This window comes from Sphaerisporangium fuscum (assembly GCF_018531465.1).
Taxonomy (GTDB): Bacteria; Actinomycetota; Actinomycetes; order Streptosporangiales; family Streptosporangiaceae; genus Sphaerisporangium; species Sphaerisporangium fuscum.
In genome coordinates, this window is the sequence record NZ_JAHDTF010000003.1 from 460,687 (window position 1) to 509,794 (window position 49,108).

Genomic DNA, 49,108 nt, shown 5'->3' on the forward strand with positions numbered 1-49,108 from the left:
ACGACGGCGAGCACCGGACCGTGAGCGCGGAGGTGGCCATGACGGGCGCGGCCACCGTGCTGGCGGCCGCCTCGGCACCTTCCAGCGACAAGGGCGACTACAAGGCGACCTCGCTGTCGGCGTCGGCCACCTGGGGCGTCGGCCCCCAGTCCGGCGACTTCACCTGGTCGTACCCGATGCGGGTGCCGCCCGTGCCGGGCGGGCTCACCCCGAACCTCGACCTGTCGTACTCCTCCTCGTCCATCGACGGCCGCACGTCCAACACCAACACCCAGCCGTCCTGGGTGGGCGACGGGTTCGACCTGTGGCCCGGCTACATCGAGCGCCGCTACAAGTCCTGCAAGGACGACGGGGTGCCCAAGAACACCGAGTGGGACACCTATCCCGGCGACCTGTGCTGGGGCTACGACAACGCCACGATGACGCTGAACGGCAAGGGCGGCGAGCTCATCCCCGTCGGTGACGGCAAGTGGCGGATGAAGAACGACGACGGCACCCGCATCGAGAAGCTGACCGGCGAGTCGACCGGCAACGGCGACAACGACGGGGAGTACTGGAAGGTCACCACCACCGACGGCACCCAGTACTTCTTCGGGCTGAACACCCTGAAGCTGGAGAACCCGGAGACGCAGTCGACCTGGACGGTGCCGGTGTTCGGCGACGACGACGGCGAGCCGTGCCACAAGTCCGAGTTCAAGGACTCCTGGTGCCAGCAGGCGTGGCGATGGAACCTGGACAAGGTCGTCGACCGGGACGGCAACGCCATCACCTACTTCTACAAGCGGGAGTGGAACCACTACGGCCGCGACCTCAAGTCCGAGGACGAGACGTCGTACGTGCGCGGCGGCTACCTCGACCACGTCGACTACGGCCTGCGCGCCGACAACCTGTTCCCCGGCAAGGCCCCGGCCCGGGTCGAGTTCGAGGTCTCCGAGCGGTGCATCCGCGACACCGACGCCGACTGCGCCGAGGACAAGATCAAGGACCATCCGGAGTACTGGGAGGACGTGCCCTGGGACCTGCACTGCGACAGCGGCCAGGAGTGTAAGGAGGAGCACGGGACGCTCTCGCCCACCTTCTGGTCCCGCAAGCGACTCACCCTGGTCAAGACCGAGATCCTCAAGGCGGACGGCACGGACTACCGCCCGGTGGACTACTGGGAGCTCGGCCACGCGTGGGGGATGGCGGACGTCGACCGGCAGTTGCTGCTGACGTCCATCGTGCACACCGGGCTCGCCGGCCCGGACCCGGTCGTGCTGCCGCCGGTGTCGTTCGTCTACACCCAGATGCCGAACCGGGTGGACAAGCTCGGCGACGACCTCGGCCCGTTCGTGAAGGACCGGCTCGGCACGGTGTACAACGAGTTCGGCGGGGTGCTGGACATCAAGTACTCCGGCGCCGACTGCACCACCGGTGACCTGCCGACCCCGCAGACCGACCGCCGCCGGTGCTTCCCCACCTACTGGAGCAAGACCAGCGGCGAGAGCGACGACCCCACGCTCGACTGGTTCCACAAGTACGTGGTGACCGAGACCGTCCAGACCGACCTGACCGGCGGCTCACCCGACATGGTCACCCGGTACGACTACACCATCGGACACCCCGCCTGGCACTTCGACGACGACGACGGCCTCACGCCCGAGAAGTACAAGACGTGGTCGCAGTGGCGCGGCTACGACAAGGTCCGGGTGATCAGCGCGGCCACCAGCAGCGCACCGGGCCAGGTGGACCACTGGTACTTCCAGGGCATGGACGGCGACCGCCTGAACACCTCCGGCGGCAAGAAGGACGTCGAGGTCTCCGACGGCGAGGGAGGCAGTTACCCCGACCACGATTCCCTCCAGGGCTTCGAGGTGCGCACCGTCACCTACGACAAGGCCGGCGGGAAAGTGGTCTCCAAGAGCGTCGCGTCCCCGTGGCACCAGCAGACCGCCTCCCGCACCCGGTCCTGGGGGACGGTCACCGCCAACCTGGTCGGCACCAAGACCACCCGCAAGCTGACCGCGCTCGACGACGGGAGCTGGCGGGAGACCAAGACCACTACCGACGCCTTCGACACCACGACGGGCGCGCCGACCCAGGTCGACGACTTCGGCGACACGTCGACGGACGCCGACGACCGGTGCACCACCACGACGATGGCGGCGCAGAACACCACCGACTGGCTCGTCGGCCTGCCCGCGCAGGTCCGGACGGTGGCGGCGTCCTGCGACAAGACCGTGGACCTTACCAAGCAGCTCATCTCGGACGGGCGCACCTACTACGACGGCGGCGCCTTCGGGGCGGCGCCCACCAGAGGACTGGCCACGGCGACGGACAAGGTCGCGGCCACCGGCACCACCAGCACCGCCGTGCGGTACGTGCCCGCGACCAGGACGGCCTACGACGCCTACGGCAGGCCCAAGACCGTGACCGTGGTCGACAACACCGGGACCACCCCCGTCGAGCGCACCACGACCACCGCCTACACCGAGACCAGCGGCCTGACCACCAGGACGACCGTCACGGGGCCGCCGGTCAGGAGCGGGGACCCCGACTCGGCGATGACGACGACCACCGAACTGGATCCCGCGTGGGGGAGCACCCTCAAGTCCACCGACGAGGGCGACAGGACGACCGTCTTCGGCTACGACGCCCTCGGCCGGATGACCCGGGTGTGGGCGCCGGGCCGCGGCACCGACCAGCTCCCCGACAAGCAGTTCGGCTACCAGATCGTCTCGGGCAGGATCACTGCCGTCTCGACCAAGGAACTCAACGACGACGGCGGCCAGGACACCGCGTACGAGCTGATCGACGGCTGGCTGCGGACCCGGCAGACCCAGCAGCCCGGCCCGGACGGCGGGCGTCTGATCGCCGACACGTTCTACAACGCCCAGGGCGGCGTGGACCGCACCTACGCCGCGTACTACGCCGACGGCGCCCCCAGTACGTCCTTGTTCGGCGTGGACACCCCCGGCCAGGTGGAGACCCAGACCGCCTACACCTACGACGGGCTCGGCCGCGTCGTCGCCGAGCGGCTGCTGGCCGGCAACAGCGACGCCGGGGAGAAGTGGCGCACCACCTACGCCTACGGCGGCGACCGGACGACGGTGACCCCGCCGGACGGCGGCATCACCACGACCACGTTGGTCGACGCGCTCGGCAGGCAGGTCGAGGTCCGCCGGCACAAGCCGGGCGGGTACGACTCGACCTTCTACAGCTACACCCCCAGAGGGCAGCTCGCGTCGATCAAGGGCTTCGGCGGCCACACCTGGACGTACGACTACGACCTGCGCGGTCGCCAGATCCAGACGTCCGACCCTGACAAGGGCGTCGCCAAGTTCGGCTACGACGACCTCGACCGGCTCGTCCAGACCGAGGACGCCCGCGGCAAGAAGATCGGCACCACCTACGACCCGATCGGCCGCAAGACCGCCCGATACGACATCACCAGCGGCAGCCCGGGCGTCAAGCTCGAGGAGTGGACCTACGACACGGTCCGCAAGGGACAGCCGGCGAGCTCCATCCGGTACGAGAACGGCGCCACTTACACCGAAGCGGTCAACTTCTACGACCCCCAGAACCGGCCGACCCGCACCACCATCACCCTGTCCGGCCTCCCGGCGGCCGAGTCCGCGCTCGCGCCCTCCGGCGGCTACCAGTTCAACACCGTCTACAACCTCGACGGGAGCGTCCAGTCGGTCAGCAGCCCGGCCGCCGGCGGGCTCCCCGCCGAGGTGATCGCCACGACGTACGACGGCCTCGGCCGGGCGGTCAAGCTGACCAGCAACCTGGGGTCGTACGTCATCGGGACCGACTACAGCAAGACCAGCAAGCTGCTGGGCAGGCGGCTGTCCACCGGCGGGAAGCAGGTCGACCAGACCTTCGGCTACGAGTTCGGCACGCAGCGGCTGAAGACGAGCATGACGGTCCACGTTGGCATGCCCGGTGTCGACCGCGCCGCCACCTACGGCTACGACGACGCGGGCGACGTCACGCAGATCACCGACGTGTCCCGCGACGGCACCGACAACCAGTGCTTCCGCTACGACCACCTGCAGAGGCTCACCGACGCCTGGACGCAGGCGGCCGACGGCTGCGCGGCCGACCCCGCCACGGCGACCCTCGGCGGCCCGGCACCGTACCGGACCGCGTACACCTTCGACGCCTCCGGCAACCGGGCGACCGAGACGCAGTACGACACGGCCAACAAGGTCGCCTCGACCCGCACCTACGCCTACGCGGGCGGCAGCGGCGTCGGCGCGTCCTACAAGGGGCACCAGCTCGCCACCGTCACCACCCAGACCGGGGCGGGCGGGCGCACCGACAGCTACGCCTACGACGCCACCGGCAACACCACCCGGCGCACCACCGGCGCCGGCGACCAGACCCTCGCCTGGGACGTCGAAGGCCACCTCGCCAAGGTGACCGACTCGGGCACCGGTGAGACCAGCTACGGCTACGACTCCGACGGCGACCGGCTGATCCGCCGCGACCCGGCCGGGACGACGCTGTACCTGCCCGGCCTGGAGCTCCGCCTCAACAAGGGAGCCACCGCCACCCAGGCGACCCGCTACTACAGCCACGACGGCGAGACGATCGCCATGCGCACGGCCGCCGGGGTCACGTTCATCTCGCCCGACCACCAGGGCACCGGCGAGGTGGCGATCGACGCGACCACCGGCGGCCTGAGCAAGCGGCGCTACACCCCCTTCGGCCAGCCACGCGGCACCGCGAGCGGGGTCTGGCCGGGGGAGAGGGGCTTCGTCGGCGGCACCATCGACTCCAGCACCTCGCTCACCCACCTCGGGGCCCGCGAGTACGACGCGAACATCGGCCGCTTCATCTCCGTCGACCCGCTGTTCAACATGGACTTCCCGCAGAGCTGGGACGGCTACTCCTACGCCAACCAGACCCCCGTCACCCAGAGCGACCCCGACGGCCTCGACGGCCCGCTCCGCGGCAATCCCAACTGTTACTACGCGAACGTGGGCTGCCCGAAGTCGGGCGGCGGCGGTAAAAGCGAGGGACGAGGCAGCGGCAACGGCGGCTCACCTCCCGCCAGGAGGTGTCACTTCTGGTGCCATGTGGGCAATTTCACCGGCGGGGCGGCGAGTGGTTTCGTCAACGGCACGCTCGGTACCGCCAAGAACTTCCTGGCCGACGTCTTCTACAGCACGGTGAAGATGTCCTGTCCGCCCGGAATCCCGACGGGGTGCGTCGCCGCGGCCGACGACGCCCAGGCGAACAGCCCCCTCTACAGGGACATCCCGACCTGGGGCGACAAGAACAGCAAGATGTACAAGGCCGGCAAGTTCGCCGGCGAATGGGGCCCGGTCATCATCGGCGGTGTGGAAGCGGCAGAGGTGATCGCGCTGAAGCTGGCCGAGAAGGCCGCGGCGAAGGGCGCCCCGAGGCTCCTCGACAAAGCGGCGACGTCCGCCGCGCGCCGCGCGGGCAGAGCACGCTCGGCCCCAGAGGCCGAGGCCGGATCGGCCGGCAAGCCCTGCAACAGCTTCGTCCCAGGCACACAGGTGCTGATGGCCGACGGCGGGTACAAGCCCATCGAACGCGTCAAGATCGGCGACCTGGTGGCCGCCACGGACCCGCGAACCGGCGGAACCGAGGCCGAGCCGGTCACCGCGCTGATCACCGGTGCGGGCACCAAGCACCTCGTGCAGGTCACCGTGGACGCCGATGGTGACCGAGGTAACGCGTCAGGAAGCGTCACCGCGACGGACGGTCACCCGTTCTGGGTCGACGACCTGCGCGAATGGCGCACCGCGGACCAGCTGCAGCCGGACATGTGGCTGCGCACCAGCGCCGGTACCCACGTCCAGATCACCGCCGTCAAGAAATGGACCGCCATCGACCGTGTTCACAACCTCACGGTCGACGACGTCCATACGTATTACGTACGGGCCGGCGCCACAACCCTTCTCACCCACAATTGTCCTTCCGAGGGAGGCGCGGCTCCCAAGGGTGCTCCAGCTCCGACGCAGAGGGTCTACGGGCCGTTTCACAGAATTGAAACCGACTCGCAGCCTGTAGAGGCGGCGAGAATGCAGGTGGAGAGTCAGGAAATGTGGGGACGCACCCCAGCAGGTGGCCTTGCCCCAACCGTGCAGGCCTATCACGGGCCTCTGCCTGAAGGTGCGCGAGGCATAGAGTTCTATACGACGGTACGACCTTATGCTTTCAATGGCCCGGATGTCAGATGGTACGAGGGAATGCCGGGTGTACGGTCGGACGACGAATTCGCCAAGATCAGCTGCATCATCACCGCCAATACCCAGTGCTAGCACCGCTCCCCGGGAGACGTCACCGCGGCATCGGGACGCACTGTCGTCTCGCCACCTGAGGTCTCCCAGGGCTGACCACTGATCGCGCCGGCAGGGAGCCGAGGGAATCGGTTCCCTGCCGGCGGCGCGTTCGTGAGCGGGTCACGCGACCGTCGAGACGGTCAGGCGATCTGATAACCCGACTCGATGCCGTGCAGAGAGGGTTCCGCTACGCCACTCGTGGCGCACCGGCCGTCATGGACCTCCGTACCGATGGTCACGACCAGTCGCATGAGATCGGACATCCGATAGCGGCCCGGTTCCGGCGAATCTAGGAGGCGTGTGTCGAGGAGTTTCTCGAGGAGTCTCTCGGCCTGGTCGATGTCGATGCCGGCGAGTGCCGCGGTGAGGTGCGCGGTGATGTCGTGGTGCCCTGAGATGGCGAGGAGGCGTAACAACGGGGGCAGGTCCTGCCCGCTGGGTTCGCTTTCCAGATCGCGGAAGCTCACCGTGAAGGCGGAACGGAGGGACATATCGCCTACCGCCAGTTCACCGAGGCGGTGGTGTTCGCTCTCCAGCTTGTCGGCCAGCCACCAGAGGGGCCAGTGGGGGCGGGAGGTCAGGCGGGCGGCGGCGATGCGGAGGGCCAGGGGGAGGGATTCGCAGTAGTGGGTGATTCGCAGGGCCGCTTCGGGCTCCGCGGTCACGCGGTCCTGGCCGGCCAGGGCGGCGAGCATGGCGACGGATTCCTGCTCGGACAGGGGGCCCAGGTGGTGGACGGCGCAGCCGAGGGTGGTCAGGGGGCGGCGGCCGGTGACCAGGACGCCGGAGCGTTCTCCTGGGAGCAGCGGTTCGACCTGGGAGGTGTCCACCGCGTTGTCGAGGACGACCAGGATGCCTCGGCCGGTCGTGAGGGAGCGGAAGCGGGCCGCGGCCTCGGCGGTGTCGGGCGGTACGTCCATCGGTGCGACGCCGAGGGACCGCAGCATGCGGCCCAGGGCTTCGGCGGGGTGGAGGGGTTTGAGGTCTTCGCGGGAGCCCTGCAGGTCGACGTACAGCTGGCCGCCGGGGAAGTGGTCGCGTAAGCGATGGGCCAGGTGGACGGCCAGCGCGGACTTGCCCATGCCGCCACCCCCGGTGATCACGACGGCGCCGGATCCGCCAGGGTCGGTCATGAGCCGCTGGAGAGAGGAAAGGTCCTGCTGCCGGCCGGTGAAGGCCGGGATGTCCCGGGGCAGTTCCAAGGGCGGTTCCAGGGGGCGCGGCATGGAGGCGGCAGGGCTCTCCTCGGCCGGGCGGCCGCTGTGAACGCCACCGCGTCCCGCGTCCTCAGGCCCGCTGGGGGCGGGCCCGGCGCGATCTGCCAGAGATCTGCCCTCGAGGATGGCCTGATGGAGTTCGCGCAGGTCAGGCCCGGGTTCCAGGCCGAGTTCCTCCACCAGGGACTGCCGGGCCCGCCGGTAGGCGTCCAGGGCGTCGGCACGGCGGTCCGCAGCGTGCAGGGCCCGTATGAGCTGCGCCCACAGGCCCTCCCGCAGGGGATGCTCGCCCGTCAGGCCCTGGAGCTCGTGGATCAGCTCGGGGCCCCGGCCCTGCAGCAGTCCGGCCTCGATGCGGGCTTCGGCGGCGGTCAGCCGGCGCTCGTCCAGCCTGCTCACCTCGGCGGTCACCGTCGTGGTCAGCAGGGCGTCGGAGTAGGGCTCCCCACGCCACAGGGCGAGCGCCTGGGTGAGGAGGAGGTACGCCTCCTCGGCGGCGCCCTTGGCGAGTGCCGCGCGCCCCTGCGCGGTGAGGGTGTCGAAGCGGGCGACATCGGTCATGTCGGTGGGGCAGCGCAGCTCGTAACCGGACGCCCGCGTGAGGATGGTCTCCCCGGTCAGGTCGCCGAGCGCGCGCCGCAGTTGCAGGATGTAGCCCCGGATCAGCGTCGCCGCCGTCGTGGGCGGGTCGGCCGGCCACAGCTCCGCCACCATGTGCTCGATGGAGACGTACCGGCCAGTGCCGATCAGCAGCAGCGCGAGCAGGGTGCGGGGCCGCGGTCCCGGGACGGGCGCCCAGTCGGAGCCGGTCCAGAGACGCATCGGGCCAAGGACCTGTAACCGCATCCGGGCCTCTCACCGCCCTTCGGTCGACACCCTTCGCCGGAAACAGACCTGATTTCCGGCCGCCCATCAGGAACCGAAGGCGCGCCTGCGAAGGGCGGAACTTCCCCGTACCGGGTCAGGCTGCCGCAAATCACCGCAACCGTGTAGGTGTTTGCGTCTGGCTGCAAAGGCGCAGGTAGTGAGCATGCGGCTCTGCGCTCGCGCCGGTGGCCGAGATGGCGGCGGCCCCTTCGCCGGCAGGGCTTCCCAGCGGATCGGACGCCGAGATCGGCGGCCACGGACGAGGACGAAAAGCGGTTGCCCGCAAGGACGAGATCGCGGAGCATCCAGTCTCGTGACGATCACCGAGCAGGAACCGGACGGCCGCTCTCGTCCGCTGGCCTTGGTCACCGGAGTCGGGCGCACGGTGGGCATCGGCGCCGGCATCGCGCGGCGCCTGGCGGCGTCCGGATGGGACATCGCCTTCAGCTACTGGACGCCGTACGACGACCGCATGCCCTGGGGTGCCGAGCCCGGAGCCGCCGAGGCCGTCCGGGCCGAGCTGGCCGGGTACGGCGCGGCGAGCGTGGCGGTCGAGGCGGACCTCGCCGACCCCGGCGCGCCGGCCGAGGTGTTCGAGGAGGCCGAGCGTCGGCTGGGTCCGGTGGTGGCCCTCGTCATGTGTCACTGCGAGTCGGTCGACTCGGGCCTGCTCGACACCACCGTCGAGAGCTTCGACCGGCACTTCGCGGTGAACGCCCGTGCCACCTGGTTGCTGATCAGGGAGTACGGCCGGCGCTTCCGGGGAGCGCCCGGCACCGGGCGGATCATCGCTCTCACCAGCGACCACACCGTCGGCAACCTGCCCTACGGTGCGAGCAAGGGCGCCCTGGACCGCATCACGCTGGCCGCCGCCCACGAGCTCGCCCACCTCGGCGTGACCGCGAACGTCGTCAACCCGGGGCCGGTCGACACGGGCTGGATGTCGGAGGAGGTGAAGGCCGGCTGCCTCGCCCGGACTCCGCTCGGCCGCCTCGGCACGCCCCAGGACACCGCGCACCTGGTCGATTTCCTCTGCTCACCGGAAGGACAGTGGATCAACGGCCAGCTGCTGAAGAGCAACGGCGGCTCGGCCTGACCGCCGGTACGCCGGCCGACCGATGAGGGAGGACGATGTCACGGCTCAGAGACCTGTTCCGGCGACCCGCGGGGCGGCGCGAGGCGGACGGGGAACGGGTGCTGGACTCCATGCGCCGGCTGGTCGAGAGGTCCGCGCGAGGGGGGCGCCACACCTTCGACGAGCTGGCGCGGGTGGCCTTCACGGCGGTCGTGGACGACGAACTCGCCGACCGTGCGCTGGACACCCTCGCCGGGGCGGGTCCCGGCCTGTGGATCGCCCTCGATCCGGGGATCCGCCCGTGGGCATACGGATTCGCCGGGGATCCCCACGTCGAGCGGGCGGCCACCGTGCTCGGGATGCGCACCCCTCTCGCCGTCGCGCTGGCGGCCTGCGTGCGGAACGGGCGCGACCGGGAGCGGGCCGTCCGGCATCCCCTCATGCGCGCGGATGCCCGCCTGCTGCCGGTGCTGGTGATCCGGGGCACCGACTGGGCCGACCAGGTGCGGGAGGCGGCGCTGCGGGTGCTCGCCGAGGTCCTCGCCGACCCGGGCCCGGCCGCCCTGACGGCCGCCGTGCCGGTGGCGGTGCGGCTCGGCGACCGGGCCCGGGCGGAACCGGTGACGGGGATGATCCGGGACGCGCTCCTCAGGGCGAGCGACGACACCCTTGACGAGGTACGCCGCTGCGGGGATCGCCGCGCGCGGCGGCAGGTGTACGAGGTCCTGCTGCCGGCGGGGCGGCTGGACACCTCCCGGCTTCTGACGGCGGCGCTGCACGACCCCGACGTGGTCGTGCAGACCCGATGCGCCGGGGCCCTCGCCGCGAAAGCTCTTGCCGGAGGCGGCTCCGAGACCCCTGGGGACCATCGGTCCGGGGTGGGCGAGGTTTCCGAGGACCAGGCCCCGGTGCCCGGGGAGTCCGGTGGCCGGGCGCGTCCGCCCGGCCGGGTACGAGACTGGACGGCGCCGCTGGAGGAGCTCCTGCAGCGAGGATCGGCGGGTGTCCGGACCGAGGCGCTCACCGCCCTGGTGCGGCTCGGCCACGCCGAGCCCGCGCTCGGTTTCCTGGCCGACCCGGCGTCGAGGGTGCGCCTGACCGCGCAGTGGGGCGTCCGCAGGGGAGGCGGTGATCCGGCCGAGCCGTACCGCCGGCGGCTGTCCGCGTCCACGACCGGATCTCCTGTGCGGGGCGCGCGTGAGCTGCTGGCCGGGCTCGGGGACTGCGGCGGCCGGGAGGACGCCGCCCTCGTCCGTCCCTACCTCCGCGACCCCCGCCCCCGGGTCCGCGCCGAGGCGGTGCGCACCCTGCTTCGCCTGGGGGACACGGCGGGCCTGGCCGTCCTGCTGGAGGACCCCGCCCCCGTCGTCGTCCGGAACGTGGTGGAGGCCCTGCGCGGATCCGACGAGCGTTTCCCCACCCGGCGGCTGCGGGCACTGCTCGCCCCCGGCCGTCCCCGGCACGTACGGCTCGCCGCCTACCGGCTCCTGCGCGAAAGGGACGCCTGGACCCGCGTCGAGGCCGACCTCCTGCTCGTGACCGACCAGGACGAGACGCTGAAGGACCGCGCCCGCACCGACCTGGCGACCTGGTTCGCCAAGGACGCCGCCAGGCAGTTCATGCGCGGCCCCGACCGGGTGCGCGGCGACCTGGAGGCCCTGCTGCCCGGGGCCGAACCGATCGTGGGCGCGGAGACGGTCCGCCTGCTCCGCCTGCTCGTCCGCGGAGCCGGTCGGCGGGCGGCGACTTGACAGGCACGGCCCCCCATTTTTATACAAGTCGTATAGGAGACTTCGTGCATACGCGCACGTCACGGCCCATCTGAGGGCCGTGGAAGGCCTGTCCCTTCGGGGGAAGGAGGCCCGAGATGGCGCGACCGGTCGGAATCGATCTCGGGACGACGAACTCGGTGGTCTGCGTGCTGGAAGGCGGCGAGCCGACCGTCATCACCAACACCGAGGGTTCACGGACCACCCCCTCTGTGGTCGCCTTCGCCAAGGGCGGTGAGGTGCTGGTCGGCGAGGTGGCCAAACGCCAGGCCGTCACCAACGTCGATCGGACGGCGCGGTCGGTCAAACGCCACATGGGCGACACGTCCTGGCGGTTCCCCCAGTCGGGGAGCGTCGACGGCAAGAGGTACACCGCTCAGGAGATCTCGGCGCGGGTGCTGCAGAAACTGAAGCGTGACGCCGAGGCCTACCTCGGGGAGGACGTCACCGACGCGGTGATCACGGTGCCCGCGTACTTCGACGACGTGCAGCGCACCGCCACCAAGGAGGCGGGCGAGATCGCCGGCCTGAAGGTCCTGCGGATCATCAACGAGCCGACCGCGGCGGCCCTGGCGTACGGCCTGGACAAGGAGAACGACCAGACGATCCTGGTGTTCGACCTCGGCGGCGGGACGTTCGACGTGTCGCTCCTGGAGATCGGCGAGGGCGTGGTCGAGGTCAAGGCCACGGCCGGCGACACCCACCTGGGCGGTGACGACTGGGACCAGCGGATCGTCGACCACCTGGTCAAACGGTTCAAGAACGGCTACGGGGTCGACCTGTCGAAGGACAAGATGGCGGTGCAGCGGCTGCGTGAGGCGGCCGAGCGGGCCAAGATCGAGCTGTCGGCCACCACGGAGACCAACGTCAACCTCCCCTACATCACCGCCTCCGCCGAAGGCCCGCTGCACATGGACGAGAAGCTGACCCGCGTCCAGTTCCAGCAGCTCACGCAGGACCTCCTGGACCGCTGCAAGGGCCCGTTCCACCAGGCCGTGAAGGACGCCGGCATCGAGGTCTCCGCCATCGACCACGTCATCCTGGTCGGCGGCTCGACCCGGATGCCCGCCGTGGTGGATCTGGTGCGGGAGCTGACCGGCGGCAAGGAGCCGCACAAGGGCGTCAACCCCGACGAGGTGGTGGCGGTCGGGGCGGCCCTGCAGGCCGGGGTGCTCAAGGGCGAGGTCAAGGACGTGCTGCTCCTGGACGTCACCCCGCTGTCGCTGGGCATCGAGACCAAGGGCGGCATCATGACGCGCCTCATCGAGCGCAACACCACGATCCCGACCAAGCGCTCGGAGGTCTTCACCACGGCCGAGGACAACCAGCCGTCCGTGGCAATCCAGGTCTACCAGGGCGAACGCGAGATCGCGGCCTACAACAAGAGGCTCGGCATGTTCGAGCTGACCGGCCTGCCACCCGCCCCGCGCGGCATCCCGCAGATCGAGGTCGCCTTCGACATCGACGCCAACGGCATCATGCACGTCTCGGCGAAGGACCTCGGCACCGGCCGGGAGCAGTCGATCACCATCACGGGCGGCTCGGCCCTTCCGAAGGACGACATCGACCGGATGATGCGGGAGGCCGAGCAGCACGCCGACGAGGACCGCCGCAGGCGCGAGGCCGCGGAGACCCGCAACACCGCCGAGACGCTCGTCTACACCACCGAGAAACTGCTGCGCGACAACCCGGACAAGGTGCCGGGCGATGTCAGGTCCGAGGTCGAGGCGGCGATCGGCGAGCTGAAGGAGAAGCTGAAGGGCGAGGACGTCGGCGCGATCCGCGAGGCCACCGAGAGGGCCGCCGCCGTCGCACAGAAGATCGGACAGGCGATGTACGCGCAGACGGGGGCGGGCGCGAGCGGAACCCAGCAGGGGGCCGGCGACCAGGAGGAGGTCGTGGACGCCGAGATCGTCGACGAGGACAGGCACCGCGAAGCCGGGTGACCCGCCCGGCTCCCCGCGGCGCGGAAGGGAGCACCGGCGCCCTTCCCGCGGGGCTCCGGCAGGGGAGCCCGCCGAACCCGGCGGGTTCGGCCGGGCCGCGGCCCCCGGCCGATGCCGGGCATCAGCTTCCGCCGCCCGACCGCAGGCCGTGCTTGTCCATCCACCCGGCGAGGGACGCGGCGATGGCGGCGGGCTGGTCCTCGGGGGTGTGGTGGCCGGCCACCCCGTCGTGATGCACGATCTCCAGGGCGGCGATGTTGGCCGCGCACCAGTCGATCATGTCCGGCCCCATCATCACGTCGAACCCCGGCCGGAAGGTGAGCAGGAGCTTCGGCACCTCGACGCTGGTGAGCAGCCACTGGTCGTACGCCTCGACCCTGGCCACCACGTCGGCGGGTTCGCCGCCCAGCGGCATGGACCGCGCCCACCGCAGCAGCGGCAGGCGGCTCTCCCGGGTGGGGTACGGCGCCCGGTAGACGTCGTGGTCCTCCTTGCCGAGGGTGCCGGTGGCGGTGTGCGCCAGGCCTTCGATGAAGGCGTTCTGGTCCAGGAGCATGGCCTCGCCGACCCCGTCGGTCTTGATCGCCCGGAACAGCTCCCGGCCGGCCTCCGGGAACTCCTCCCAGGCCATGGGCTTGACGATCGTCTCGGTGAACGCCAGGCCGCGTACGCGGTCAGGGTGGCGGGCCGCCCAGTCGAAGGCGAGCGCGCCGCCCCAGTCGTGCCCGACCAGCACCACGCCGTCCAGGCCGAGGGCGTCGAACCAGGCGTCGAGGTAGCGGGCGTGGTCGGCGAAGGTGTAGTCGATGGCGGGTTTGCCGGACTCGCCCATCCCGATCAGGTCCGGCGCCAGCCGCCGGCCGGGGTCGCCGACGGCCGGCAGGACGTGGCGCCACAGGTGGGAGGAGGTGGGGTTGCCGTGCAGGAACACCATGGGCGCCCCTGTGCCGGTCTCCCGGTAGAAGATGGTCGAATCGAGGACGTCTTGTGTGGGCATCGTGGTTCTTTCCGTTCAGTTGTTGAGACCCATGACCCGGTCCACCGTGATCTCGATCTCGACCCGGTCCGGCGGGGCGGGTGGTGGTCCCGCCGCGCCGTCCCAGGTGAACCGGACGGCGACCACGTGAGGGGTGCCGTCCGGCCGCAGGGTCGTCAGGGTGGCCAGGTGAGGCTCGGCGAGGAATGCCTCGGAGGGGCCGCGCAACGCCACGGCCGCCGTCCTCCGGCTCACTTGAAGACCGCCGCGTTGCGCCGCGCCCAGTCGGCGAAGTCGCGGGGCGAGCAGCCGAGCACCCGCTCGACGTCGGGGCTCACCTGCCGCTCGGCGTCCGTCGGCTCGCCGAGGATCGTCAGGGTGCCGTCCGCCACGATCTCGGGCATGAAGGCCACCATCTGCGCGCGGGCCTCCTCGCGGGTCTGCTCGACGAACTCCACCGGCTCCCCGAGCGCGTCGCCGATGGCCTGAGCCCGCTCACGCGGGGTGACCGGCGCCGGCCCGGTGAGCACGTACGTCCGGCCGGTGTGCCCGGCCTCGCGCAGCACCGCGGCCGCGACCTCGCCGATGTCGGCGGGGTCGATGAAGGGCAGGGCGACGTCGCCGAACGGCGCGGCGGCCGTGCGGTGCGCGCGGATCGGCTCGGCCCACATGTAGGAGTTGGTGAAGAAGCCGCCGGGCTGCAGGATGGTCCAGTCCAGGCCCGAGTTCCGGACGGCCTCCTCGAACGCCCGCGGGTGCGGGTACATCTCGGGGCGGGTCCCCGCGCCCTGGGAGGACAGGTGGACCACGCGCCGGACACCGCCGGCCTCGGCGAGGTCCAGGATGGCGTGCGGGTCGTCGCCGGCGGTGAGGAGGAACAGCGCGTCGGCGCCGTTCAGCGCCTCGCGCAGGGTCTGCGGCGACTCCAGGTCGGCCCGCACGTGACGGACGCCGTCCGGCACCTGCGTGGTGTTCCGCGAGACGGCCGTCACCTGCTCGCCCGCCTCGGCCAGTGCCTGCACGAGGGCCCGCCCGACGTTCCCGCTCGCACCCGTTACCACGATCATGAGAAGCTCCGTTCCTTTGTTCCGGTGTTGCGAGGAACAAGTTAGTCAGTCGACTGACTTTGAGGAAGGGCTTACTTTGAAGTAAGCTCCCCACGTGCGGGAATGGAACCAGGTCAGCGAGTGGACGTCCGGCCAGTCAGGTGAGGTGCCTCACACCGACTGCCCGGTGCGCAAGGTGCTCGACCACGTCACCAGCAGATGGGGTGTGTGGGTGCTGATGGCCCTCGCCGGCGGGGACCTGCGGTTCCACGAGTTGCGCGGTCGCATCCCGGGCGTCAGCGAGAAGATGCTCTCCCAGACGCTTCGGACCCTGGTCCGCGACGGCCTGGTGTGGCGGGCGGTCGAGCCGGCGACCCCGCCCCGCGTCACCTACGGGCTGACCCCCCTCGGCCGGGGCGCCGGCGAGCCGATGGCGACGCTGCTGGGCTGGATCCGCGACCACGCGGGCGACATCCTGGCCACCCAGTCCGAGTACGACCGGGCCTGCGCGAAGTGATCGCACGGCCGCGGTGACCGCCTCCTGACCCGGGTCTTGACGGGCCGGAAGATCGGGCTGACACTCGGGGAGATCACCCGGGCCCTCGACCGGCCCGGCGCGACAGGAGATGTCGACCGGCTGCGGGGCGCCCTGACCACGGGAGCAGGCCATGCTCACCCACGTACGCGCACGACGACCCCGGTCCCGCGCCGTCCTCGCGGCGGCCGCGCTGCTGGCGACGCTCGCGGTGTGGCCGGCGGCACCCGCCACGGCGTCCGCGCGGGCCCTGCCGGACGGCCAGGCGCTCACCCCGCCGATGGGCTGGAACGACTGGAACGCCTACGGGTGCGGCGTGTCGGAGGCGCTGGTCAAGCAGACGGCCGACAAGCTCGTGTCCTCGGGCCTGGCGGCGGCCGGGTACCGGTACGTCAACATCGACGACTGCTGGATGCAGCACAGCAGGGACGCCGCGGGAAACCTCCAGCCCGACTACGCCAAGTTCCCCGACGGGATCGCCGGCACCGCCGCGTACGTGCACTCCAAGGGCCTCAAGCTCGGCATCTACGAGGACGCCGGCACGGCGACCTGCGCCGGCTACCCCGGCAGTCTCGGGCACGAGACGCAGGACGCCCGCACGTTCGCCGCCTGGGGCGTGGACTACCTCAAGTACGACAACTGCAACAACAACGGCAGCTCCACCCAGCAGCAGTACATCGCCCGCTACTCGGCCATGCGGGACGCCCTCGCGGCCACCGGCCGCCCGATCGTCTTCAGTATCTGCGAGTGGGGGACCACCAAGCCCTGGACATGGGGCGCCGGCGTCGGCCACCTCTGGCGTACCACGGGCGACATCTCCGCGAACTTCTCCAGCATGCTGTCGATCTTCCGCGCCAACGTCCACACGGCCGCCTACGCCGGGCCCGGGCACTGGAACGACCCCGACATGCTGGAGGTCGGCAACGGCATGTCGGCCACCGAGGACCGGGCGCACTTCAGCCTGTGGGCGGAGATGGCCGCGCCGCTGCTGGCCGGGAACAACCTGGCCGGGGCGAGCGCCGCCACCCTGTCGATCCTCGGCAACCGGGCCGTGATCGCGGTCGACCAGGACCCGCTCGGCCGCCAGGGCGTCCTGCTGTCCTCCTCGGGAGGGCGTGACGTGCTGGCCAAGCCGCTGGCGGGCGGCGACGTCGCCGTGGTGCTGTTCAACGAGAGCTCCTCGGCGCAGACGATCAGCACCACCGCCGCGGCGATCGGCAAGTCGGGGGCGTCGAGCTACACCCTGACCGACCTGTGGGCCGGCACCACCGGCAGCACCGCCGGGGCGATCAGCGCGAACGTCCCCGCCCACGGAGTCGTCATGTACCGGGTGGCGGGCGGCGCCACGACCGACATCACCACCGGCCCCCTGCGGGGTACCGGCTCCGGCCGGTGCCTCGACGTGCCGGACAACAGCCAGACGAGCGGCGTCCAGGTGGCGATCTGGGACTGCAACGGCGGGGCCAACCAGCAGTGGACGCTCACCCCCGATGGCCGGCTGCAGGTGTACGGCGCCAAGTGCCTGGACGCCTACGACAACGGCACCGCCGCCGGCACCAAGGTCATCATCTGGGACTGCCACGGAGACCCGAACCAGCAGTGGCGAATGAACGCGGACGGTGCCGTCGTGGGCGTCCAGTCCGGCCTCTGCCTCGACGTCACCGGGGCGGGCACCGCCAACGGCACCCTGGTCCAGCTGTGGACCTGCAACGGCGGCGCCAACCAGAAGTGGAGCCGCTGAACGTCCCTTAAGGGGCCGCGATCGGCGGGCGGCCCGCCATAAGCGATACTGATCCGGTGGACCCCCACCTCCTGCGGACGTTCGTGGCGGTCGTCCGCCACGGTTCCTTCTCGGCGGCGGCCCGGCAGCTGGGCTACACCCAGTCCGCCGTCTCCCAGCACATCGCCGCCCTGGAGACCGACCTCGGCACGACCCTGCTCCACCGGCGTCCGGTCGGCCCCACCAAGGCGGGGGACCGGCTGCTCGAACACGCCGCACCGCTCCTGCTGCGCCTGGACGCCGCCCGCGCCGACGTACTGAGGGTCGCCGGAACGCCACCCGGACGGCTGGAACTCGCCATGACGCCGCTCGCCGCGACGCCCCGGGTGGCCGAGGCCCTCGCCGGGGCGCGCCGCTCGGCGCCCGGCCTCCAGGTCGGCGTGCGGGTCGAGGGACGCCAGGCGGTGGTGACCGGCGTGGTGGCGGGGGAGTACACCCTCGGCCTCGTCGAGGGGGTGGCCGCGCCCAGCGACCCGCTGCGCCTGTCCGAGGCCGGGAACCTCACCCACGTCGCCGTGGCCGAGGAGCCGCTCGCCGTGCTCCTCCCCGATGACCATCCGCTGGCCCGGCGGGCCGGCCTCCGCCTGGGCGACCTGGTCGACGCGCGCTGGATCGACGCCCCCGACGTCGCGGCGCCGCTGCCCGACCTGCGCGCCGCCGCGCAGTCGGACGCGCCGCGCCCCTCGCTCCGCTACGACGGCACCGACGTCACGGCTCTGGTCACGCTCGTCGCCGCGGGGCACGGCCTGGCGATCGCGCCGCGGCGGGTGACGGCGGGCGTGCCCGGCGTCCGCGCCGTCCCCCTCACCCTCCCGCGTCTGGTCCACCGGACCGAGGCCCTCCACGGCCACGACCCCGGTCCCGCCGCCGCGGCGCTCGCCGCCGCCCTCGCCTTCCAGGCGCGGCCCTGACCGGTCACGCGGCGTGGTCGCGGGCCTGACCGGGTTCGATGCCGCCGGGTTGCGGTAGGGCAGGCAGTGCGGGGGAGGACCGCGGGGTCCGGCCCCCGCCGACAGGGAGGTCACCGTGACACGCGACGAGGTACAAGACGGGGAAGGCTACGACGCCACGCCGTACGTCCCCGCGGACGCCGGCCTCGAGGCGCTGAGAAGCGCCGCCGCGGGCTGCCGCGGCTGCCCGCTCCACCGGAACGCCACGCAGACCGTCTTCGGCGAAGGGGACCCGTCGGCGCGCGTGGTGCTCGTGGGGGAGCAGCCGGGCGACCAGGAGGATCGGCGCGGGCACCCGTTCGTCGGGCCCGCCGGCGGGGTGCTCAAGCGTGCGCTGGAGGAGGCCGGCATCGATCCCGGCCAGACGTACACCACCAACGCGGTCAAGCACTTCAAGTTCACCTTCACCGGGGGAGGAAAAAGACGCATCCACAAACCGCCGAGCCTCCGGGAGGTGTCGGCGTGCAAGCCCTGGCTGGCCGCCGAGCTGCGGATCGTCCGGCCCGAGGTGATCGTCGCCCTCGGCGGCACCGCCGGCAAGGCCCTGCTGGGCTCGTCGTTCCGGGTGACCAAGGAACGCGGCGCGCTGCTGCCGTTCCCTCCTCCGGACGACGCGGGCGGCCCGTGGAAGGAGCTGCTCGGGGACGGTGAGATCCACCTGCTCGCGACCATCCACCCCTCGGCGGTGCTGCGGGCCGAGGACCGCGACGCGATGTACTCGGGGCTGGTCGCCGACCTGCGCGTCGCCGCCGACGCCCTGAGCTGAGGGCCGCGGGCGGCCGGCGCGGAGCCCTCAGAGGCGGATCACGATGAGGGCGATGTCGTCGCTGGTGCTGTGCAGAGGATCGAGGTCGGCCAGGAGGGCGTCGGCCAGGGCCTCCGGCTCCTGGCCGCCGTGGCGGGCGAGGCTGCCGGCCAGGCGTTCCATGCCGATGTCGATGTCCTCGCCGCGCCGCTCGACCAGGCCGTCGGTGTACAGCACGAGGACGTCCCCGGCCTGGTAGGAGGTGCGGGCCTGCGGCGGGCGCATCAGCTCGGGGGTCGCCCCGAGCGGGGCATGGGTCGCCCGGTCGAGGAACTCGACGCTCCCGTCCGCGTGCAGCAGGAGCGGCGGGAGGTGGCCCGCCGAGCTGTAGGCGATGCTGGACGTCTCTTTGTCGATCACCACCTGGACGGCGGTGGTGGCGAGGGCGCCCTCGATGGAGCGCGCGTAGAGGCACAGGACCTCCAGCGCCCGGGCCGGCCCGTCGACGGCGCGGGTCGCCGCGCTGAGCGCGCTGCGCAGCTGGCCCATCACGCAGGCGGCCGGCAGCCCGTTGCCCACGACGTCCCCGACGGCGACGGCCAGGCGGCGCTCGTCGAGTTCGACCAGGTCGTACCAGTCGCCGCAGACGTTGAGGGCCCCCACGGCGGGCAGGTAGCGGACGGCCGCGCCGGGGTACTGCTTGGCGGAGATCTCCGGGAGCATCGCCCGCTGCAGCGCCAGCCCGACCTCGTGCTCACGGGCGTGCGCCTGCCTGAGCTCCTCGTTGGCCCGCTGCAGCTCCAGCGTGCGCGCGTAGAGCTCCGCGTCCAGGTTGTTGGACTGCTCGGAAGGGTCGAGGACCACCTGTTCGCCCTGCAGTTGCCGGACGAACGAGGTGATGTCCTCGGCTCGGTGGATGATCAGCTCCACCTCACCGTCGGGGCCGAGGACGGGGGCGTTGATGGGGCACCAGTACCGCTCCTCGAACACCCCCGGTTGCTCGGCGACGGGGATGTCGTACTTCTGGATGGCCAGGGTGTCCCTCATGCCGGTGTTGAGCACCCGCTGGAGCGAGGCCTTCATGCTGCGGATGCCGTCGCCCTCGGTGTCGGCCGGGTTGCCGGGGAAGACCTCGAAGATGTACCGGCCGATCAGCTCCTCGCGCCGGCGCCCGGTGGCCTCGAGATACGCGGGGTTGGCCTCGACGATGATCAGATCGGGGTTCAGCACCAGGATCGGGCTGGGCGTGGCGGCGAAGACAGCCGCGTGGTCCATCGCGCGCCGCATCGCGTCCACCCCCGTCCGCGACATCTCAGGACCGTGCTACCTCACCCAACTGTACGACTGTCGCCGACCGCTAGGAACCCGTTCAAAACGCCTTTGACGTGCGAAAATGTAGATTTCCGCGAGGGTCAGCCGATGGCGCGGCGAAAGCGGTCCCGCAGGTCGGCGAGGCGCTGGACCGGCTCGTTGGCGAAGACGATGCGGAGGTACGACGCGCCGGCCGGTCCCCAGCCGTCCATGGGGGTCGCCGCGACCCTCCCCCGCTCGAACAGCAGGCGGGACAGCTCGGCGGGCGACAGCCCGAGCGGCCTGGTGTCGACCAGCAGCGACCAGCCACCGTGCGGCCGTACGACCGGGTAGTCCGCGAGCTGAGCCAGCACCGTCCGGCAGCGGCGCCCCCACTCGGCGGTCGCGGCGGCCACGTCGGCGTCGGCGTCCGGGGCGCTCAGGGCGGCGGCCACGGCCTCCTGCGCCAGCCCGACCTGGCAGACGACGTTGGTCAGGCCGACCAGCCGGATGTCGGCGAGGATCTCGGCCGGCCCGGCCACCCAGCCGACCCGCCAGCCGATCATCCGCAGCTCCTTCGACGCCGAGCCGACCGTGATCGTACGGCCGGCGAGGCCCTCGTGCGCGGCCGGGTGGCTCGGCGGACGGCCGTCGAAGCGGATGCGCTCCATCGCGGCGTCGTAGATCAACCAGGCGTCGTGCCGCTCGCAGGCGGCGGCGAGGGCGGACCAGTGGGCGTCGTCCAGGACCAGGCCGGTCGGCATGGCGGGTCCCATCATGAGGACGGCGGCGGTGGCGGGTCCCACGGCGGCGGCCAGCCGCTCGGGGTCGACGGTCCAGCCCTCCGGGGTGGGCTGCGCGGGGACGAAACGGGGGATCCCGCCCGCGAGCCGCACCCGGTTGACCAGGCCCGCGTAGATCGGGTCGCACAGCACCACCTCCCGGCCCGGCTCGACGGTGGCCAGGAGCGTGTTGAGGACGCCGTTCAGCCCTCCGGCCACGCTCACGCACTCGGTGGCGGGGTCGTACGGGCGTCCGCTGATCCGGCCCACGTGCGCGGCCGCCGCCTCCCGAAGCGAGCGATGGCCCTGGAACGGCAAGTAGCTGTTGGCCTCGTCGCGGTCGACCGCCGCCCGCGTGATCTCCAGGGCGACGGCGGGCGGGCGGATGTCGGTGTCGAGGTTCTCCAGGCGCAGCAGAGCGGGGTCGGCCGCCGCGTCCGCGGCGTCGCCCACCGCGTCCACGCCGATGCCGGGGATCTCGCGCAGCCGGGACACGGTCATGTCGAATACCTCCATCACTTTACCGTTACGTCCGTACCACTATGCTGGTACGCATGGATCTGGGGCAAGTGGTGGGTGGGAACGTACGGCGGCTGCGGACAGCGGCGGGCATCTCTCTGGCCGATCTGGCCGAGGCGGGCGGTGTCAGCAAGACCACGCTGCACGGCATCGAGCAGGGGCAGGGCAACCCGACGCTGAGCACGCTGTGGGCCCTCGCCGCCGCGCTGCAGGTGCCGCTCGGCGAGCTGCTGGAGACCCCCGCCCCCGCGGTGGAGGTCGTACGGGCCGCCGAGGGGCGGCCCAGGGTGGAGGGGGACGCGGTCGGCGCCCGCCTCCTCCACCGCATCCGGCTGCGGGGCGTCGTCGAGGTCTACGACGTCGAGGTGGCGCGGGCCGTCCAGCGCTCCGACGCGCACCTGGCGGGAGTCGAGGAGTGTGTCGTGATCACCGAGGGGCGGGTCACCACGGGGCCGGCCGATGCCCCCGCCGAGCTGTCCGAAGGAGACTCCGTCCGCTTCGACGCCGCCCGCCCCCACCTGTACCAGGGGCACGACGCGCGCAACCGCGCCGTCCTGCTGATGCTGCACCGCGACTGATTCATGAGGAACGCCGCCACCGGTGAACGAGCCACACGAACGCGGCGCCGACGGCGTACCAGAACAGGTCGGGCGGGTTGAAGGTCGAGCCGAGGACCAGCCGGGCGACGACGCTGCGCTGCGACAACTCCGCCGGAACCGAACTCAGCTGGGCGAACTCCACCGCCCAGCTCAGGCCCAGCGCGACGCAGGCGGCCGTCACGGGCCGCACGCGGGGCGCGACCGCGACGATCAGTGTGTGGACGAGCACGGTGTAGAGGGCGTCCCCCGCGTACTTGGCGAGATCGCCGCCCGCGAGGGCCCTGATCCCGAGCCCGGCGGCCACGGTGAGCGCCGCCGCCCCGACCGCGGCGAGGCGGGCACGCAGAAGATCGACCATCCGGGCACTCTACGCGTTCCTCCTGATCGCGGGCGCCGGCCCGGCGCCGCCGTCCGCGGTGCCGGGCCGGTCGCGAGGTCAGCCGTCGATGCGGTGGGTGGTCCAGAAGGAGCTCAGGTCCACCGAGGTCGCGGCCTGGGCGGCGGCCTTGAACTCGGCCGTCGTCGAAATGCCGTACCAATGGGAGGCGGCGTAGTTCCTCAGGAGGGTCTCCATGGCCGTCGCGCCGATCGTGCGCCGAAGGTCGTGCAGCGCGCACTTGCCGTAGGTGTAGACGACCGTGCCGTACCGGCTGGAGTGCGCGTCCCAGTACGCCATCGAGTTGCTGATCTTCTCGGCGGACGACTGCCAGGAGACGCTGTTCCAGCAGCCGGTGCCGGAGATGCCGTTGTAGAGGTCGGTGGCGTAGTCGGCGAACGACTCGTCGAGCCACGGGCTGTTGTACTCGTCGTCGCCGACGATGCCGTACCACCACTGGTGGGCCAGCTCATGGGCGAGGGCCGTGGAGCTCACCAGGTCGAGGATGAAACCGGGGTACTCCATCCCGCCGAACCAGAAGTTGTTGTCGAGCACCACGTCGACCTCGCCGTAGGGGAAGGCGCCGAACCGCCCGGCGTGGGCGACCAGCGCGTTCTTGGCGACCGTCAGCATGGAGTTCGCGCTGCTGGAGCTGATCGCGCTGGTGCGGTAGACGTTCACCGTGACGCCGGTGCCGCTCGTGCCGGTGATCTTGGTGAACGGCCCCGCGCCCCAGGCGAACTCGCGGACCTTGGTCGCGGTCGCCGTCGTGATCGTGCGGCCGCTGCCGCCCGGTGTGTCGACGGAGGTGCCGGTGGCGGGCACCAGCAGCGAGCTCGGGTGGTCGAGGGTGACCTTGAAGTCGCTGATCAGGGCGTAGAAGGACTCGCCGTTGTCGGTGTACGGGTCGAGGTGCCAGCCGCTCGCGTCACGGACGGCGAGCACCGGCAGCGCGTTGCCGATGAAGTTGTAGGCCCCGTCGTGCCCGAACCGGTCGGCGCCACTCGGCACGCTGATGCTCAGGTCGAACCCCACCGATCCGCTCTGGTTCTGCGCGAGCGGCGCGGGCAGCGTGATCTTGAGCGCGGTGCAGGAGACGGACAGCGCCGACGGCGTGCCCCCGGTCACGTTGGTCACGGTGATCGGGGTGGAGGGGCAGGAGCCGTGGTAGTTGTCCCACAGCCGCAGGTAGACCTCGGTGAGCGGGTCGGCGGAGGCGTTGGTGAAGCTCACGCTCTCGTGCCCGGTCCACACGCTGCCCGAGGAATTGCTGGTCAGGTTGACCGTGTACGAGGGCGTGACCGGGGTCCGCGTGCCGTCGGCCGCGGACGCGGGCGGCTGGACTCCCCCCAGCAGGAGGACCAGGGCGCTGGCCGCGTAGATCAGGACTCGTCGCACCATCAAGGCGGGCTCTCCCTTCGAGCGCCAGGACCCCCCTGCCGACGTAACGTAACTTCCTGTCAAGTCGCGGTCAATGCGCCGCGCGCCGCGACTGGCGGAGCCTTTTCCTGCGGGCGCGCGCATGGAAAAAGGCGACAAACAACGCCAATCGCCCTGGCTTCGCGCCAGGGCACGTGCTCGGCGGTCCGGAAGGTCAGAGCTCGGGGCGGCCCTCGTCGGTGCGGTGCACGCGCGTCCAGGTCGCGCCGCACCCGCAGCGGTACTCCTCGATCAGTTCGCCGTCCTCGGTGACGGCGAGGCCGTCGTTGACACGGACGTGGACGTGCTGGCTCATGGAGACGTTCCTCCGGGGTCGGGCGGGGGCGGCGGGGGCCGTGAGCAGGGCCGATGTCCTCACGATACCGGCCCTGCCCGTGGCGCCGGGGACTACGCCCAGGGCTGCTCGACGACCCAGGTCACGTCGTCGGCCCATGAGGCCGCGTTGTCGAAGGCGTTCGAGCCGCCGTCGCTGGCGATGTAGACGACGTTGGCGTAGTGACGGATGAACCGGTCGGGGAAGTTGTAGGAGGCGAGCGAGGTGCCCTGGCCGCTCTTGCCCGCCTGCGGGCAGAAGGTGGCGTCCGAGGCGAACAGCGAGCTGCCGTCGTTGTGCTGCCGGTACAACTGGTAGTTCTGGTGGCGCAGGTAGTCGCCGGGGTAGTTCTTCGACTCCAGCGACACGCACGAGCCGTTGGCCAGGCCGCTGCGCACGATCCACGTGGCGTCGTTCTTGTCCAGGGACGAGCTGGACGAGGTGATCACCGAGGTGACGGCCTGGTCGTTCTGGTGGCGGATGTAGCGGGTGGTGCAGCAGGACGTCGTCGCGCGCAGCGAGATCGACGAGCCGGGGGTGAGCGTCCCGCCGGGGCCGCCGCCCGACGTCGCGTACCCGGCGGCGGTGATGTTGGCCTGCACCGCGTTCTCGGTGGCCGCCGACGGATAGCCGGAGGTCATCACGCCTTCGTAGAAGGTGCCGCGGGCGCCGTGGCTGTTGTCGCCGCCGATCCCGAGGATGATCGCCCCCTCCTTCTTCATCGGGTTGTAGCCCGCGACGTTGGGGCGCTTTCCGTCGTAGAAGGTCGACAGGCCGCCCGACTGCGCGTTGCCGGCCCTGATCGCCCAGTGGTTCGGCTCACCCTTGACGATGGCGGTGAGGAACCGGTGGCCGATGCTCGGGTCGTTGGCGTTGTAGCCGGCGTTCACCCCGGAGAACAGGCCGTTCTCCAGGTCGGCCATCACCCAGGGGCCGTTGCCGGTGCCGTACCCCCAGACCTTGATGTTGCCGAAGTAGATGGCCTCCATGGTGCCGTTGCCGTTGTCACGGCTGTTGGTCTCGGCGTTGCCGTAGTCGAAGCAGCAGCCGCCGTTGTAGTGCGTGCCGTCGAAGACGGCGTACATCCCCTCCGGCTGGTCACCCTTGGCGACGCCGTTGGTGGTGTTGTTGCGGTACCCGGTGCCGGGGGCCACGTAGACGCCGTAGGCCTTGTGCCCGCCGACCGCGATCGGTGCCGCGGTCGCGTCCGCGAGGTTGTCGTACCCGCCGGGCGCCGGGCCGGAGAACCCGCCGGGGGGCGCCTGGGTGAGGCGGTTGTTACGCCCGGACTGGTCGTAGATCACGGTGATGAGGCAGGTCGTGCCGGCGCAGAACGAATCCTGCGCCGCGGCGTTGGCGTATCCGCCCGCGCTCAGGACGCCGATGTCGCGGGTGGTGTTGTCCGAGGAGCGGCGCACCTGGTACAGCGGGCCGTTGTAGGAGGCGTACAGGGCACGGGTCGTGCTGTGCGCCGCCACGCACGGCGTGCCGCCCGCGGCGTAGATGTCGCACGGCTGCGACGCCGCGGCCTGTGACGGTGTGGAGGTGCCGGCCAGCAGGCCGGCGGCCAGCGCGACGGCCGCGCCCGTGGACAACAGTGCCTTTTTGAGATGCCGTAATCCGGACCGGGGTGTCATGGTGGACCTCTGCCTTTCGCTGGGGGGATACCGCGAATGCCGAAAATCCCGGGCATGCGTCATCGGCCGGAAAGCGTGAATGGCCGCCGTGCGGCGATGGTGTGCCCGATGACCTGCGACATCGCGACAGCTATGGAAGGGAAGGTGTTTTTGTTAGCGCTAACATTTCTAGGTGATATACGGCCTCCGGAGACGTTGTTCATGTGGGGGGTGACCGGCTCACTATGGAACGGAAGCGTATGTTGCGTCAAGGTTTCCGATGAATGATGAAAATGCGGCGGGTCAGGGATCGTTCCCGAAACCCGATCATCCATCTCGGGTCCACCGCGTTCCACCAGGCCGGGCCGGGCGGGGCAGGCGGCCGGGCGCGGCGATCGTCCGGTCGCGCGGACGACAGCGTGATGAAACGGACGCCGGAGCCTTGACGGTGGACGGGGCAGGCTCCAGGCTGTTCGGCGTGCCTCACGCCTCTGATGATCGACGACCGGTGACGATCCAGCCGGGGCTGGTCTCGGTGACCTTCCGGCGCCTGACGGCCGAGCAGGTGGTGGCGTCGGCCGCGGAGGCGGGGCTGGCGGCCATCGAGTGGGGCGGGGACGTTCACGTGCCCCACGGCGATCTGGCCACCGCGCGCCGGGTCGCGGCCATGACCGCGGAGGCGGGCCTCGCCGTGGCGTGCTACGGCTCCTACTACCGCCTCGGCCACTCCTCCGCGGAGGGACTGGCGCCCGAGACCGTGGTCGAGACCGCCGCCGAGCTCGGGGCCCCGACCATCCGGGTGTGGGCCGGGAGGATCGGCAGCGCGGAGGCCGACGCGGCCTACTGGGACGCGGTCGTCGCCGACGCGCGCCGGATCGCCGAGCCGGCCGGGGCCGCCGGGATGACCGTGTCGTTCGAGTACCACCGCGACACCCTCACCGACACCCGGGCGTCGGCGCGCCGCCTGCTGAGCCGGCTGGACGGTGTGCCCGTTCGCACGCTCTGGCAGCCCGTCCCCGAGCGGGATCGCGCGGAGAACCTCGGCGACCTCCGGGACGTCCTCCCGTGGCTGCAGCACGTCCACGTGTTCACCTGGACCGCGGCCGGGGACCGGCTGCCGCTGGCCGACGGGCTGGACGACTGGGAGGCCTATCTCGGTGTCGCGGCCGAGGGGGGCGCCCGCTACGCCCTTCTGGAGTTCGTGGCCGGCGACAGCCCCGCCCGGCTCGCCGAGGACGCGGCCACGTTGCTGGCCGTGCTCCGCGCGCCGCGGCCGGCGTGATCCTCGGTGTCACCGCCCGCCGGCATCGGCCGGGCCCCGGGCGGTCAGCGTGAGACCGTCGCCGCCGGGCCACCTGAGCGTGATCCGGTCGCTCACCTCCACTGACGGGACGCCGCCCTCGTCGTCGCCCAGGACGGCCAGCGCCACCGCCCAGCCGTCCTCGGCGACCCCCTCCACGACGGGCACCAGGGCCGGACGGCCGAACGCCGTGCCCGAGGCCGCCTCCCGCGCCGACGCGGCCCCGTAGCCGTACAGGCCGACCAGCCGCGAGCCGGGCGCGCCGGCCGAGGTCAGGGACACCGACCGGCCCTCGACGGCGGCGGTGGCGCGGGGGAGCGCCCACCCGCTCTGGCGGACGCGGGAGCCGGGCGCCACCCGGTGCACCCGCACCTCGGCCGCCCCCCGCAGCACGGTCACGCTCTCCACCCCGCCGGCGGAGGAGGCCGCCCAGGCGAACCCGCCGGTCGAGCCCGCCTCGCGCGGTTCGATGAGGCCCCGCGCCGTGACGGTCCCGTCGCCGAGGACGATGCCGAAGTGGTTGTCGGGCACCTCGCCCGGCGCGGTCGGCCCGGTGTGGGAGGAGTAGGCGCAGCGGTCGTACAGCGGGTCGCCGGGATGGTCCTGGCTGCCGTGATTGACCAGGCGGCCGATCCCGCCGGAGTTCAGCACCAGCAGTCCAGGCTCGGGCAGGACGGCCAGGCCCTCGGGCCCGGGTTCCTCCACGGCCGTCCACAGCGGGTGGCCGGCGGGCGCGAGCAGCCCGGCGAACGCCTTCGCGGCCCAGTAGGGCGACGCGGAGCCGGAGTAGGGCTGAAGGCTCGCCTCGTGCGGCCCGTACCAGCCGAGCGTCAGCAGGTTCTCCTCCGACAGCGCCCCGTGCTCCAGGGCGTGACGGAGCGCTCCGGAGGCCAGCCGGCGGGTGGCGCCGGGCGAGAGCGGCGTGCCGCCGGTCACCCCGCCCAGCATCGGCGCCGCCGCCGCCGCGAACCGGTAGGTCATCGACCGCCCCTGGTAGAGGGGACGCCCGTCGCCGCCGAACGTCAGCGCGAAGCCGCCGAGGAACTCCCGCAGCCGCCGTTCGTGCGCGGGCATCGGCACGCCGGACAGCAGCCCGTACAGGATCGGGTAGAAGTGCAGAGCCCAGCCGTTGTAGTGGTCGAAGGCGCGGCCGGGGCCGTCGGAGTACCAGCCGGATCCCCTGTAGAAGCCTTCGATCCGGGCCAGGCCGCGTTCGATCGCCGCGCGCGAGGCCTCCACGTGCAGGCCTGTGGAGGCGAGGAACCCGCCGACGGCCACCGGGAAGAGCCACCAGTTGTTGTCCGCCGGCTCGTGGTCGAAGACCGTGGCCAGGTACACCCCGAGCCGCCGGCGCTCGTCCGCGCCGAGGCCGTCCCACAAATACGGGCGGGTCAGCCACAGGCCCAGCGCCAGCGAGGCGCACTCCACCATCGGCTGGAAGCGGTCGGCCACCGCGGGCCACACGGCGGGGCCGTTCACCAGCCCGGCGCGGTAGGGGGTGAGCAGGTCGGCGGGCCCGCCGCCCGCCACCCGGAAGGCGGCGATCAGGAACGTGCGGGCGAAGCCCTCCATGCCGTCGCAGTCCGACCAGCTCGCCCGGCCGGGCAGCCGGATCGACGCGCCGTCCGCCGAGCGGTACGGCTCCACCGCCGCGAGCAGCCCGTCCGCCACCGCCTCCCAATGCCGGCGCGTCCAGCCGGTGTACGGGCTGAGTGAGCGATCCTCTTCGGGCAGGTCGAACACGGCGGCTCCTGGGGGTCGGAAATCGCTCGCGCGACTCTAACCGCCCCTCTCACGGACCCACAAGACCGATTGATCGAACGAAAGAGAAGCGTTCAGAACGAAAGTGACATCGGCTAGGATCGAGCCACTTGACCGAAGGAGCCCCCTTGTCTGTCGAACAACGCCGCAGCCTCATTCTCCGCCAGGTCCGCGCGCGAGGGTCGGTGCGGCTCACCGACCTGGTCGAGGAGCTCGGGGTGTCCGCCGTCACCCTGCGCCGGGACGTCGAGCACCTGGCCGGCCAGGGCCTGCTGATGCGGGTGCACGGCGGTGTGACCCTGCCGCCCTCGCCCGCCGCCGGCCCCAGCCCGGGTCCGGGCCCGGCGGCCGCCGCCCGGCTGACCGTCGGCATGCTGGTGCCCTCCGCCCACTACTACTACCCCGAAGTGATCAAGGGGGCCCAGGAGCGGGCGGCGGCCGCCGGGGCCCGCCTGGTGCTCGGGATCTCCCGCTACGAGGACGACGAGGAACGCGCGCAGGTGCGCCAGCTGATCAAGGACGGTGCCGACGGCCTGCTCCTCACCCCGAGCCGCCAGCCCGACGAGTCGCACGCCGAGTGGCTGGCCGGCCTGCCCGTGCCCGCCGTGCTCGTCGAGCGGCGCGCGGAGCCGGCCGGACCCGGCTCGATGTTCGACGCCGTCGCCTCCGACCACGCCCACGGCGCCTACCTGGCCGTCCGGCACCTCGCCGAGCTGGGCCACCGCAGGCTCGCGCTCGTCGCCTACGCCAGCCCGACCACGCCCAGGATCAGGGCCGGGGTGCTGGCGGGCGCGCAGGCCCTGGGCATGGAGCGGCCGGCGGAGATCGTCATCGACCGCGAGCGCGCCCTGGACCTGTTCATCGCCGACGTGCTGCGCCTGGTCCGCGAGGACGCCGTGACCGGCCTGGTCGCCCACAACGATGAGGACGCCCTGTCGCTCGTCAGGAACCTCACCGCGGCCGGGGTGGACATCCCGGGGGAGGTGTCCCTGGTCGCCTACGACGACGAGGTGGCCCGTTTCTGTTCGCCCTCGCTCACCGCGGTGGCGCCGCCCAAGGCGGAGGTCGGGCGCTGCGCGGTGGACATGCTGGTCATGCGGCTGACGCAGGGCGTCTCGGCCCCGGGACGGCACCTGGCCCTGCTGCCGGAGCTGCGCGTGCGGGAGTCCACCGCCGCGGCACGGTGACGATGTTTCGCCTCCATTTCGTTATGATCGATTCGATCGAATATCTGGACATTCCACCGCTTTTGAGCGAATGATGCTCTAACGATCGAGGTGGAGGTTCGTGATGAAACGTACGCGTGTCGCCGCCGTGGCGGGACTGCTCGCCGTCGCCACCCTGCTGCCGGGCTGCGGAAGCGGCGGCGGCCAGGGCGGGGCCCTCGGTGGCAACGGCGTCGAACACGTCGTCTTCTGGGGCTGGGCGAAGGGCACCAAGCAGGTCGTCGACGCCTTCAACCGAAGCCACAAGGACATCCAGGTCACGTTCGAGGAGATCCCGTCGGGCAACGCGGGCGGCTACGCCAAGTTCGCCAACGCCGTCAAGGCGGGCAACGCGCCCGACCTGATGTCCGTGGAGTACCCGCAGGTCCCCGACTTCGTCACCCAGGGCGCGCTGCGCGACATCACCGCCGAGACCGCCGGCCTCGAGGCCAGGTACCCGGCCAGCGTCTTCAGCCTGGTCAAGCTGGGCGGCAAGACCTGGTCGGTCCCGCTCGACGCGGCGCCCCAGGTGTTCATCTACCGCAGGGACCTGTTCGAGAAGAACAAGATCGAGGTGCCGAAGACCTGGGACGACTTCAAGAAGGCGGCCGAGAAGGTGAAGAAGGCCGATCCCGGCGCGCGCATCGGCAGCTTCCATCCCGACGACCCCAACCTCCTGGCCACCTACGCCTGGCAGGCGGGCGCCAGGTGGTTCGGCTCGGACGGCGGCTCGTGGAAGGTCACCATCGACGACGAGCCCACCAAGAAGGTGGCGGCCTACTGGAACGACCTGATCAAGAACGACCTGGTGAAGGTCCAGCCGACCTTCAGCCAGGAGTGGATCGCCTCGATCGCCGCGGATCAGGTGTGGGGCTACCTCGGCGCGAACTGGGCGGCCGGGATGATCAAGACCAACAACGCCCCGCAGAGCGGCAAATGGGCCGTCGCCCCCGCGCCGAACTGGGGCACCCCGGCCAGCGGCATGTTCGGCGGCACCACCTACGCCGTCAGCAAGGACAGCAAGCACGCCAAGGCCGCCGTCGAGGTGGCCGAATGGTTCACCGGCACCCCCGAGGCGTGGACCGCCCGGCTCGGATCGGGCACCTCCAGCGCCTTCCCGGCCGTCGCCGACCTGGTGCCGGTCGCCGCCAAGACGTTCGACACCGGCTTCTACGGCGGTCAGGACATCTACGGGGTGTTCACCGAGGCGTACAGGACCATCCAGCCCGGCTGGACCTGGGGGCCGAGCATGGTGCAGGTGCTGACCTCGTTCAAGGACCGGCTCGGCGGGGTTCCCACGGGCGCGACCACCGTGCCGGACGTGCTGACGGCCGTGCAGTCCGACACCGTGAACGAGATCAAGGGACGCGGGCTCGCCGTCAACCCCTAGCGCCGCCGCCCCGCGCGGCGGGCACCCCCCGGAAGGACAGATGATGACCGTCACCTCCCTCGGCGGGGCCACCAGGTCAGGCGCTCCGGCACGAGACCGGCCCCGGCGCGTCCCCAGGCCGGGGCGCTGGGCGATCGTGCTGTTCACGGCCCCGTTCTTCGCGCTCTTCGCCGCCGTCGTCCTCGCCCCGCTCGGGTACGCCCTGTGGCTCAGCCTGTTCAGGGAACAGTCGTCCGGCCTCGGCTTCGGCGGCGCGCGGACCGTCTTCACCGGCCTGGAGAACTACCTGACCACGGTCGCCGACCCGGCGTTCCGGGACGGGTTCCTGGTCCTCGCGCGCTACGCCGTCCTGTACGTCCCGCTGATGCTCGGCGGCGCGCTCCTGCTGGCGCTGCTGCTCGACTCCGGCGCGGCCGTCCTGCGCAGGTTCTTCCAGCTCGCCCTGTTCATGCCGCACGTCGTGCCGGGTGTGATCGCCGGGCTGATCTGGCTCTACCTGTACCTTCCGGGCATCAGCCCCATCGTGGCGGCGCTCGCCGACGGAGGGATCCGCTGGGACTTCCTCGGCGACCGGGTGGTCGGCTCGGTCGTCAACGTCGCCGTGTGGGAGTGGACCGGCTACAACATGGTCATCTACTTCGCCGCGCTCCAGGCCATCCCGCGCGAGGTGCTGGAGGCCGCCACCATGGACGGCGCCCGGGCGATCGACGTCGCGCTCCGCGTCAAGGTCCCCATGATCAGGGGCGCGGTGGTCACCACACTGATCTTCACGATCATCGGCTCGCTGCAGCTGTTCAACGAGCCGGTGGTCATGGACGGCGCCAGTGACGGCATCGTCAGCACCTGGACGCCCAACATGTACGCCTACGCGGAGGCCTTCGGAAAGAACGACTACGGCCAGGCCGCCGCCGCCTCGATCATGCTCGCCGCGCTCGCCGCCGTGCTGTCCTACTTCGTCACCACGTGGGGGAACAAGAAGTGACGTCACGCCTGATGACCAGGGGAGCCGTCAACGTCTTCCTGCTCGTCGCCACCGCGTACACGCTGCTCCCGCTGACCTGGCTGCTGTTCGCGGCCACCAAGTCGCTGCCCGACCTGTACGCCACACCCGGATTCGCCTTCGCGAACCTCGACCTCGGCGCCAACCTCTCGGCGGTGGCGGCCGAGGGCGGCGGCGTCTTCTTCCGCTGGTACCTCAACAGCCTGCTGTACGCGGGGCTCGGCGCGGGCCTCGGGGCGCTGGTCAGCCTGGCCTGCGGGTACGCGTTCGACACCTACGACTGGCCGGGCAAGGAGAAGCTGTTCGGTCTCGTGCTGCTCGGCGTGCTCGTGCCGACGACGGCCACCGCCCTGCCGCTCTACCTGCTGGCCTCCAAGATCGGCCTGGTCAATTCGTTCTGGGCGGTGTTCGTCCCCTCGCTGGTGCACCCCTTCGGCGTGTACCTGGCCAGGGTCCTGTCGGCCGGGTACGTGCCCAAGCAGGTGCTGGAGGCCGCCCGGTCCGACGGCGCCGACGAGGTGCGGACGTTCGGGTCCGTGGCGCTGCCCATGCTGCTGCCCGCGTACGTGACCATCTTCCTGTTCCAGTTCACCGGCATCTGGAACAACTTCTTCCTGCCGCTGGTCATGCTGTCGGACCAGCGGCTGTTCCCTCTCAGCCTGGGCCTGTACTCCTGGAACACCCAGGTGACCTCGTTCCCCGAGTACAGCACGCTGGTGATCACCGGCTCGCTGCTGTCGGTCGTGCCGCTGCTGCTGGTCTTCGTGTCGCTGCAGCGGTTCTGGCGGGCCGGGATGACGGCGGGCAGCGTCAAGTGAACGTCGACTCGGGGAGGAACGCCATGGCCGGGGCGCGGCCGCAGACCTTGCTCGCCATGGGCCGCGGGATCGCGGCACGACTGATCACGGGGCCGGTACGCGACCGGCTGGCCCGCATCGCCGACATCGATCCGGATCTGGTCGCCGACGATTTCGCCGACCCGCGGGTGGCCGCGGCGCTGTCACACGCCGAGGTGCTCCTCACCAGCTGGGAATGCCCGCCGATCACGGCCGAGGTCCTGGCCGGCGCGCCGAGGCTGAAGGCCGTCGTGCACGCGGCGGGGACGGTCAAACACCACGTCACCGAGGCGTGCTGGCAGCGCGGCATCCTGGTCTCCTCGGCGGCGGCGGCCAATGCCGAGCCCGTCGCCGAGTACACCCTCGCCGCGATCCTGTTCGCCGGCAAGCGCGTCCTCGACATCGCGCGGCTCTACCGCGAGCGGCGCGCGGCCCTCGACTGGGACGGCCGCTTCCCCGGCTTCGGCAACTACCGGCGCACCGTCGGCGTCGTCGGCGCCTCCATGATCGGCCGCCGCGTGATCGAGCTGCTGCGCCCGTTCGACCTCGAGGTGCTCGTCGCCGATCCCTACCTGACCGACGACCTCGGCGTCCGCCACGTGGAGCTGGACGAGCTGCTCGAACGCTGCGACGTGGTCAGCCTGCACGCGCCCTCGCTGCCCGAGACCCGGCACCTCATCGACGCCGCCCGGCTGGCGCGGATGCGCGACGGCGCGACGCTGGTCAACACCGCGCGCGGGGCGCTGGTCGACCAGGACGCCCTCACCGCCGAGCTGGCCACCGGGCGGCTGTTCGCGGTGATCGACGTGACCGAACCGGACGTCCTCCCGGCTGATTCGCCGCTGTTCGACCTGCCGCAGGTCCTGCTCACCCCGCACATCGCGGGCTCCCTCGGCGGGGAGCTGGCCAGGCTGGCCGACCATGCGCTGGAGGAGCTGTCCCGCTACGCGCGCGGCCTGCCGTTCGCGTACGCCATCGAACGGCAGGCGCTGCCCCGCCTCGCCTAGGCCCCGGCCCGAGGAGCTCGCCGATCGTCCGGCTACTTGGACAGGTAGAGGAGCTTCCAGGTGCCGGCGTACAGGCAGTTGAGGGACGGCTTGGCGGCCTTGCCCTCCGAGCAGACCTTGAGTTCGACCTGGTAGACGTTGCCGTAGCTGAACGAGAACGGCTTGGCGGTGCGGTAGGCGCAGGTGCGGACGCTGTGGTGCTTGAAGGGGAGGTTGTTGGAGGCGTCCCGGTAGGTGATGCGGAAGACCGCCCAGCCGCAGCTCGCGGTGGCGCGGGTCTGGTCGTACACCTTGCCGGAGATGTTGACCGTCCGCGCGGCGGGGATGTCCGCGTGGTCCTCACCGGTGGCCGTCAGGGAGCCCAGCGCCTTGGCACTGTTACCGGAGGCGTAGTACGGGCCCCAGGGACGGACCGCCGCCGCGCCGGTGGCCGTCGTGCCGGAGGCGGCCTGGGCGGCCGTCGGGGCGAGCGAGATGATGGCGGCGGCGAGGGTCAGACCGGTCAGGGTGCGGGGGATCGTCATCGAAGCGGTCCTTTCTGGTGACTGACCGCACTATCCGATGAGTCGCTTTCAACCCGCTTGCTGATGGATTGACGAGCGCCGCCCTCGAGGTGGCTCAGGACCTGTCGCCGAGGAGAGCGGTGGAGAGGCCGCAGACGGCCCTGATCAGGTGGGCGCCGAGGCGGCGCCAGGACTGCTCGGCGGAGGACGCGGGGACGCGGCCGTGGGCCAGGTCGTATTCGAGCTCGGCGCACATGTGCACCGTGAGCTGGCGGATCATCGCGTCCCGCTGCGCGGCGACCTCGGGGTCGTGGCCGTCACGCCAGGGGGAGTCGATCTCCTGGAGGCGGCGCAGCGACGGGGTGCCGAGGGTCTCCTGGATGGCGTAGTCGCGCAGGCCGGGCTCGACGACCACCTGGGCGAGGAAACGGCCGTACCAGGAAGGGGTGCCGAGCTCGATGTGGTGCTCGATGGTCGGCAGGATGACGCAGCCGATGCGGTCGTCCAGGGACATCGCGCCGGAGGGGGCGAGGGCCTCCACCATGGCGATGCGGTGCCGTTCGACGGCCGCGATGTGGCGGGAGAGTATCGCCTTGATGAGCTCGTCGCGGTTGTGGAAGTGGTACTGCACCGCGGACTTGTTGCGCTGGCCGGCGGCCTCGCCGATCTGCCGCACCGAGACGCCCGCGAAGCCGTGCTCGGCGTACAGGCGCTCCGCGGTGCGCATCAGCTTGTCCTGAGCGAGCACCGCGCGGGGGGACGGCGGGGCGACCGGGCCGAGAGCGATGTCCGGACCTCCTCGGGAGTGGAGCCCCGCCCGGGAACGCGGGCGGGGTCTCGTCGTCGCGTCCTCCGCCCGTGGAGACCCGCGGGCCCCGGGGCGGGCGGAGGGATCAGGTCACCAGGTTACCCCGAGGTCCTGGAAGCCGCCGGTGACCAGGCCGGTGCGCAGGCGGAGGTCGTCCGGGTGGTCCCGCAGGCGCAGGGCCGGCAGCCGGCGGGCCAGGGTGGCGAGCGTCACCTGGAGTTCCACCCGGGCGAGGGTCTGGCCGAGGCAGAAGTGCGGCCCGGCGCCGAAGGTGATGTGCTGGTTGGGCTCGCGGCGCGGGTCGAAGCGGTCGGGATCGGCGAACTTGCGCTCGTCGCGGTTGGCGGCCCCCGAGTTGACGATCAGCGTCGTCCCCGCGGGCACCGTCATCCCGCTCAGCTCGATGTCCTCGCTGATGTAGCGCGGCAGGCCGAAGCCCAGGTTGGTGTCCATGCGCAGGACCTCTTCGACCGTGCCGCGGACCAGGTCCGGATCGTCGACGACGGCCTCGAAGTGACGGCGGTCGGCCAGGAGCATGGCCGACATCTTGCCGATCATGTTCGAGGTGGTCTCGTGCCCGGCGACCAGCAGCCCCCGCACGGTGGCGATGAGCTCCTCGTGGCTGAGCCGGCCGTCCTCGGCGTCGGAGATCGTGGTCAGCTCGCTCAGCAGGTCGTCCCCGGGGTTCGCCCGCTTCCGCTCGACCAGGTCGGAGACGTACTGGTAGAACTCCGCCTGCGCCCGGTCGACGTCCTGCTGGGTGTAGCGGGTCAGGGTCAGGCTGACCTGCGACCAGTGCGCGAAGCGGTCCTGGTCCTCGGCGGGGGCGCCGACGAGGGCGCAGATCACCCGCACCGGCAGCGGGAGGCCGAGGTCGGCCACGATGTCGGCGGGCGAGCCCTTGGCGACCATGCCGTCGATGAGGTCATCGGCGATGCGCTGGATCGTGGGACGCCACGCCTCCATCTTCTTCACCGTGAACGAGCGGCTGAGCAGCCGCCGCCACCGCCGGTGACCGTCGCCTTCGGAGATGTCCACCCCGGCCATCTGGGGCCGGTTGAACAGCCCGCCGTCCTCGGTGGTCGCCATCCGCGCGGCGCCCTCCCTGTCGAGCCTGCGGGAGAAGCGCTGGTCGCTCAGCACCGTGCGCACGTCGTCGTACCCGCTGACCAGGCCCGCGACGTCGCCACTCGGTAACCGGACGTGGGTCACCGGACATCTGCCGCGATGCTCCGCCCATTCCGCCGGCGGCTCCAGCGGCTTGTCGCTCTTGAAAGGGAACTCCGGGATGGCCTCGGCCGTCATCTGCGCCCTCCTCGACGTAGAAGATCTTCCTCAATGTAAGTCGAGTGCCTTAAATAAGGCAAGCGCCTTGAAGGTGACGTTCCCAGGACGAGGGAGAGTCCGTACCCGGAACACCCGCCGAACGAGGCGGCCGCCGGCTCGTGGACCGGAAGGGTGGGCGGAGGCGCGTAGATCTTGATAAGTGTGGGCTGCAGAAGATCGACCCCGGAGAGGCCCATGGACGACGCCCGGCTGCTCGCCCGCACGCTGAGCGGCGGTGCTTCGCGCCGCCGGTTCCTCGGCGTCACGGGGGCCGCCTTCGCCGTCGCGTTCACCACCCGCCTGGCCGACCCGTGGACGCCGGTGTCCGCCCCCGCGCGGTCGGCCGAATACCCCTTCCAGCTCGGCGTCGCGTCGGGGGACCCGCTGCCCGGCGCGGTCGTCCTGTGGACCCGCCTGGCCTCCCGCCCCCTCGAACCCCTCGGCGGCATGCCGTACGGCAGGCTCAGGGTCGACTGGGAGCTCGCCGAGGACGAGTCGTTCACCCGCCGCGTCCGGCACGGCTCCGCCTGGGCCCTCCCGGAGTACGGCCACTCGGTCCACCTCGACGTGCGCGGCCTGAAGCCCGCCCGGGACTACTTCTACCGCTTCCGCCACGGCGGGGAGATCAGCCCCGTGGGCCGCACCAGGACCGCGCCCCGCCCGGACGCCCGGAACACCCGCCTGCTCATGGCGTTCGCCTCCTGCGCCGCCTGGCAGGACGGCTTCTACACCGCCTACCGCCACCTGGCCGCCGAGAACCCCGACGTGGTGTTCCACCTGGGCGACTACATCTACGAGTACGGCATCGTCGAGACCGGCGGCAACCGCAGGACCTTCGTGCCCGACCGGCTGCGGGTCCAGTGCGACACCCTCGACCGCTACCGTGTCCAGTACGGGCTCTACAAGAGCGACCCCGACCTGCGGGCCGCCCACCAGGCCGCGCCCTGGATCGTCACCTGGGACGACCACGAGGTGCTCGACAACTGGGCGGGCCGCCACGGCCCCGGCGGCGAGGTCACCGAGGAGGACTTCCTCGTCATCAGGGCCAACGCCTTCCGCGCCTACTGGGAGAACCTCCCGATCCGCCTGCCCAGGCCGCCGCAGGGCCCGGACGTCCGCCTCTACCGCCGGTTCCGCTTCGGCACCCTGGCGGAGTTCAGCGTCCTGGACACCCGCCAGTACCGCGACGACCAGGCGTGCGGCGACGGGCAGCAGACCGGCTGCGCGGCCCGCCTCGATCCCGCCCGCACGATGCTCGGCGACGCGCAGGAGAAGTGGCTGCTGGACGGCCTCGCCGCCTCCGGCGCGCGGTGGAACGCGCTGGCTCAGCAGATCGCCATGTGCCGGCTGGACCTCGACCCCGGGCCCGCCCGGAGGTTCAGCATGGACCTCTGGGACGGCTACGAGGCGGCCCGCGGCCGCCTGCTCACCGGCATCGCCGAACGCCGGGTCGCCAACCCCGTCGTGCTCACCGGGGACATTCACTACAACCTCGCCGGGGAACTGAGGACGAACTTCGACGACCCCTCGTCCGTACCCGTCGGTGTGGAGTTCGTGGGCACCTCGGTCACCAGCGGCGGCAACGGCGACCCCACCGGCGGCGTGCCCGCCGGTGGGCACGACCCCGCCAACCCGCACATCAGGTTCTCCAGCTACCAGCGCGGCTACGTCAGCTGCGAGATCACCGGCGAGCGGTGGCGGGCCGACTACAAGGTGGTGCCGTACGTCGACCGGCCCGGCGCCCCGGTGTCGACCCGGGCGAGCCTCGTCGCGCTCGACGGCGTTCCCGGCCTCGGCGTGGCGTGAGGGCCGGGACGCCGTGAAGGGAACCCGCGCCGCGCGCCGGCACCCCGCGGTGGTCGCGCTGGCCGTCTTCACCGTGACGGCCTGCACGCCGCCGAAGGCCCCGGCCCCCTCGCCCGCCCCGCGCCCCCCGGAGGCGGCGTTCGGCACCTCGGCCGGCGGGCCGTCGGTGCGCGTGCGCCCCGGGCGGCCCGGGGGTGAAGGCGGGCTGGTCCCCGTCTCCGGCGCGGCCTCCCTCGTCGCCCCCCTCGGCGTCGACCCCGCCTGCCCGGCCGCGATCGAGCTCGGGGCGCGCAACGAGTCGGCCAGGGCGGGCTTCGCGGACCTGTTCCTGGAGGTGTCCCCGCCGCTCACCGCCTCCCGGTCGATGATCTCCAGCTACCTCCCGGCGGGGTACGAGCTGAGCGCCAAGGTGCTGGTCGGGGTCCCGCCCACGACCCCGCCCGGCACCTACGACCTGACCCTCAGGGCCGGCGGGCGGCGGCTGAGGGTGCCCGTCTCCGTGGTCGCCGCCGACCGGCCGGGCGACGGCGGGAACCTCGCGCTGCGACGGCCCGTCAGGGCGTCCTCCCAGAACGTCAACGCCAACTACCCCGCCTGCAGCGTGGTGGACGGCGACCGCGGCTCCGGCGGCTGGGCCGGAGGCAACGGCTGGAACGACGCCACGTTCAGGGCCTGGCCCGACACGCTGGACATCGACCTCGGCGGGCCGAGGCGGCTGGCGCGCGTCGACCTCTACACCCTCGACACCCCGCGCCACCCGGCCGCCACGGTGGGGCTGCGCGACTGGGACGTCCAGGCGAGGGTGGCCGGCACCTGGCGGACCGTGGCCCGGGTGCGCGGCAACACCGCCGGAAGGACGCGGTCGGACTTCGCGGCGGTCACCGCCGACGCCGTCCGCGTCTCCGCGCTGGCGGCCAACGGCGCCGGCGACTACAGCCGCGTCGTCGAGGTCGAGGCGTACGGCCCCTGAGCGGACCTCAGGCCGGCCGCTTCGGGGGCAGGTGGGTGGTGAGGAAGTCGACCGCCGCGCTCCACACGCGCGCCCCGGCCTCCGGGTGGTGGAACATCGGCGCCTCGCTGTTGTGGAAGGCGTGCCCGGCCTCCTCGGCGACGTACATGCGCACGTTCGGCCGGCCCTGCGCCGCCTCCTCGACCTTGGCCACCTGGTCACGCGGGATGTAGGGGTCGCTGCCGCCGAAGACCAGCATCAGCGGCGAGGTGATCCGCTCCATCAGCCCGGCGGCGTCGGGGACGGCCGAGCCGTAGAACGACAGCACCGCGTCCATCGGCTCGGTGGTGGCGAGCATGTAGTTCAGCGATCCGCCCAGGCAGAAGCCGACCGAGCCGGCACCTCCGGTCACCTCCGGGAGCCCGCGCAGGTGGGCCAGGGTGAGGGCGCAGTCGGCCACTCCCTGCTTGAAGTCGAAGCGGCTCACCAGGTCGAGCGACTCCTGCACGCCCTGCGGGGTGTGGTCGGCCTTCCAGTGGGGCTGCAGGCGCCAGAACAGATCGGGCGCCGCGACGACGTAGCCCAGCGCGGCGAGGTCGAGCGCGACCTTCTCGATGTACGGACCCACACCGAAGATCTCCTGGACGAGGAGGATCCCGGGGCCGGTTCCTTCGGCGGACGGCCAGACGTGCACGTCGAACGAGCCGTCGTCAGTGGTCAGAGTGTCGATCCGAGCGTTCATCGGCCAAGGATATTGCAGGCCCGCCGGCTGAGATCGGCCGTCCGCCTCGTTCCCGCGCCGCCTCAGGCCGGGACGGGCGCGTGCGCCCGCGTGGTCCGGTGCCGCCGGACGACCGCGTCCAGCGCCCAGGTGCCGGGGCCGAACACGGCGATGACGAAGAACGACCAGCAGAACAACACCGCGAGCTCGCCGCCGTTGCGAATGGGCAGCAGTGCGTGCGGCTGGTGCACCACGAAGTAGGCGTACGCCATCGAGCCGGACGAGAGCGTCGCGGCGACGCGCGTGAGGAGGCCCGCCATGACGAGCCCCCCGAAGACGAGCTGGATGACCGCGGCCCACCACGTGGGCCAGGTGCCGAAGGGAATGGCCTGCCCGGTGCCGCGGTTGCCGCCGAGCACGCCGAACAACGACGCCAGCCCATGGCAGACGAACAGCAGGCTCGTCACCAGGCGGAACAGCGAGAGCACCGGCCCGGCGTACCTGTCGACGTTCATCGATCACCTCTCGGTCTCGGAGGGCCGGCACACGACGCTACGGCGGGCGCACCGGCCGGGGGTGGGGTGGTCCCGGACGGGCGTGCGCACGGGCCTGGAGGCGGCGTGCTCGCACGGGGCCGCCGTGCTCGGGCGGGAAGGGTGTTCGGGCGCCGCCGGCCCGTACGGCCGTGATCCGTGAACCTTGGTGCGCGCCCGGCGCCGTTCGCCGGCGAACAGGGTCGGGCGACGCCACCCCAGAATCAGGGGAGGGGTGACCCCTGTCAACGAGCCGGCATCCCGCCGCCCGCCGGTGTGCCGCGGCCCGCCGTCCCGCCGGGGGAATCAGGCCCGTGACCGGCGGGGACGCCCGCCACGGGCGGGACGGGGCGCCGCGCCGGCGGTGGACGGTGCTGAAACTTTCCCGGCCAGGGCGGCGGCCGGACGAGCGCCGCTCGCCGAGGCGCCGTCGAACTCTCAGCGACCCGCCTCGTGGGCGTCGACGAGCCTCCTGGGGGCGGTGAGGCACCAGGCCTCGGTGACCAGCTCGAACAGCTCGTCAGGGTCGATCTTGTCGAGGTGCACCACCACCCAGCCGAACCGGCCGGCGGTGAACTGGACCTCGAAGACCTCCGGCCGCTCGGCCACCAGAGCGATCTGCTCCTCGATGGTCGCCTTCAGCCCCACGGTCTGCGTCTTCTCCCAGACGTAGCCGAAGCCCTTGCCGCGCACCTTCAGCGAGACCCACTCGTGCCCGCTGTGCCCCTGCTCGACCTCGGGCAGCCGGCCCAGCATCTCGTAGAACTCGTCAACGCTCACACCCATGGACCACGTCTATCAGGGGCCTCCGACAGTTCGCGGCCCGACCAAACCCGAGCGCTCTTGACACCGTGATCGCCGTTTGAGAGGTTCCTACCAGTTACGGAGTTGACAACGTTGTCATCGGTGCCGGTCCACAGCCCGCCGATCCCGTCCGCCGTGCGTCCGAACGCCTCCGGTTCCCCCACGGAAGGTAGCGATGAAACGCCCCCACCCTCCACGACGCCGATCTCTCCTCCTGGCGGCCACCTCCGCGGCCGTCGCGCTCACCCTTTCCACGCCTCTCCCCGCCTTCGCGGGCGAGCCCACCCCCGGCCCGCAGGCCACCCCCGTGCCGAACCCGGGCCCCCTGGCCACCCCGACCCCCGGACCGTCGTACAGCCCGCCGCCGGGGCCCGAGCGGCCCGAGCCCGCCCCGCCCGAGGCGCAGCTCGCGCGGTCGGCGCAGAGCGCCCGCCTCCTGGCCAAGGCCGAGGGGACCGCCTTCTACTCCTCGTTCGAGCCCGGTGACGTCCAGCCCACCTGGACCGACACCGCCGAGACCGACCGCAGGGGCGGGAAGAAGGCCGCCGACGTCACCGGCACCACCCCCGGTGGCATGCCGGGCAGCGTCAACGACGAGGTCACCGAGATCACCGCCAGCGGCGAGAACACCGCCGGGGGAGAGGTCAAGGAGAACCTCGCCGACCTCGACGCCAACAGCAAGTGGCTGGTGTTCACCGGCACCGCGTGGGTGAGCTACAAGCCGGCCGCGCCGGTCGCCGTCGTCCGCTACGCCCTGACCTCCGCCAACGACGCGCCCGAGCGCGACCCCCGCGACTGGCAGGTGCAGGGTTCGCAGGACGGGCGGACCTGGACGACCCTCGACACCAGGACGGGGGAGACGTTCGGCTCGCGGTTCCAGCGCAAGGAGTACACCTTCGCCAACACCACCGCCTACGCCTACTACCGGCTGAACGTCACCCGCAACGGCGGCGCCTCCATCCTCCAGCTCGCCGACTGGGAGCTGTCCGACGGCGACACCGGCCCCAAACCGCCGAGCGACATGCGCAGCCGGATCGGCACCGGGCCGAACGGCGGATTCGACTCCAAGCCCAGGGCGGGCTTCACCGGCCTGAAGGCGCTGCAGTACGGCGGCGCCACCACCGCCGGCAGCGGTGGCCACTCCTACAACAAGGTGTTCGACGTCGACATCCCCGTCGCCGCGAGCACCGAGCTGTCCTACGTCGTCTTCCCCGAGTTCACCGCCGCCGACCTGCGCTACCCGAGCACCTACGTCTCGGTCGACCTGGCCTTCTCCGACGGCTCCTACCTCAGCGACCTCGGAGCCGAGGACCAGCACGGGGCCACGCTCAGCCCGCGTGGACAGGGCGAGTCCAAGACCCTGTACGCCGACCAGTGGAACTACAAGCAGGCCGAGATCGGCAAGATCGCCCGGGGTAGGACGATCAAGCGGATCCTCGTCGCCTACGACGGCCCCGCCGGGCCGGCCGCCTTCCGCGGCTGGGTGGACGACATCAAGATCGTCACGGGGCGGAAGCGGCAGCCGTACGAGGGCCGTGGCCCCCGCCGCGACGACGCGAGCCTGGCGGAGCAGGTGGTGACCACCCGCGGCACCCACTCCACCGGCGGCTTCTCCCGCGGCAACAACTTCCCCGCCACCGCGGTGCCGCACGGGTTCAACTTCTGGACGCCGATGACCGACGCCGGCTCCACGAGCTGGCTGTACGAGTACCACCGGGCGAACAACGCCGCCAACCTGCCGCAGATCCAGGCGTTCACCGCCAGCCACGAGCCGAGCCCCTGGATGGGCGACCGGCAGACCTTCCAGGTCATGCCGTCGGCCGCCGAGGGCGCCCCCGACCCGTCCCGCACCGCGCGGGCGCTGCCGTTCCGGCACGAGAACGAGGTCGCCCAGCCGCACTACTACGGCGTGACCTTCGAGAACGGGCTGAAGACCGAGATCGCGCCGGCCGACCACGCGGCGATGTTCCGCTTCACCTTCCCCGGCGGCGCGGCCAAGCTGATCTTCGACAACGCGAACGACAACGGCGGCCTCACCCTCGACACGGCGAACGGCGTCGTCACCGGCTACTCCGACGTGCGCAGCGGCGGGTCGACCGGCGCCACCCGCATGTTCTACTACGCCGTCTTCGACAGGCCCGTCACCGGCGGCGCCAGGCTGACGGGGCAGGGCCGCGACAACGTGCTCGGCTACCTCGCCTTCGACCCCGGCGCCGGGAAGACCGTGACGATGCGGATCGCCTCGTCGCTGATCGGCGTCGAGCAGGCCAGGAGGAACCTCGAACTGGAGATCGCTCCCGCCGACACCTTCGAGGCGGTCGAGCAGCGGGCGCGGCGGGCCTGGGACGCCAAGCTCCGCGTCATCGAGGTGGAGGGCGCGACCGAGGACCAGCGCACCACCCTGTACTCCGACCTGTACCGGCTGTTCCTCTACCCGAACTCCGGGTTCGAGAACACCGGAACCGCCGCCGCCCCCGTGTACAGGCACGCGGTGCAGTCGTCCACGACCACCCCGGCGAGCACGCCCACCCAGACCGGCGCGCCCGTCGCCGACGGCAAGGTGTACGTCAACAACGGCTTCTGGGACACCTACCGCACCACCTGGCCGGCGTACTCCCTGCTCACCCCGAAGGACGCGGCCGAGATGGCCGACGGCTTCGTCCAGCAGTACAAGGACGGCGGCTGGATCTCCCGCTGGTCGTCGCCCGGCTACGCCGACCTGATGGTGGGCACCAGCTCCGACGTGGCGTTCGCCGACGCCTACCTCAAGGGCGTGGGCCTCGACGCCGAGGCCGGGTACGAGGCGGCCCTCAAGAACGCCACCGTCGCCCCGCCGACGCCCAACGTCGGCCGCAAGGGGCTGTCCACCTCGCAGTTCCTCGGCTACACCCCGGCGGGCGCCACCGGCGAGGCGATGTCGTGGGCGCTGGACGGCTACATCAACGACTTCGGCATCGCGAACATGGCCAGGCGGCTCGCGGACAAGGCCACCGGCGCCGGCCGCGAGCGGTACCTGGAGGAGTCGGAGTATTTCCTGAACCGCGCGCGGAACTACGTGCACATGTTCGACCCGGCGGTGGGCTTCTTCCAGGGCAGGAACGCCGACGGCGGCTGGCGCGTCAAGCCGAAGTCCTACGACCCGCGCGTGTGGGGCTACGACTACACCGAGACCGACGGCTGGGGCGCCGCCTTCCACGTACCGCAGGACGGGCAGGGGCTCGCCAACCTCTACGGCGGCAAGGCCGGGCTGGCCGGCAAGCTCGACCGGTTCTTCGCCACCCCGGAGACCGCCGGCTTCCCCGGCTCCTACGGCGGGATCATCCACGAGATGCGCGAGGCCCGCGACGTGCGGATGGGGCAGCTCGGGCACAGCAACCAGGCGTCCCACCACATCATCTACATGTACGACTACGCGGGTCAGCCATGGAAGACGCAGGCCAAGGTGCGCGAGGTGCTGTCGCGGCTCTACATCGGCAGCGAGATCGGCCAGGGCTACCCCGGCGACGAGGACAACGGCGAGATGTCGGCCTGGCAGATCTTCGGCGCCCTCGGCTTCTACCCGCTGCAGATGGGCAGCCCGTACTACGTGATCGGCTCGCCGCTGTTCACCAAGGCCACCGTGCACCTGGAGAACGGCAGGAAGCTGGTCGTCAAGGCTCCGGACAACAGCGGCCGCAACGTGTACGTGCAGGGGCTGGAGGTCGACGGGAAGCGCTACACCAGGACCTACCTGCCGCACGACCTCCTCGCCCGCGGCGGGGTGCTGGAGTTCGACATGGGGCCCAGGCCGTCGCGCTGGGGCACCGGCGAGAACGACGCCCCGCCGTCGATCACCAAGGGCAAGGAGCTTCCCGCGCCGCTCGGCGACGCCACCGGCAAGGGCCGCGGCACCGCCTCGGCGGACGGAGGCACGGACGTGACCAGGCTGTTCGACGACGACTCCGGCACGCAGGTCGCCCTGCCGGGCGCCACGCCGTCCGTCCAGTACCGCTTCCCGGCCGGGCAGGCGGTGAGCTTCTACACCCTCACCTCCGGCACCGGGGCCGCGGCCGAGGACCCCAGGGCGTGGATGCTGGAGGGCTCCGACGACGGCGCCCAGTGGACGACGCTGGACCAGCGTGACGGCGAGACCTTCCGCTGGCGCCGGCAGACCCGGCCGTTCAAGATCGAGCACCCGGGCGCGTACGCGTACTACCGGATCCGCGTCACCGGCAACGGCGGCGCCGCCTCCACGACGCTGTCGGAGGTCGAGCTGCTGAACCCGAGGCCGGCCGACACCTCGGCGGTGGACCTCGACGCCGCGGGCGTCGTCGTCTCGGCGGGGGACGGCGCGCAGGTGACGGTGAACATCTCCAACTACGCCGCCGAGGCCGCGAGCGGGCAGGTCGCCGCCACGGCGCCGCAGGGCTGGACGGTCCAGCCCGCGAGCGCGAGCTTCGGGCCGGTGGCCCCGGGCGGGTCCACGACGGTGACCTTCCAGGTGACCGTGCCGCAGGGCACGGCGCCGGGAAGCCACCCGGTTCGGCTCGCCGTGACGTCCGACCACGGTTCGCCCGCGGCCAGGGCGCTGGTCACGGTGGCCGGCGACACGATCGACTTCACGCCCGGCACCGACGCCGAGACGCCCTGGCTCCTCGACGCGGGCACTTCCCAGCTGGACGGCGAGGTCTACGACGGCCACGCCCGCTTCACCGACGGCGCGAGCACCGCGACGTACCGCTTCCAGGTGCCCGCGGACGCGGCCGGCGGAACGCTGACCCTGGACATCGGCAACCAGTACCTCGTCCAGGCCTCCGCCGACGGCCAGACGTGGCACACGATCCTGCAGGAGACGGACAACGTGCGCGACCTGTCGAACCGGGGCAAGCACGACTTCCCCCTCGCCGACCTGACGGGCGGCGGGCGGACGTTCCACCTGCGCATCGGTGACAGCCGCCCGCAGGACGGCTGGGGCTCCTGGCTCGCCAGGGTGACGATCACCACGAAGAAGACCGGCTGAGGCCGGCCGTGGCCGGGCGACGTACGGCGGCGCCGCGTCCGCCGTACGTCGTCCCCGCCGCCCCGGCGCCGGCGGAAGGCGCCATCGGGCGGGGAGGGGAGGACGCCCCGCCGGTCGTCACCGGCCCGAGGAGGCCCGGCCGCCGGCGGAGCTGAGCGAGCCCGGCGAGCTCGCGTCGTAGATCCGCCGGAACCGCGGCGAGAACAGCCACTGCAGCGCGCCCGCGGCCACACCGGCGACGATCACCAGGTTCACCAGGAAGTGCACCGCCATGAAGAACAGGCCGAACAGCGGGCACTTCCTGGCGAAGACGAACCGGTACATGCCGGCGTCGCAGGCGAGCGAGCCAGCGAGCAGCAGCGCCGGCACGACGGCCGGCACGGGGCCGAGGAGCAGGGGGAGCGGCAGCGTGGCCACCGCGAGCAGCGCCGCCACCGAGCCGAGCGCCCGCGCCGGCGTCTCGTACCCCTGGGCGAACCGGCGGCGGGTCGCGTACAGGGGCACCCGCACGCGGCCGCGGTGGAACAGCTTGCGCAGCAGCGCCCGCAGCTCGCGGTCGTGGCCCATGCGGCCGTGGACGGCCGAGGTGAGCAGCACGCCGTGACCGCGCTCGCCCAGCCGGTGGCCGTAGTCGACCTCCTCGGTGTGGGTCAGGCGCGGGTTGAACGGCCCGACCTCGGCGAAGACGCCGGCGCGGATCGCGAACATCGCCGACCACAGGAAGGAGACCTCGCCCTGCGAGCCGATCGACCAGTAGTGGTGCTGCAGCGCCCGGTAGTCCTCCACGCGGCTCGACCGGATCAGCGGCGCGGGGTCCTCGATGCCGCAGGCCGCGCCGAGGCGGGGGTCGGCCTCCAGCAGGGCCACGGCGGTGGCGACCGCGTCGGGAGCGAGCGCGACGTCGGAGTCGACGAAGAACAGTATCTCGCCGTTCGCCCGGGCCGCCCCGGTGTTCCGGGCGACCGCCGGGCCGCCGTTGACCGGGGTGCTGACCACCTCGACCCCCATCGACTCGGCGATCCGCACCGATTCGTCGGTGCTGCGGTCGTCCACCATCACGATCTCGATCGGGGAGTAGGTCTGCTCCCGCACGGCCCGCAGGCACAGCGGCAGGAACCGGGCGTGGTTGTAGTTCGGGATGATCACGGTGACGAGCGGGTTGTGCGGTTCCACGGTCGACCTCGCCTTCCGGGGGATCAGCTGACCGACACGGTCATGTCCTGCAGGTGGTGGCTCGACAGGCCCTCCGGCGAGCGCAGGCCGTAACGGTGGACCCGCAGGCCGGGGGAGGTGAACGTCCAGTCCATCCGCCACAGCCGCAGGCCCGCGAACGTCAGCGTCGCCGGGTACAGCGGGCCGCCCGAGCGCGCGGCGTCGCGCAGACCGGCCAGCGGCCGCAGGTGGGCCGTGCCGGGCAGCGCGTTGAGGTTGCCCGACACCAGGACCGGATCGGGGTTGGCGCGCACGTCGGCGGCCAGCCGCGCGGCCTGCACCCCCCGCTCGGCGTCCAGCGTCTGGATGGTGCGGTAGAACCGCCAGGTCAGCGGGCTGGAGCTCAGGTAGAGCATGTCGTAGAGGTGCACGTTGTACATCGAGACCACGCGCCCGCCGACCAGCAGGTCGGTGCGCAGCGCCGCGTGGTCCCAGTTCGTGGCGTACGGGTTGGGGTTGCCGCCGATCGCGGACCGGGCGGCGATGGGGAACCTCGAGATCGTCAGGAGGCCGTCGGCGACGGCGAAGTGCGCGCCGGGGAACTCCCGCCGCAGCAGCTCGCCGTCGTCGAGCGGCACCAGGGCGCCCGGGGTGCACCCGGCGTGCTCCTGCAGCAGGTACACGTCGGCGCGCCACTTCTTCAGGTACCGCAGGAAACGCGCGGGGTCATCGGTGGTGTCCCAGCAGTAGGTGTCCCACGAGACGACGTGGAGCGCGCCGGCCGGGGCGGGACCCGCGCCGCCGCCCCACGGCGGGTTCAGCCCCGCCTGCCCCACGCCGAGCACGAGCGCGGCCACGGCCAGCG

Annotated in this window: 37 protein-coding genes (1 of these 37 cut by a window edge); 18 read left to right on the forward strand and 19 right to left on the reverse strand. The window is 71.8% G+C overall.

Annotated features, from left to right (window positions below; genetic code table 11):
- Window positions 1–6,281, forward strand: the 3' portion of a protein-coding gene (locus KIK05_RS04810; RefSeq protein ID WP_214409289.1) for a polymorphic toxin-type HINT domain-containing protein. Its footprint begins 703 nt before the window's first position; 6,281 of the gene's 6,984 nt are visible here — the last part of the coding sequence; the start codon falls outside the window, past its left edge; it ends in the stop codon at window positions 6,279–6,281.
- A gap of 161 nt (window positions 6,282–6,442) precedes the next feature.
- Here the strand turns inward: KIK05_RS04810 and KIK05_RS04815 are convergent, their stop codons facing one another.
- Entirely contained in the window at window positions 6,443–8,341 is a 1,899-nt protein-coding gene (locus tag KIK05_RS04815) for an AfsR/SARP family transcriptional regulator (protein WP_214409290.1), read from the reverse strand.
- A 358-nt stretch (window positions 8,342–8,699) separates the two neighbouring features.
- On the opposite strand from KIK05_RS04815, the gene KIK05_RS04820 reads away from it, so the two are divergent.
- The 3 genes from KIK05_RS04820 to dnaK all read left to right on the forward strand — a co-directional run bounded on the left by KIK05_RS04820 (window position 8,700) and on the right by dnaK (window position 13,176).
- The gene (locus tag KIK05_RS04820) at window positions 8,700–9,482 is read left to right on the forward strand and encodes an SDR family oxidoreductase (RefSeq protein ID WP_308249750.1); all 783 of its coding nucleotides are present in this window, start codon (window positions 8,700–8,702) and stop codon (window positions 9,480–9,482) included.
- Between the two features lie 35 nt (window positions 9,483–9,517).
- Window positions 9,518–11,212, forward strand: coding sequence for a HEAT repeat domain-containing protein (locus KIK05_RS04825; RefSeq protein WP_214409292.1), 1,695 nt, complete (start codon window positions 9,518–9,520; stop codon window positions 11,210–11,212).
- A 116-nt stretch (window positions 11,213–11,328) separates the two neighbouring features.
- A complete protein-coding gene (gene dnaK / locus KIK05_RS04830) occupies window positions 11,329–13,176 on the forward strand; it encodes a molecular chaperone DnaK (RefSeq protein ID WP_214409293.1) in 1,848 nt (615 codons plus the stop codon).
- A 121-nt stretch (window positions 13,177–13,297) separates the two neighbouring features.
- On the opposite strand, the gene KIK05_RS04835 is transcribed toward dnaK, so the two are convergent.
- Genes KIK05_RS04835 through KIK05_RS04845 form a run of 3 tightly spaced genes read right to left on the reverse strand, consistent with a single transcriptional unit; the run spans window position 13,298 to window position 15,219 of the window.
- Complete coding sequence (locus KIK05_RS04835; RefSeq protein ID WP_214409294.1) at window positions 13,298–14,173, reverse strand: haloalkane dehalogenase; 876 nt, start codon at window positions 14,171–14,173, stop codon at window positions 13,298–13,300.
- A 15-nt stretch (window positions 14,174–14,188) separates the two neighbouring features.
- A complete protein-coding gene (locus tag KIK05_RS47950) occupies window positions 14,189–14,386 on the reverse strand; it encodes a pyridoxamine 5'-phosphate oxidase family protein (protein WP_308249751.1) in 198 nt (65 codons plus the stop codon).
- A gap of 17 nt (window positions 14,387–14,403) precedes the next feature.
- Window positions 14,404–15,219 carry an SDR family oxidoreductase gene (locus KIK05_RS04845; protein ID WP_214409296.1) on the reverse strand — a complete coding sequence of 272 codons (816 nt, stop codon included), beginning with the start codon at window positions 15,217–15,219 and terminating at the stop codon, window positions 14,404–14,406.
- Window positions 15,220–15,313: 94 nt separating this feature from the next.
- Here KIK05_RS04845 and KIK05_RS04850 point away from each other — a divergent pair, with 94 nt between their 5' ends.
- The 4 genes from KIK05_RS04850 to KIK05_RS04865 all read left to right on the forward strand — a co-directional run bounded on the left by KIK05_RS04850 (window position 15,314) and on the right by KIK05_RS04865 (window position 19,229).
- Complete coding sequence (locus tag KIK05_RS04850; protein WP_308249752.1) at window positions 15,314–15,715, forward strand: winged helix-turn-helix transcriptional regulator; 402 nt, start codon at window positions 15,314–15,316, stop codon at window positions 15,713–15,715.
- 151 nt (window positions 15,716–15,866) lie between these two features.
- The gene (locus KIK05_RS04855; protein ID WP_250562204.1) at window positions 15,867–17,474 is read left to right on the forward strand and encodes a glycoside hydrolase family 27 protein; all 1,608 of its coding nucleotides are present in this window, start codon (window positions 15,867–15,869) and stop codon (window positions 17,472–17,474) included.
- Window positions 17,475–17,530: 56 nt separating this feature from the next.
- A complete protein-coding gene (locus tag KIK05_RS04860) occupies window positions 17,531–18,424 on the forward strand; it encodes a LysR family transcriptional regulator (RefSeq protein WP_214409297.1) in 894 nt (297 codons plus the stop codon).
- A gap of 115 nt (window positions 18,425–18,539) precedes the next feature.
- The gene (locus KIK05_RS04865; RefSeq protein ID WP_214409298.1) at window positions 18,540–19,229 is read left to right on the forward strand and encodes a UdgX family uracil-DNA binding protein; all 690 of its coding nucleotides are present in this window, start codon (window positions 18,540–18,542) and stop codon (window positions 19,227–19,229) included.
- A 27-nt stretch (window positions 19,230–19,256) separates the two neighbouring features.
- On the opposite strand, the gene KIK05_RS04870 is transcribed toward KIK05_RS04865, so the two are convergent.
- Both KIK05_RS04870 and KIK05_RS04875 read right to left on the reverse strand, forming a co-directional pair.
- Complete coding sequence (locus KIK05_RS04870) at window positions 19,257–20,519, reverse strand: PP2C family protein-serine/threonine phosphatase (RefSeq protein WP_214409299.1); 1,263 nt, start codon at window positions 20,517–20,519, stop codon at window positions 19,257–19,259.
- A 101-nt stretch (window positions 20,520–20,620) separates the two neighbouring features.
- Window positions 20,621–21,796, reverse strand: a complete 1,176-nt coding sequence (locus KIK05_RS04875; RefSeq protein ID WP_214409300.1) for a pyridoxal phosphate-dependent aminotransferase — start codon at window positions 21,794–21,796, stop codon at window positions 20,621–20,623.
- A gap of 38 nt (window positions 21,797–21,834) precedes the next feature.
- Here KIK05_RS04875 and KIK05_RS04880 point away from each other — a divergent pair, with 38 nt between their 5' ends.
- Window positions 21,835–22,377, forward strand: a complete 543-nt coding sequence (locus KIK05_RS04880) for a helix-turn-helix domain-containing protein (protein ID WP_214409301.1) — start codon at window positions 21,835–21,837, stop codon at window positions 22,375–22,377.
- Between the two features lies 1 nt (window position 22,378).
- Here the strand turns inward: KIK05_RS04880 and KIK05_RS04885 are convergent, their stop codons facing one another.
- From KIK05_RS04885 to KIK05_RS04900, 4 genes are all read right to left on the reverse strand, one after another.
- Complete coding sequence (locus KIK05_RS04885; protein WP_214409302.1) at window positions 22,379–22,756, reverse strand: ribosomal maturation YjgA family protein; 378 nt, start codon at window positions 22,754–22,756, stop codon at window positions 22,379–22,381.
- A gap of 78 nt (window positions 22,757–22,834) precedes the next feature.
- Window positions 22,835–24,175, reverse strand: coding sequence for a M1 family metallopeptidase (locus KIK05_RS04890; protein ID WP_214409303.1), 1,341 nt, complete (start codon window positions 24,173–24,175; stop codon window positions 22,835–22,837).
- A 193-nt stretch (window positions 24,176–24,368) separates the two neighbouring features.
- Complete coding sequence (locus tag KIK05_RS04895; RefSeq protein WP_214409304.1) at window positions 24,369–24,509, reverse strand: hypothetical protein; 141 nt, start codon at window positions 24,507–24,509, stop codon at window positions 24,369–24,371.
- A 92-nt stretch (window positions 24,510–24,601) separates the two neighbouring features.
- Complete coding sequence (locus tag KIK05_RS04900) at window positions 24,602–26,122, reverse strand: alpha-L-arabinofuranosidase B (RefSeq protein WP_214409305.1); 1,521 nt, start codon at window positions 26,120–26,122, stop codon at window positions 24,602–24,604.
- Window positions 26,123–26,651: 529 nt separating this feature from the next.
- Between KIK05_RS04900 and KIK05_RS04905 the strand changes: the two genes are divergently transcribed.
- Entirely contained in the window at window positions 26,652–27,425 is a 774-nt protein-coding gene (locus KIK05_RS04905; protein ID WP_214409306.1) for a sugar phosphate isomerase/epimerase family protein, read from the forward strand.
- Between the two features lie 9 nt (window positions 27,426–27,434).
- On the opposite strand, the gene KIK05_RS04910 is transcribed toward KIK05_RS04905, so the two are convergent.
- Window positions 27,435–29,186: a DUF2264 domain-containing protein gene (locus KIK05_RS04910; RefSeq protein ID WP_214409307.1), complete on the reverse strand. Its 1,752-nt coding sequence runs from the start codon at window positions 29,184–29,186 to the stop codon at window positions 27,435–27,437.
- A 146-nt stretch (window positions 29,187–29,332) separates the two neighbouring features.
- On the opposite strand from KIK05_RS04910, the gene KIK05_RS04915 reads away from it, so the two are divergent.
- From KIK05_RS04915 to KIK05_RS04935, 5 genes are all read left to right on the forward strand, one after another.
- Entirely contained in the window at window positions 29,333–30,391 is a 1,059-nt protein-coding gene (locus KIK05_RS04915) for a substrate-binding domain-containing protein (protein WP_214409308.1), read from the forward strand.
- A 103-nt stretch (window positions 30,392–30,494) separates the two neighbouring features.
- Entirely contained in the window at window positions 30,495–31,799 is a 1,305-nt protein-coding gene (locus KIK05_RS04920) for an ABC transporter substrate-binding protein (RefSeq protein ID WP_214409309.1), read from the forward strand.
- Between the two features lie 43 nt (window positions 31,800–31,842).
- On the forward strand, window positions 31,843–32,781 hold the full coding sequence (locus KIK05_RS04925; RefSeq protein WP_214409310.1) for a carbohydrate ABC transporter permease: 939 nt from the start codon (window positions 31,843–31,845) through the stop codon (window positions 32,779–32,781).
- Window positions 32,778–33,617: a carbohydrate ABC transporter permease gene (locus KIK05_RS04930; protein ID WP_214409311.1), complete on the forward strand. Its 840-nt coding sequence runs from the start codon at window positions 32,778–32,780 to the stop codon at window positions 33,615–33,617. The genes KIK05_RS04925 and KIK05_RS04930 overlap by 4 nt, the downstream gene beginning before the upstream one ends.
- On the forward strand, window positions 33,614–34,642 hold the full coding sequence (locus tag KIK05_RS04935) for a hydroxyacid dehydrogenase (protein ID WP_308249753.1): 1,029 nt from the start codon (window positions 33,614–33,616) through the stop codon (window positions 34,640–34,642). Before KIK05_RS04930 ends, KIK05_RS04935 begins: the two co-directional genes overlap by 4 nt.
- A 32-nt stretch (window positions 34,643–34,674) precedes the next feature.
- Here the strand turns inward: KIK05_RS04935 and KIK05_RS04940 are convergent, their stop codons facing one another.
- From KIK05_RS04940 to KIK05_RS04950, 3 genes are all read right to left on the reverse strand, one after another.
- Window positions 34,675–35,166, reverse strand: a complete 492-nt coding sequence (locus tag KIK05_RS04940) for a hypothetical protein (RefSeq protein ID WP_214409312.1) — start codon at window positions 35,164–35,166, stop codon at window positions 34,675–34,677.
- A gap of 94 nt (window positions 35,167–35,260) precedes the next feature.
- Entirely contained in the window at window positions 35,261–35,872 is a 612-nt protein-coding gene (locus KIK05_RS04945; protein WP_214409313.1) for a TetR/AcrR family transcriptional regulator, read from the reverse strand.
- A gap of 171 nt (window positions 35,873–36,043) precedes the next feature.
- Window positions 36,044–37,258, reverse strand: coding sequence for a cytochrome P450 (locus KIK05_RS04950; protein ID WP_214409314.1), 1,215 nt, complete (start codon window positions 37,256–37,258; stop codon window positions 36,044–36,046).
- 216 nt (window positions 37,259–37,474) lie between these two features.
- Between KIK05_RS04950 and KIK05_RS04955 the strand changes: the two genes are divergently transcribed.
- A complete protein-coding gene (locus KIK05_RS04955) occupies window positions 37,475–39,085 on the forward strand; it encodes an alkaline phosphatase D family protein (protein WP_250562206.1) in 1,611 nt (536 codons plus the stop codon).
- 13 nt (window positions 39,086–39,098) lie between these two features.
- Window positions 39,099–40,055 carry a discoidin domain-containing protein gene (locus KIK05_RS48740; RefSeq protein ID WP_214409315.1) on the forward strand — a complete coding sequence of 319 codons (957 nt, stop codon included), beginning with the start codon at window positions 39,099–39,101 and terminating at the stop codon, window positions 40,053–40,055.
- A 7-nt stretch (window positions 40,056–40,062) separates the two neighbouring features.
- Here the strand turns inward: KIK05_RS48740 and KIK05_RS04965 are convergent, their stop codons facing one another.
- The 3 genes from KIK05_RS04965 to KIK05_RS04975 form a co-directional block, all read right to left on the reverse strand.
- Entirely contained in the window at window positions 40,063–40,776 is a 714-nt protein-coding gene (locus KIK05_RS04965; RefSeq protein ID WP_214409316.1) for a dienelactone hydrolase family protein, read from the reverse strand.
- Window positions 40,777–40,838: 62 nt separating this feature from the next.
- Complete coding sequence (locus KIK05_RS04970; protein WP_214409317.1) at window positions 40,839–41,270, reverse strand: DoxX family protein; 432 nt, start codon at window positions 41,268–41,270, stop codon at window positions 40,839–40,841.
- Between the two features lie 456 nt (window positions 41,271–41,726).
- Complete coding sequence (locus KIK05_RS04975) at window positions 41,727–42,074, reverse strand: MmcQ/YjbR family DNA-binding protein (RefSeq protein WP_214409318.1); 348 nt, start codon at window positions 42,072–42,074, stop codon at window positions 41,727–41,729.
- 193 nt (window positions 42,075–42,267) lie between these two features.
- On the opposite strand from KIK05_RS04975, the gene KIK05_RS04980 reads away from it, so the two are divergent.
- The gene (locus KIK05_RS04980) at window positions 42,268–47,091 is read left to right on the forward strand and encodes a GH92 family glycosyl hydrolase (protein WP_214409319.1); all 4,824 of its coding nucleotides are present in this window, start codon (window positions 42,268–42,270) and stop codon (window positions 47,089–47,091) included.
- A gap of 117 nt (window positions 47,092–47,208) precedes the next feature.
- On the opposite strand, the gene KIK05_RS04985 is transcribed toward KIK05_RS04980, so the two are convergent.
- On the reverse strand, window positions 47,209–48,264 hold the full coding sequence (locus KIK05_RS04985; protein ID WP_214409320.1) for a glycosyltransferase family 2 protein: 1,056 nt from the start codon (window positions 48,262–48,264) through the stop codon (window positions 47,209–47,211).
- 23 nt (window positions 48,265–48,287) lie between these two features.
- The coding region (locus KIK05_RS04990) for an endonuclease/exonuclease/phosphatase family protein (protein ID WP_214409321.1) at window positions 48,288–49,108 on the reverse strand (821 nt) is incomplete at its 5' end.

Coding starts and splice junctions, on each gene's coding strand:
- KIK05_RS04815 (WP_214409290.1), bottom strand. CDS start 8,341: ATGCGTCTCTGGACCGGCTCCGACTGGGCGCCCGTCCCGGGACCGCGG.
- KIK05_RS04825 (WP_214409292.1), top strand. CDS start 9,518: ATGTCACGGCTCAGAGACCTGTTCCGGCGACCCGCGGGGCGGCGCGAG.
- dnaK (WP_214409293.1), top strand. CDS start 11,329: ATGGCGCGACCGGTCGGAATCGATCTCGGGACGACGAACTCGGTGGTC.
- KIK05_RS04835 (WP_214409294.1), bottom strand. CDS start 14,173: ATGCCCACACAAGACGTCCTCGATTCGACCATCTTCTACCGGGAGACC.
- KIK05_RS04845 (WP_214409296.1), bottom strand. CDS start 15,219: ATGATCGTGGTAACGGGTGCGAGCGGGAACGTCGGGCGGGCCCTCGTG.
- KIK05_RS04855 (WP_250562204.1), top strand. CDS start 15,867: ATGCTCACCCACGTACGCGCACGACGACCCCGGTCCCGCGCCGTCCTC.
- KIK05_RS04870 (WP_214409299.1), bottom strand. CDS start 20,519: ATGTCGCGGACGGGGGTGGACGCGATGCGGCGCGCGATGGACCACGCG.
- KIK05_RS04875 (WP_214409300.1), bottom strand. CDS start 21,796: ATGGAGGTATTCGACATGACCGTGTCCCGGCTGCGCGAGATCCCCGGC.
- KIK05_RS04880 (WP_214409301.1), top strand. CDS start 21,835: ATGGATCTGGGGCAAGTGGTGGGTGGGAACGTACGGCGGCTGCGGACA.
- KIK05_RS04885 (WP_214409302.1), bottom strand. CDS start 22,756: ATGGTCGATCTTCTGCGTGCCCGCCTCGCCGCGGTCGGGGCGGCGGCG.
- KIK05_RS04890 (WP_214409303.1), bottom strand. CDS start 24,175: ATGGTGCGACGAGTCCTGATCTACGCGGCCAGCGCCCTGGTCCTCCTG.
- KIK05_RS04895 (WP_214409304.1), bottom strand. CDS start 24,509: ATGAGCCAGCACGTCCACGTCCGTGTCAACGACGGCCTCGCCGTCACC.
- KIK05_RS04920 (WP_214409309.1), top strand. CDS start 30,495: ATGAAACGTACGCGTGTCGCCGCCGTGGCGGGACTGCTCGCCGTCGCC.
- KIK05_RS04925 (WP_214409310.1), top strand. CDS start 31,843: ATGACCGTCACCTCCCTCGGCGGGGCCACCAGGTCAGGCGCTCCGGCA.
- KIK05_RS04940 (WP_214409312.1), bottom strand. CDS start 35,166: ATGACGATCCCCCGCACCCTGACCGGTCTGACCCTCGCCGCCGCCATC.
- KIK05_RS04945 (WP_214409313.1), bottom strand. CDS start 35,872: ATGCGCACCGCGGAGCGCCTGTACGCCGAGCACGGCTTCGCGGGCGTC.
- KIK05_RS04950 (WP_214409314.1), bottom strand. CDS start 37,258: ATGACGGCCGAGGCCATCCCGGAGTTCCCTTTCAAGAGCGACAAGCCG.
- KIK05_RS04955 (WP_250562206.1), top strand. CDS start 37,475: ATGGACGACGCCCGGCTGCTCGCCCGCACGCTGAGCGGCGGTGCTTCG.
- KIK05_RS04965 (WP_214409316.1), bottom strand. CDS start 40,776: ATGAACGCTCGGATCGACACTCTGACCACTGACGACGGCTCGTTCGAC.
- KIK05_RS04970 (WP_214409317.1), bottom strand. CDS start 41,270: ATGAACGTCGACAGGTACGCCGGGCCGGTGCTCTCGCTGTTCCGCCTG.
- KIK05_RS04975 (WP_214409318.1), bottom strand. CDS start 42,074: ATGGGTGTGAGCGTTGACGAGTTCTACGAGATGCTGGGCCGGCTGCCC.
- KIK05_RS04980 (WP_214409319.1), top strand. CDS start 42,268: ATGAAACGCCCCCACCCTCCACGACGCCGATCTCTCCTCCTGGCGGCC.